Consider the following 57,671-nt stretch of genomic DNA (forward strand, 5'->3'; position numbering starts at 1 on the left):
GAAGCTGCCGAAGCTGCCGAAGCTGCCGAAGCTGCCGAAGCTGCCGAAGCTGCCGAAGCTGCCGAAGCTGCCGAAGCGACCTCGGCCGTTGCGGACGGTTCCGCGAAATGCGTGATCGCCGCATGGAGATCCGTCACCGCGACGCGCGCGAGCGGCGGCAGCGTATCGGTCGGCGGCAGCGCGAGCGTCACATCGACCGGGTAGCCGCCCTGGTCGAGGATGTCGGCCATCTCGTCGAGCGTCGCGGCGATCGGTGTGGCGTACGCGTCGGGCAGCCGCGCGCCCGGTTCGCGATCGGCCAGCGCGACGCCGACCAGCAGCGCGGTGCTCGATGCCACGGCCTGCCGCAATGCCGCGAAGTCGGCTGCGGACGACGAGCCTTCGAGTTTCGACAGCTTGAGCCACGTGAGCAGCTGCTTGTCGCCTTCGTGCAGGCTGGCATTGAATGCGTCGCGCGCCGCATCGTCACCGCGCAGCCGCTGCGCGGCGAGCCGCAGGCGCTTCGCGAGCTGCGCGTGCGCGAGCTTGCGCGGCGACGGCGCGATCAGCAGGTTGACGACGATCGCGACGCCGACCGGGATCGCGATCGTCAGCCAGATGTACAGCAGCGCGCGTGTCGCGGCTTCGCCGAACGGCGCGAGGCCGAGCTGGTCGAGCCCGAAGCCGACGATCATCGCGAGAATCGCGCCGACCGGGCGCAGCTTGCTGGCCGATGTCAGGTACAGGAGGCCGACCGACAGCACGGCCATGCACGCGACCCGCAGGATCGAATAGTCGATGCTGAAGATCGCGACGCCGAGCACGAGCCCGATCACGATCGTGACGATCACCAGCAGCGCGGCCGCGAGCACGACACTCGTCACACGGTCGGCCCGGATCATGAAGAACACGACGTAGGCGGACAGCGTGGCTTCGGGCGTGCCGTAGGCGGCCGTCACTAGCGCGGTCAGCGCGCAGATCAGCGCAACCCGCACGGCAATCGACGTGCGTCCCGGAAACGGCGCGAGCAGTCGCAGGACTTCGCGCGGGCCCGGCGAGCGAACCTCAGCGGCAGGCAGTGCCATGCCGGACCTCGACGATCGCGCTGGCGCCGACGCGCACGAGCTTGCCGTCAGGTTCGTCGAGCTTCACGCGCACCGGGAAGCGCTGCGCGACGTGTACCCAGTTCACCGAGTTCTGCACGATCGGCAGCGTGCGCGGCAGGTTGATGCGAGCGCTGTCGGCGATGCCTGCGCCGACGCCGACGACCTTGCCCGTCAGCGGGCGGCTGCGGTCGATCATCGAATAGACGGTTGCGCAGTCGCCGACCTCGATGCGGCTCAGCGACGTCTCGCGGAAGTTGCCGACGGCGAACCATTCGCTTGCGTCGATCAGCGTGAAGATCGACTGGTTCGGCGCAAGGGTTTCGCCGGCGAGCACGCTCAGGCCCGTGACGAGTCCGTCGTGCGGCGCGCGCACGACGGTGTCTTCGAGCGCGTGCTGCGCGCGGGCCAGCGCGGCCTCGCGTGCATGCAGCGTCGCGATCGCGTCGGCCTCGTCGCCGATCGTCTGCGCGGATGCGCGCTGCTGTTCCTGTGCCTGCGTGAGCGACACGGCTGCGTCGCGCTGGCGGACCTTCGCCTGGTCGAACTGCTGCGCGCTGACGTAGCCCTGCGCGGCGAGCGGCGCGAGCCGGTTCACGTCGCGCGTGGCAAGGTCGCTGTTCTGCGTCGCGCGCTTGACCTGCTCGGCGGCCACGGCCGCGTTCGAGCGCTCGCCGATCAGCGAGCGGCGGCGCGTGTCGAGCGATGCGCGCGCGAGCTCGAGGTCGGCCTGCGCTTGCGCAACCGTCAGCCGGTACGGCACGGGATCGATGACATACAGCAGGTCGCCTTTTGCGACGCGCTGGTTTTCATGCACCGCGAGCTGCACGATGCGGCCGCCGACCGGTGACGCGACGTGCACGACGTCCGCGTCGATCGATGCGTCGTCGGTGGACGGGTAGGCCGTCGTGCGGTGGTACGCGTACGCGAGTGCCGCAATGCCGAGCGCGACGATCGCGAATGCGATCACGCGGCCTTTGATGGAGGGGCGGGCGATGCCGGCGGCCTTCATGCGAACGGCCCCGTGCCGGTGAGCCAGACGAGCACGGCGACCACGAGCCCGATCGCGGTGCAGACGGCAAGCTGGTAGGGCACCGTCGCGGCCCAGCCGGTCGCGACGAAGATGCGGTGCGCGACGATCGCGCCGATGACGCCGACGATCGCGCTGACGAGCCAAAGCGGGAAATACGCGCCGAACAGGACGTACGACGGTGCGCCGCGCGATGCGCAGCCCGCGAGCGGCAGGGCGGGCGCCAGGACGGCGGCGACGCGCAAGGGCGCGCGCGGCGTTGTTTTTCTCATGGTGTGACGAGCTCGACGTTGGGGGTGGATGCCGGGCACGGCGCAATGCGGATCGTCGCCGCGACGACGATTCCGGGATACGGAGCCGATAATAAATCAGCGCGATGCGGATCGCCAGCCACCCGCCCTGCGTACCGTGGGGGGGTGTTGCCGGTCGGGGGGCGCGTCCACATGTCCGGCGTCGCGTTTCGGCAACCGGGGCCGGACCGTCGCGATTCTGCCAGTGCAAGCCCGCGCAGGGTGGCTAACGGACTGTAAAGAATCGTCAGACGAACGAAGGGTGGCTGAATTTGCCGCGTCGATCGGGCGGAATCGGTGCGTACGCGGTCGATTGCCAGTCGAATGCACGGAAATCGGGTTGGCCCGGCAGGCCGGGGGGGCGATGTTGGCGAGCCGGTCGGCGGGATTGCGTGTGACGCGCGGCGGCGCATCGCGAACGGCGACGTCGATCTGCGGTGGGCGTTGGATCCGGCGCGTCTATTCGTTTGTTCGTCTGCTCGGCTGCAAGGGCGACCACGCGCAGCGACACCGGCTTTGCATGACGACGCGGGATGCCTTCGGGCAAGACGCGGAAGTGCGCATCGATCATCCGGCCGACTGTCTCGAAGTAGTTCACCCGGATGTGCAAGCGCAGCGTGCGTTGTGCGGCGTTAGCCGGGCGCTTCACGAAGTCGTCGATCGCGTTCGCTTCGGGCAGGCCAACGAAGCCGCGCTCGAGCATTGCGACGAGCAGCGTCGAAGCGCGGCCGGCGACCGGTCGTCACAGCCGCGATCTGTGTACCATCGTACGTATGGCGCGACGCGCGGCACGGAGTCTCACAGCCTCGTGCGACACGCGACGCGGAAGCGGTAAAGCGGTCTCGCAACGAAGGTGAACGTTCCATGCGAAGTTTCTTTGTCCGGTTCATTGCAATCGGCGTGCTGTTCCAACTGTATGTCGGGATACGGATCATTCCCGATGCGTTTACGTCGCCGGTCGCGCGCACGATCGCGGCGCTCGTACTGGCGAGCTTCGTCGTGCTGATCCCGGTCGGCATGTTCTCGCGCCGTTTCGACGAAGGCTGGGCCGCGACGCTCGCCGGTTGGGCCGGCTCGCTCGTGATGGGCTTCTTCTCGTCGCTGCTCCTGCTGACGTTCCTGCGCGAATTCGTGTTGCTCGGCGTGTTCGGATGGCGGCATCTCGGGCACGCCGCCGCATGGCCCGGCGTGGCGACCGACACGGCGCTCGGCGTGCTGGCCGGTGCGGTGTTCGTCACCGTGATCGGGTTCGTCGGTGCGCGCCGCACGGCGGCGGTCAAACGCGTGTCGATCCCGGTCGCGGGGCTGCCGGCCGGGCTCGACGGGCTGACGATCGTGCAGCTGTCCGATATCCACGTCGGGCCGACGATCAAGCGGCCCTACGTCGAACGGATCGTGCGTGCGGTCAATGCGCTTGACGCTGACCTCGTCGTCGTGACGGGCGACGTGGTGGACGGCTCGGTCAAGCGCTTGCGCGAGCACACCGCGCCGCTCGGCCGCATGCAGTCGCGGCACGGCAGTTTCCTCGTGACGGGCAACCACGAGTATTACGCGGGCGCGCATGCGTGGATCGACGAATTCCGGCGCATCGGGCTGACGGTGCTGCTCAACGAGCACGTGCTGATCGAACACGACGGCGCGCACGCGGTGCTCGCGGGCGTCACCGATTTCACGGCGGGCGGGTTCGATCCCGCCCATCGCAGCGACCCCGTGCAGGCGCTCGCGGGTGCGCCGCGCGACGTCGGCACGAAGATCCTGCTCGCGCACCAGCCGCGCAGCGCGGAAGCGGCGAACCGTGCCGGCTTTACCGTGCAGTTGTCGGGGCATACGCACGGCGGCCAGTTTCTGCCATGGCCGCCGTTCGTGCGGCTGCAGCAGCCGGTGATCGGCGGGCTGAGCCGCTTCGGCGATCTGTGGCTCTATACGAGTCGCGGCACCGGGTACTGGGGGCCGCCGAACCGCTTCGGCGTGCCGTCCGAGATCACGCTGATCCGGCTGACGCGCGGCGGGTAGTGCACGTCAGCCGTTTGGAACAAGGCCGGTGGAAGCCCGACATCAACGGGCACCGGCCTGGCCAACGGGCGTCACTCGATACGGGCGATGTCGTCGAAGTCGAAGCGCGGGCTGCGCGGGAACAGGCCGGCCGGATCGCCGTAGCCGAGATTCACGAGGAAGTTGCTTTTGATCGTGGTGCCCGCGAAGAACGCGGCGTCGACCTTTGTGCCGTCGAAGCCGGACATCGGGCCCGCGTCGAGGCCGAGTGCGCGCGCGGCCAGGATCAGGTACGCGCCCTGCAGCGACGAATTGCGGAATGCGGTGGCCTCGATCAGCGCATCGTTGCCGGCGAACCAGCTGCGTGCGTCGGCGTGCGGGAACAGGCGCGGCAGGTGCTCGTGGAACGCCATGTCCATGCCGACGATCACGGTGACGGGCGCGGCCATCGTCTTCGCGCGATTGCCTTCGGACAGCGCGGGCTTCAGGCGCGCCTTCGCTTCGGGCGACTTGACGAACACGAAGCGCGCGGGGCTCGCGTTCGCCGACGTCGGGCCGAATTTCGTCAGGTCGATCAGCCGGTGCAGCAGTGCGTCGTCGACGGGTTTGTCCTGCCACGCGTTGTGCGTGCGCGCGGTGAGAAACAGTTGATCGAGAGCGGAGTCGGACAGCGTCGTCATGATCGATGGGATCCGGAAGGAAAGCGGCCGGGTCGAGCCGGCCGGCAGGGGGAGAAGAAACCATGCGGCACCCTTCGGCAAGGCGGGCCGCGACACGCGGCGATGATAGCGTGATGCGCGAGCGCGCATCGCCGGGCGCGGCGGCTTCCTTTCATCCGCGAATGACAGCGCATGGCGGTGCGCGACGCCGTTGGCTAGTATGCAGGCATGCACCGTTCGCTTCGTTCATCGCCCGTTTCTCCCGACATGTCGACGCCCGATCTCTTCGCTGACACACCCGCCCCCGACGTGGACTGGTACCCGGACTGGCTGGCGCCGCCCGATGCCGATCGCGCGCTGGCCGCGCTGATCGGCGAGGTCGCGTGGCAGCAGGACACGATCCGTACGCCGCGCGGACGTATTCCGTTGCCGCGGCTGACCGCATGGCAGGGCGAGCCGGATGCCGTCTACGTGTATTCGGGGATCCGCAACGTGCCCGCGCCGTGGACGCCGGCCGTACTCGACCTGAAGCGCGCGGTCGAGGCGACGTGCGGCGCGCGTTTCAACAGCGTGCTGCTCAATCGCTACCGCAACGGGCAGGACAGCCTCGGCTGGCACGCGGACAACGAGCCCGAGCTTGGCGATGCGCCGGTGATCGCGTCGGTGAGCCTCGGTGCGATGCGCGTGTTCGACCTTCGCCATCGCAAGACCGGCGTCACGCATGCGTATCGCCTCGGGCATGGCAGCCTGCTCGTGATGCGCGGGCGCACGCAGGCCGAATGGCAGCATCGCGTGCCGAAGGCGCCGGGCGTGCAGGGCGAGCGCGTGAACCTGACGTTCCGGCGCGTAATGCAGGCCGGTACGGGCCGGTAACACCCCCCGTCATCGAGGTGCCCTGATGGCCGGGTGATTCGCGCCCCATTTTATGATTCACGGGTGATCGATGCCGGCAAGCGCTCGCGTGTGCGGCACGTTGCCGCACGAGTGCCGAACCGGGCGTGCTGAAACGGCGCTGAGGCCCGCGCCATATGGGTTTCAGGAAAATTTGATCGACCGCCCGGTACCGATAGATGAGTGAAACCTCTGATGGTGCGTCGCAACAATCATTGGCTAGACTGTCGAATGGCAAAAGCGCGTCGCATCCCGGCGCGATCCTTTCGACATGCCCCAAGCGTCGCCGATGCGGTGCGCAAGGGGGCAGGAGCAAAACGCGTGACCGTATTCGACCCTTCCTTCGAACCCTCGCTGCACGTCTTCGAACAAGACGGCGGATGGCAGTGGGCGCTGACGGTGAAGCGGGCGACCGGCGTCGGCGTGAAAGTCGTTGCGTTCAGCCGGGAAGGCTTTCGCGGCGAAGCCGAGGCTTATGCCGCCGGCCAGCTTGCCCGCGCCGAGTATGACGACGCCGTGACGGCCTGACACCGCCGCGTCGATCCCACCCGAGGATCGTCTTCATCGCATGACCGCCCGCCGCCGGGTGGTTCTTTCCCGATCGTTTTCAGTTTTCCGTCGCCTGTCGCGCTTCGCGCGGCAGCGCGTGCGGCGTGCTTGCACGCCCGTCCGCCTGAGCGCGCCGCGCCAAATGGTCCGTACCATTCGACACGTGTGTGCCATACGTCGCGCTTAACGTCCCTGCACGGCGTCCGTCGCGCCGGCGATGCGGCTTTGCGCCGCGATGTGCACGCCGGACGCCGGACGACGACCCATCGACAAGAATGCAGGTCATGTGCGACGACAGAACCGACTACAACCGCCATGCGCGCGGCGGATCGCGCACGGCGCGGGCGCCGGAACGGGGATTCACGCTGATCGAGGTGCTGATCGCGCTGGCGATCGTCGCGGTGGCGCTCGGCGCCGTGATGCGCGCGATCGGCGCGCTCGCGTCGGATACCGACATGGCGCGCATGCGCCTGCTCGCGTTATGGAGCGCCGACAATGCGCTCGGCGAGATCCGCATCGCGTCGACCTGGCCGTCGGTCGGCACGAACACGTTTGCATGCCCGCAGGGCCGCTACCGGTTCGTGTGCCGCCAGGCGGTGGCCGCATTGCCGAGCCCGCTCGTGCGTCGCGTGACGGTGAGCGTGTATCCGTCCGCGTCGAGCCGCAACGTGCTCGCCGAAGTCGTCACGGTGATCCAGAATGAAGCGCGCCGCTAGCCCGCGCGCGGCGGCGCGTGCCCGCGGCTTCACGCTGATCGAGATGCTGGTCGCGATTACCCTGCTCGCGGTGATCGCGCTGCTGTCGTGGCGCGGCCTCGATGCGACGATCCGCGGCCGCGACGATATCGCGTCGAATCTGGCGCAAACGCGTCTGCTCGGCCGCTACTTCTCTCAACTGCAGTTCGACCTGACGAACCTCGTGACGCCCGACGAAGTGTTCGGGCCGCCGCTGCGCATCCACCCGGGCGAACTCGTGATGGTGCGCCACCTCGGGGTCGGCGGCGGGCCGACGCAGATGCAGGTCGTGCGCTACCAGCTCAAGGGCCGCGAGCTCGTGCGCAGCGCGTCGCAGCCGCTCGCGTCGCTCGCCGAGGTCGACGACGCGCTGCATCACATGGATGCGTTCGCGCGCGTGGTGGTCAGCAATGATGCGCGCTCGATGCAGCTTTCCGTGTGGATTCCGCCCGGCGGATGGACGACGAGCCAGGCCGCCATCGAACAGTCCTACGCGCAGTTTCTCGCGCAGCACGGCATCAGCAACTCGACGTCGATCGGGGCGCCGGTGCCGCGCGGGGTTCGCTTCTCGGTCACGATGGGCGCGCCGGCGGTCGAATACGTGCGGACGATCCCGATCGGCCAGTGAGCGCGCGATGGCGTCCTGCACACGCGGCCACGCCCGGAAAGCCGTTCCGTCCCCCGGACAAAATGGTCCGTAACTTTCGTCATACGTCTGTTATTGGCCGTCCGTTAGTCTCGTCACGAGCATGACCGACGCGACCGGTTCCATCGACCGGCTCAGCGGCGGCATCGGCAAACGGGAAGGGGGCGAACGTGACGGTCGAGCACCGGCATGATGCACACGCGGGCGCGTCGGGACACGACGCGCGCGGACAATGGCAATCGGCGGCGATTCTGGGCCGCGCACAAAACTGGCACAGCGCCGGACGGTTCGGCGAAGCGGCGCGCGACTATCTCGCGGTGCTCGCGAAGGAACCCGATCATCCGCAGGCGCTGCACCTGTACGGCGTACTGCAATTCCAGTGCGGTGACGCCGATCAGGCCGAAGCGCTGCTGCGCCAGTCGATCGCGATCGCGCCGGGCGTGCGCGCGCTGTCGGATCTCGGCGCGATCGTCGGCGAACGCGGTCGCGTCGACGAAGCCCTCGGCCATTTCGCGTCCGCGCTGCAAGCTGCGCCCGACGACGTGCAGACGCTCGTGCGCCACGGCAACACGTTGATCGGCCTGCGCCGCTACGACGACGCGCTCGCGTCGTTCGATCGTGCACTGGCGGTGTCGCCGCTCGTGCTCGACGCGCTCTGCAATCGCGGCGGCGCGCTGCGCGCGCTCGGCCGCCTCGACGACGCACTCGACACCTACGACCGCGCACTGATGGTCGATCCGCAATCGTTCGAATCGTGGTTCAACCGCGGCCTCGTGCTGCGCGCGTTGCGGCGCGCAGCCGATGCGCTGCATTGCTTCGATCGCGCGAACGCGATCCGCCCGGGCATCGCCGCGATCATGGCCGAGCGCGGCCGTACGCTCGCCGAGCTCGACCGCCTGAACGAATCGCTGGCCGCCTTCAACGACGCGCTCGCGGCCGATCCCGAGCGGCTCGATGCGCTTTGCGACAGTGCGGCCGTGCTCGAACGGCTCGGTCGCGCAGACGAAGCGCTGGCGCGTTGCGAGCGGGTGCTGGCGCTCGATCCGGATCATGTCCGCGCACTCGCGGGCCGCGGCAATGCGCTGCTGCAGCTCGAACGTTACGACGACGCACTCGACAGCTACGAACGCTCGCTTGCCATCGATCCGCGCTCGGCCGACACGTTGTGCAATCGCGGCACCGTGCTGCGCGACCTGCAGCGCTTCGACGCGGCACTCGCCAGCTACGATGCCGCGCTGGCGCTCGACGAGCGTTTCGCAGAAGCGTGGACGAACCGCGGCAACGTGCTGCGGGACCTGCATCGCTACGACGAAGCGATCGCGTCGGTCGATCGTGCGCTCGCGCTGCGTCCGGATCTTGCGACGAACTGGCTGGCCCGCGGCAACCTGCTTGCCGAGACGGGGAAGGTGGATGACGCATTCACCGCCTACGATCGCGCGCTCGCGCTGCAACCCGACTTCGCCGCCGCACACTGCGCGCGTGGTGCGCTGCACCTGACGGAAGGCGATTTCGCGCATGGCTGGCGCGGGTACGAATGGCGGCTGCGCGATACGCAGCTCGCGCAGCATGCGCGGCCGTTCACGCAGCCGGTGTGGCGCGGCGACGAACCGCTCGACGGCAAGACGATCCTGATCCATGCGGAGCCGGGCATCGACGACACGCTGCAGTTCTGCCGTTATATCCCGCTCGTCGTCGCACGCGGCGCACGCGTGGTGCTCGAGGTACCGCCGTCGTTGCGCGCGCTGATGGCGTCGCTCAACGGCGCAGCCCGCGTGATCGCGCGCGGCGAACCGCTGCCGGCCTTCGACTGCCATGTGCCGCTGCCGAGCCTGCCGCATGCGTTTCGCACCGACATGGACACCATTCCGCGTACCGCCGCGTACCTGCATGCGGACCCGCTGCGCAGGCGCCAGTGGGACACGTTGCTCGGCGAACGCCGCAGGCTGCGCGTCGGGCTTGCCTGGGCGGGCGATTCGGCACGACGGAATGACGCCGGCCGGTCGATCGATTTCGCGCGGCTCGCGCCGCTGTTCGATCTCGATGTCGACTGGATCAGCCTGCAGAAACCGCTGGACGAACGCGACGCCGCGCGGCTGGCGGATGCGCCGGTAGGCCGCGTCGACGACGAACTCGGTGATTTCGCGGACCGGGCCGCATTGATCGGCGCGCTGGATCTCGTGATCGCGACCGATTCCGCGGTCGCGCATCTGGCCGGTGCGCTGGGCGCGCGCGTCTGGGTGCTGCTGCCCGACCCGCCGGCGTGGCGCTGGATGCGCACGCGTGACGACAGCCCGTGGTATCCGTCCGCGCGGCTGTTTCGCCAGCCGGCACCCGGCAACTGGGCCGATGCGATCGACGCGGTGCGTGCCGCGCTCGAACCGATGACACGTTAGACACGACACGCGATACGAACAGCGACAGTGGGGGCCACACGATGACACCGAACGGGGAAGGGACGACATTGGCGAGCGCGACGATCGCGCCGGAGCGCCGTCCGCCCGACACCATGCAGCTCGAACGGCTGCTCGTGCGCGCACGCAAGGCGCATCACGAGGGCGCGCTGCAGCATGCGGAGAATGCCTATGCCGAGCTGCTGGCGCTCGATCCCGAGCATCCGGAGGCGCTGCACCTGCTCGGCGCGGTGCGTTTCCAGCAGGGGCGGCTCGACGATGCCGAGCCGCTGATGCGGCGCTCGGTCGAGCGCCAGCCGGTGCCGCTCGCGCTCGCGAACTACTCGGCGGTGCTGGCCGGGCTCGGGCGCGAGCACGATGCGCTCGCGCGGCTCGACGAGGCGCTCGCGATCAATCCCGTGCATCAGCGCGTGCTGTTCCAGCGGGCCGGGCTGCTCGCGCAACTCGCGCGGTACGACGAAGCACGCGCGGTCTACGATCGATTGCTCGAACTGACGCCCGGGTTCGCCGACGGCTACGTGAAACGCAGCGACATGCTGCGCGCGCTCGGGCGCTTCGACGATGCACTTGCCGATTGCGACCGTGCGATTGCGCTCGCCGGCCGGACGTTCGATGCAATGCGCGCACGCGGGCTCGCACTGCGTGAACTCGGCCGCTTTCGCGACGCGGCAGACAGCTATGGTCACGCGCTCGCGCTGCGGCCGGGTAGCGCCGACGCGCTGTTCCTGCGCGGCGTCGCGTATCTCGACCTGCACGATCCGGAATACGCGCTGGCGGATTTCAATGCGGCGATCGCGGCGAGCCCCACATTCGTCGATGCGATCTTCAACAGCTCGATCGCGCTCGAACAGCTCGGCCGGCACGACGAAGCGCTGATGCGTTGCGATCGTGCGCTCGCGATCGACCCGCGCCACGCGCGCTCGCTCGCCAATCGCGGCAATGCGGCGAGCCACCTTGGCCGCTTCGCGGATGCGGTCGACAGCTATGCGCGCGCACTCGATGTCGAGCCGGGCAGCACCGGCGTGCTGTGCAACTACGCGAGCGCGCTGATGCGGGTGGCTCGTCACGACGATGCGCACGACATGTGCGACCGCGCGCTGGCGATCGATCCGCACTATGCGCCCGCATCGTTCACGCGTGCGCGTGTCCGGCTCGAAACGCATCGCTACGACGACGCGCTCGACGACCTCGCGCGCGTGATCGCCGCGACGCCGCGCGACAAGCTCGCACACTTCCATCGCGGCAGCGCGTTGCGCGCACTGCGGCGGCACGAGGATGCGCTGCACGCGTATGCGGAAGCGATCGACATCGACCCCGACTATGCGCACGCGCACTGCATGCGCGCGTTCCTGTGTCTGTCGATCGGCGACTTCGAGGCCGGCTGGGCCGAATACGAATGGCGCTGGCGCGACAGCCAGCTCGACGGCAGCCGGCGTGATTTCGCGCAGCCGCGCTGGACGCACGGGATGCCGCTCGACGGGCAGACGATCCTGCTGTATCCGGAGCAGGGGCTCGGCGACACGCTGCAGTTCTGTCGCTACGTGCCGGTCGTGAAGGCGCTCGGCGCGCGCGTCGTGGTCGAGGCGCCGGTCGAGCTGAAGGCGCTGTTCGCGACGCTGGATGGCGTCGACGTGCTCGTCGCGCGCGGCGATCCGCTGCCGCCGTTCGACCTGCATTGCCCGCTGTTGAGCCTGCCGCTCGAATTCCGCACCAACCTGTCGTCGATTCCGGCGGGCGGGCCGTACCTGCGCGCCGATCCTGCGCGGGTCGAGCATTGGCGCGCGCGGCTGGGTGCGACCGACCGGCCGCGCATCGGCCTCGTATGGTCCGGCAACCCGGCGCACCTGAACGACCGCAATCGCTCGATCACGCTCGCCGACCTGGTGCCGCTGCTCGACGACCGCTTCGAATGGATCAGCCTGCAGAAAGTGATTCGCGACGAGGATCGTCCGGTGCTCGATGCGAGCCCGATCCGCTTCGTCGGAGATGAACTGACGGATTTCGCTGAAACGGCCGCGCTGACCGAGGCGATGGACGCGGTGATCAGCGTCGATACGTCGGTCGCGCATCTGGCCGGTGCGCTCGGCCGGCCGCTCGCGGTGATGTTGCCGCACACGCCGGACTTTCGCTGGCTGCTCGATCGTGACGACAGCCCGTGGTACCCGGGCGCGCGACTGTTCCGCCAGCCGGAAGGCGGGCAGTGGGCGCCGGTCGTCGAGCGGCTTCGCGACGCGCTGCCGGCGCTGGTGGCGGGAGCGTCGCGATGAGCACGGCGCAGGCACCGGCGTTCGGCGCGGGTGCCGCGCCGCTGCGGGCCGCTGTCGACGATGCGCTGCGTAATGCGCGCGCGCGACTCGAGCAACGCGACTACGCGGGCGCGAAGCGGCTCTATGAAGGTGTGCTGGCGATGATGCCCGATCACGTCGAGGCGCTGCATCTGCTCGGGTTCGTGCATCTTCAGCTCGGCGATCCGGCACGCGCGGAGCCGCTGATCGAGCGCTCGATGCGCGCCGGGCTGAATCACCCGTGGAATTTCGTGAATCATGCGGAGGCGTTGAGCGGCACGGGCCGTCATCGTGAAGCGCTCAACGCGGCCGCGCAGGCGCTCGCGCGCGATCCCGGCCACGCGCAGGCCTACGCGGCGCGCGGCGACGCGCTGCATGCGCTCGGCCGGCATGGCGAAGCGGTCGGCGCGTACGACCTTGCGCTGACGCGCGAGCCAGGACGCACGGTGTCGTGGGTCCGGCGCGGCGAGGCATTGCGCGCGCTCGGCCGGCCCGCCGACGCGCTGATCAGCATCGAGCGCGCGCTGCGGATCGATCCGGATGATCCCGCGGCGCTTGCCGAACGCGGCCACGCGTTGCGCGCGCTCGGTCGCGGCGACGAGGCGCTGCATTGCTTCCAGCTCGCGATGGTGGTGCGCGGCAAGACACCCGATCTCGTCTACGCGTGCGGCTATACGCTGATCGAACTGGGGCGTCCGGCCGAAGCGCTGGCGTGTCTCGACGAAGCGCTCGCGCGGATGCCGGACGACATGCAACTGCTGTTCGTGAGTTGTGTCGCGCTCGACCTGCTGCATCTGCGTGACGAATTGCTGAAGCGCAGCGACCGGCTGCTGGCGCGCGACCGCGACAACGTCGGCGCGTGGGTCGGCCGCGGCAACGCGCTGCTCGGGTTGCGGCGGCACGAGGAAGCCGCACATGCGTATGGGGAAGCTCTCGCGCGCGCGCCGGCGGATTTCGATGCGTTGCGCAACCGGGCCGGTGCGCTGCGGGCGTGCGGTGCGTTCGACGAAGCGCTCGCGCATTACGACCGTGCGCTCGAAGCACGCGGTCCGCACGCGGAAGTGCTGTGCAATCGCGCGATCGCGCTGCAACTGCTCGGCCGCTACGACGACGCGCTCGCGAGTTACGCGGCAGCCGTCGGTGCGCCGGGCCGCACGGCGCAGGAGATCTATACGCGCGCGGTCGCCCGGCAACAGCTCGGCGATCATGAAGCCGCGCTCGTCGATTTCGCGCTGGCGTGCGGGCGCGACCCGAATCACGGCGTCGCGCGCCGGTCCGAGGCGTTCTGCCGCCTGGTGCTGGGCGACTTCGACGCCGGCTGGCGGCAGCATGAAGCGCGCTGGGATGCTGCCGACGTGACGCTGCATCGGCGCCATGCGGACCGTCCGCAATGGACGGGCGACGAACCGCTCGCGGGCCGCACGCTGCTGCTGCATGCGGAGCAAGGCTTCGGCGACACGCTGCAGTTCTGCCGCTACGCGAGCCTCGCGCACGCGCGCGGCGCGACCGTGCTGATCGATGCGCCGGCGCCATTGGCCGAGCTGCTGGGCACGCTGCGCGGCGTGAGCCGCGTCGTCGCCGACGGGCATCCGGCACCGACGTTCGACCTGCATTGCCCGATGATGAGCCTGCCGTTCGCGTTCCAGACGACGCTCGATACGGTGCCGTCCGACGTGCCGTACCTGCATGCCGACCCGCAACGGCGCGCCGCATGGATCGACCGGCTCGATGCGGTCGCCCGGCCGCAACGATTGCGCGTGGGGCTCGCGTGGTCGGGCAATCCGAATCATGCGAACGACGAAAACCGGTCGATGACGTTCGCCGCGCTCGCGCCGCTGGTCGCGCTCGATGCGACGTTCGTCAATCTGCAGGTAGGCATACGCCCGCGCGACGCCGACGCATTTGCGGCAAGCGGCGTGCTGTCGTTCGAGGCCGGGCTGAAGGATTTCGCGGAAACGGCCGCGCTCGTCGACACGCTGGATCTGGTGATCGCCGTCGATACGTCGGTCGTGCACCTGGCCGGCGCGCTCGGACGCCCCGTGTGGGTGATGCTGCCGCGCGTGCCGGACTGGCGCTGGCTGCTCGAACGCGACGACAGCCCGTGGTACCCGAGCGCGACGCTGTTCCGGCAGGGGCTGCCGGGCGACTGGCCGGCGCTGGTCGAGCGTGTGGCGCAGGCCCTCGCGGCCCGCATCCGCACGCACCGCACAACCGCGTGACCGGCCGACTGTGACAAAAGCTACGGACCTTTCGCATGCGGCCCGAATGGTCCGTAACACCCGCCACGCCGCTGCCATCGGGCCTTCGTATGTTCTTGGGATTCCAGTGGCCGGGTTCGATCCCGGTTGCAACGACCGAGCGCGAAAACGGATCGGCGCCGCTTTCGGCGCGACCGTCGTCAAGCGCAATTTCATAGGATTCGGGGTGAAGAATGGCAGCACGCGCACGCACGGCACGACAACCTGACGCGACGGGCTCGCGCCCGGTCCTGAAATCGGAACTGCGGCCGCTGGTCCGGGCCGTGGCCTTGATGCTGCTGGCGGGCGCGTCCGCGCACGTGCACGCGGCCGGCATCATGAACCTCGGGGCGGCGGCCGCGCGGGCATCGGGCGGCGGTGCGGGCAGCGCCGGTGGCGCGCCGGGCATGCCGAATCTGGGCGTGTCGGCGCAGCAGGCGCTGCAGGCGAGCCAGCCCTCGATCCGCAACCTCGGGTATGCCGCGCATGCGATCGCCGCGCAGATTGCCGCGCAGCAGAATGCGGCCGCGGCGGCGGCGAAGCTGCCTTCGAGCGTGCCGAACGGGCTGACGCCGGGCGGGCTGCAGGTGGCGGCCGGCGCGTCGGGCGATACGAACAATCCGGTGCTGTGGTTCAACGCGAATGCACCGACGCAGAACGTCGACAGCAGCGGGCACGTGAACGTCGACGTCAAGCAGACCGGGCAGAACGCGGTGCTGACGTGGGAGACGATGAACGTCGGCCGGCAGACGACGCTGAATTTCGACCAATCGGGCGGTACGCAGACCAACGGCGCGAACAACTGGGCCGTGCTGAACCGGATCAACGATCCGAGCGGCAGGCCGAGCCAGATTCTCGGGAACATCACCGCGCAGGGGGCGGTGTATGTGATCAACCGGAATGGGGTGTTGTTTGGGGCCGGGTCGCAGGTCAACGTGCATTCGCTCGTTGCTTCGTCGCTGAATCTGCTGGATATGAAGAACCAGCTCGTGCCGACGCCTGCGGGGATCGTCGCGAGCAATCAGCAGTTCTTGAGCTTGCCGGCGGGGACGACCGGCGGGTTGGCTTATCCGCAGTCGGGGAGTTCGAGCGGGGTGGCCGGTTCGACGGGCCGGCCGAACGAGGTGCTCGGGCTCGGCAATCAGGCGCTGCTGACCGGCACTTACCAGGCCCCGGGCGATGTGACGATCGAGCAGGGCGCGTCGATCACGACGCACACCAACGGCACGGCGAGCGACGGCGGCTTCGTGCTGGTTGCCGCGCCGAACGTGACGAACGCAGGCAGCATCGCGGCGACGTCGGGGCAAGTCGTGCTCGCGGCTGGCGTGGGGGTGAGCCTGCTGCCGAACACGGGCAAGACGAGCAATCCGCAGGTGTTGCTGCCGGAGCTGAGCGGGCAGATCGTGGCCACCGATCCGACCACCGGTGCGTCGATCGACGTCACGCCCGCGGGCACGCTGACGAACACGGGCATCGTGCAGGCCGCGCGCGGCAACGTGAACCTGCTCGGCAGCCGCGTTGCGCAGAACGGTGTGGTGGGCGTGACGACGAGCGTGAACACGCCGGGCACGATCACGATTTCGACGGCGGACGAGTATGCGTCGAACAATCCGCTGGGCATTCCGTATCCGGGGCAGACGCTGAACGGCGTCTACGACGTGCATCGTGCCGGCCTGCTGAGCTTCGGCCCGGGATCCGTGACGACCGTGCTGCCCGACAACAACGGCCAGACCGCGACGTCCACGCCGGGTACGACCTTCACACCGGGCGGCATTGCGATGACGGCCGGTTCCGTGTGGTTCCAGGGCGGCTCGCTGATCGAGGCGCCGGGCTCGAACGTGTCGGTGACGGCCTACGCGCCGTCGGTCGTGACGAACAAGGTGCCGGGCCAGACCGCGGTGCCGGGCCGGATCTACGTGGACGACGGCGCGACGATTGACGTGTCGGGGCTGGCGAACGTCCTGGCGCCGATTTCGCAAACGCTCGTGACGGTCGACCGGATCGGCCAGAACGAGCTGGCCGATTCGCCGCTGTTACGCAACAGCTTCCTGTTCGGGCTGAAAGGAGTCGTCGTCGACAGCACGCTGACGGGCACGCGCAGCGACGGCGTGCAGTGGGTCGGCAGCCCGATCCTGAACCTGTCGGGTTATGTGAACCTGATTCCGCGTACCGTCGACCAGTTGCTGACCAACGGCGGCACGATCACGCTGTCCGGCAACGAGGTGATGACCGCAGCGGGTTCGTCGATGAACCTGAACGGCGGGTATGTGCATTACAACGGCGGGATCGTCAACACGACCCGGCTCGTCGACGCCAACGGCGCGATCGTGCCGATCGGGCAGGCGAGCCCTTACGACAACTATGTCGGCATCGCCGGGCAGTTCGTCGAAAATCATCCGCGCTGGGGGGTGACGAAGACCTGGTACAACCCGCTGCTGACGAGCGGCACCTACCAGTCCGATTACATCGTCGGCGGCAATGCCGGCACGCTCGACCTGTTCGCATCGCAGGCGCTGGTGCTCGACGGTGACATCAGCGCGCAGTCGTTCGGCGGCGCGAAGCAGATGCAGGGCAACAGCCTGCCGTCCGGCGGCACGTTCAACCTCGGCACCGATCCGAAGCTGACCGGCAACGCGTTGGCCGGGATGACATGGAACGGTGCCGCCAACACGACGTCTCTGCCGCTCAATGCCCTCTCGGGCCTGACGATCCTGCAGGACGCGGCGCCGCAACTGGGCGCGCTGATGCCGGGTTTCTCGATCGATACGGCGCTCGACAAGAACGCTTCGCAATCGCTGGCCGCCAACGATCCGAACAACCTGTTGACGACGCGCGTGGTACCGGTCGCGACGCTGAACAACGGCGGGTTCGCGAACCTGAACGTGACCGAGGACAAGAACACAGGCAAGGGCATCGTGGTGGCGCAGGGCACACAACTGAACCTGCAGCCGGGCGGTTCGATCTCGCTCAACAGCCCGGCGGTCGGCGCCGACGTGAAGGTCGCGGGGCGGCTGTCCGCACCGTCCGGTTCGATTTCCATCTCGAGCGGCGGCAACGTCGTCGTCGGGCCGCAAGGCGCGATCAGTGCGGCCGGCCAGTGGGTGAACAACGATGTGCAGGCCGCGCCGGGCACGACGCCCGGCAACAGCCAGTTCATCAACGGCGGCAGCATTGCGCTGTCGACGACGCAGAATTCGACCTTCGTGAACGGCAACGCCGTCGATGTGACGGGGTCGATCCTGCTGCAGCCGGGCAGCGTGCTCGACGTATCGAGCGGCGGCGAAATGCTCGCGAACGGCCAGTTGCTGATGCAGAACGGCGTGCCGGCCGGGCGCGGGGGCAACGTTGCATTGCAGACCTATGCGGTACCCGCCGGCGGCGCGCAATTCGGCCATACGAACGACGGCGGTGCGAACCTGCCGGGCACCCAGCCGACCGCCGGCACGATTGCAATGGGCGGCACGATCCTGAGCGAAGGCTTCTCGGGCGGCGGCACGATGACGCTGGGCGCGCTCGGCTTCCGGATCGGCGGAGACAAGGCGGCAGCGGCACCGTGGGACGTGTATCTGCCCCAGGGCTTCTTCTCGCAACAGGGCTTCGGCAAGTACGTGCTGAATGCGTACTACGACGCGACCATCGCGCCGGGCGCAACGGTCGCGCTGACACAACGGAACCTGCTGCCCGACGCGCCGGCGCTCCAGCAGAGCGCATCGGGCGCGAATCTGCTCGCGGGCGGTCTGACGACGAGCGGCCAGCTCGACGCGTATCACCGGCAACCGACAGGCCTCGTGCTGACCGGCGGTAACGCCGCGTCGTGGCTGACCGCGGCAACCGGAGGCACGGTGCCGTCGTATCCGGGCGTGACCGGTGCGGTCACGTTGTCGGCGGGCGCGTCGATCCAGGCGGATGCCGGTGCGGGTGTTGCACTTGCATCGCCGAAGCAGGTGACCGTGCTTGGCTCGGTGGTCGCGCCGGGCGGGTCGATCGTGCTGAGCGCCGATACCGGAACCACGGCCCCTCAACCGGGCCAGTTCAATGTCTTCACGCCGAGCAACAGCCGGTCGGTCTGGCTCGGTTCGGACGCGACGCTCGACGTATCGGGTACTGCGCTCGCCAATCCGCTTGCGGCGTCGGTCAAGATCGGTGGAACGGTTGTCGTGCCGAATACCGGCAAGGTTCTGCCGGGCGGCTCGGTGACGCTGTCGAGTGATTCGGGCTACGTGGTGACGCAAGCCGGGTCGAAGATGGACGTGTCGGGCACAGCGTCGAACTTCGACCGTTTGCAGGCGAACGGCACGTATGCGTCGCAACCGGTGTGGAGCGATGCCGGTTCGATCACGCTGTCGGCCGCCTACGGGTTGTTTGCGGACGGGACGCTGGCCGGTTTCGGCGGCGCGTCGCAGGCGCGCGGGGGAACGCTGACGATTCTGCCGCGGACGAACAACAGTGCGCCCGGCGCGACGGCGCTCGTCGTGCAGCAGAGCGGGGCGCTGGTACCCGCCGGGCTTGCCCCGGGCGCGGCTTTTTCGACACCGATCGATCCGGCCACCGGGCTGCCGACCGGTCAGCCGACCGGTGTGATTCAGTTCGTTGCCGATCGCCTGAACGGTTCGGGGATCGCCAATCTCGTGCTGGGCGACGGCACGCCCTCTCCGTTCGCGGTGCCGCCGATTGCGTTTGCCGGCAACGTGAACCTGACGCTACCCGAATCCGTCACGCTGAATACAGGCCGGATCGCGGCGATCGGGATGGATCAGCTTTCGACGCTGCTGTCGAAGCCTGCGAAGCCGGCAACCGGCAGCTCGGTGCTCGCGGACCTGCTCGCGCAGCCACCGGCCCATTCGCTGGGCACGGCGATCAGCATCGACGCGCCTTATGTCGCGCTGGCCGGTCCGATGCTGACTTCGTCGTCTCCCGCGTTTGCGCCGGTCGCGACGCTTTCCGATGCGACGCTGAACGTGAACGCCTCGTTCATCGACGTGCGCAACCAGTTCCAGTTGAACAACGTTGGCCGCGCAAACCTCACCAGCAGCGGCGACATCCGGCTCAGTTCGAACAGCGCGCCGTCGGGAACGGTGTTGTTGCCGGGCACGCTGTATACGCCGGGCAACGTGACGTTCAACGCCGCGAGCATTTATCCGACCACCGGCAGCACGTTCATCATCGATGCCGTCGGTCCCGTCAATCCGGTGACGGGCAAACCCGCGCCGACCACCGTCACGTTCGGCACGACCGGACCGTCCGGCACGCCGCTGTCGGCCGGCGGCACGCTGCTCGTCGATGCAACGAACATCGTGCAGGGCGGCACCGTGCGCGCGCCGTCGGGCACGCTCGTGTTCGGCGTCGGTGACCCGACGAACAGCGCCACGCAGAAGCAGTTCGGCAACCTGCCGCTCGTCGCGACCGATTCGGTGACGTTTGCGAACGGCAGCGTGACGTCGGTTTCGAACGGCAGGTCGATCATTCCTTACGGCACGACGGTCGACGGCGTCGAATGGCAGTTCAATCCGCTCGCAGGCACGACGGCGTCGGACTTGAACGCCCCGCCAGCCAAGTACATCGGGGTGAATGGCACCAGCGTCGCACTCAACAAGGGCGCGACGATCGACCTGTCCGGCGGCGGTGACCTGCAGGCTGCCGAATGGGTGCCGGGCACGGGCGGCACGCGCGACGTGCTGTCGCAATACAACGTGAGCTATGCGAGCGGCAAGGGGGCGACGGCGGTGCCGGTCAACGCCGGCGCCGGGAACGTCTATGCGATCGTGCCGGGCACGCAATCGCCGGTCGCCGCATACGATCCGCTGTTCGCGCAGACCTTGCAGCCGGATGTCGCCAGCAACGGCACGCCGACGACCAAGACCGTGACGCTGGGTGTCGGCCAGGCCGGGTTGAACGACGGGATCGGCAAGGCCGTGTACCTGTCCGGCGTGCCGGGCCTCGCGCCCGGCTATTACACGCTGCTGCCGGGCAAGTACGCGACGCTGCCGGGCGCGTATCGCGTGACGGTGTCGGCCGCGACGGGCAACGTCGCGCCTGGCGCGTCGCAGGTGCTGCCGGACGGCACCGTCATGACGGCCGGGTACTTCGCCGATGCGGTGACGGGCGGCCGCAGCGCGACGCCGACGCTCTTCAACGTGCAGTCGGGCACGACGTGGCAGCAGTACTCGCAGTACACGCTGAAGGGCGCGAACGCCTTCTTCACCACGCAGGCCGCGAAGCAGGGCAACGTGACCCCGCCGCTGCCGGTGGATGGCGGCCAGCTCGTGCTGGCCGCGACGAAGGCGCTCGCGCTCGGCGCGACGCTGAACGCGGCGGCCGGTGCGGGCGGCGCGCCGGCCGAGGTCGACGTCGCGTCGCAGGACATCCAGATCACCGGCAATGGCAGCGCGGCGTTGCCCGGCTATCTGCAGATCGGTGGCGATGCGCTCGACTCGCTGAACGCGGGCAGCCTGCTGATCGGCGGCACGCGCGCGGCGACGACGAAGGGCGTGACGATCACGCCGATCGCGAACAGCGTGGTGGTGTCGAACGATGCCAACTCGTCGTTGAAGGGCCCGGAGATCCTGCTCGTGACGAAGACCGACACGAGCGGTACGGATTCGAATGCGGCGAACGGCCTGCGGGTCGACGCGGGCGCATCGATCGTGGCTGCCGGCGACTACCCGGCGGCAAAGGATCAACCGCTCACGATCGCCGGAGACGGCGCGTTGCTGCGTGTGTCGAACGGTGCGATGGCGCCGCTCACGCGCACAGGTGGTACCGGTGCCGGGTTGCTGACCGTCGGTGCGGGGGCCACGCTGTCCGGTGGCCAGGCGCTGATGCTCGATTCGTCGGGCAACCTGAAGGTCGACCCGAGCGCGGTGCTGTCGGCGAAGGCAATCACGGTGGACGGTTCGGCGATCACGTTCACCAACGCGAGCGGCGCGGCCGCAGCGAACCTGCCGGGCTTCGTGATCGATCCGGCCGGACTCGCGCAACTGGGCAACGCGGATCTCGTCACGCTGCGCAGCTACGGTGCAATGGGTTTCGTCGGCGACGTGAATGCAACGTTCGGCAAGAGCGTCGATCTGAGCGCGGGCACGTTCACGAGCGACGGCGGTCGCGTCACGCTGAACGGGCAGCAGATCGCGTTCACGAACGAAACGGGCGCACCGAACGCCACGGTTACGCCGGGCAACGGCACGCTGATCGTCAACGCGAAGGAGATCGACTTCGGCACGGGGACGAAGACGCTGAGCGGATTCTCGTCGGCGAACCTGACCGCGACGGGCGGCATCGTCGGGCAGGGAACGGGGACGTTCGATTTCGGTGCGCTGCCGGTGACGCTGAATGCGCCCGTGTATCTGGCCGATACGAGCTCCGCGTCGACCGTGAAGACGACCGGCGCATTGGCGCTGAACGGCGCGGCGGGCACCGCATTGACGAAAACGCCGGTAGGTGGCGCGTGGAAATTCATCGGCGGCACGTTGGCGGACAACGGGGCGACGATCGCCGCACCGGCCGGCAATGTCAGTCTCGAGGCGACGACCGGCAACCTGACGATCGGCGGCGGTTCGACGGTGAGCGCTGCCGGCGTGTCGAAGCAGTTCTTCGACGTGACGCAGTACGCGCCGGCCGGTTCGATCATCCTGACCGCCGATGCCGGGACGGTCGACGTTCAGTCGGGCACGACGCTCGATTTCTCGGGCGCGAAAGGCGGCGGCGCGGCAGGCAGCCTGACGCTGTCGGCGCCGAAGCAGGTCGTGAATCTCAACGGCACGATCAAGGGCGGTGCGACGAACGGCTACGCGGGCGGCTCGCTGTCGCTCGATACGGCGGGTGCCACCGATCTCGACTCGCTGGCGAAGACGCTGGCGTCGAGCGGTGTGAACCAGTCGATCGCCGTGCATACGAAGTCGGGCAACCTGACGCTGTCGGCGGGTAACGCGCTGACAGCGCGCTCGGTGTCGCTGACGGCCGACGGCGGCGCGGGCAATGCATCGGATACCGCGAACGGCAACGTGAACGTGCTCGGGACGATCGACGCGTCGGGCAAGGCCGGCGGGCAGATCGACCTGTACGGGCGCAGCGGCGTCGACGTGGAGGGTACGCTGCTCGCGCGCGGCACCGATCCGACGCAGCGCGGCGGCAAGGTGAATATCGGCACGAGTGCGGTGTTCGATCCGACGGTGAAGAACCCGTACAACACGACCTATGGCTACGAGAATATCGATCCGTCGCGTTCCGGGCTGATCCGTGTCGGCGCGAATGCGCTGATCGACGTATCGGGCGGGACGGCCGGCGGGTTGTCGGGCGGCACCGTGAATTTCCGTGCGCCGCTGCTCGCGGACGGCAGCGTCGATGTCCAGTTGCCGACCGCTTTCAACAGCGGCAAGGGAATCGCCGGATCGCGCGCGACGACGCTGGAAGCCTATGCGGTGTGGAGCACGACCGATGCGACGAAGGGGGCGCAGCACTTCGACGGCATCGTCGATCCGGCAGGCTGGTTCGACGCCAACGGGCATTTGCTGGCCGGTACGTTTACCGCACAAGGCACCAATCCGCCGACTTTCACGTTCACGCCGAACGCGAAGGGCGACGGCGGCGGCACGCTGAAGAACAACGCGACCGGTGTGCAGGTGACCTTGACCGGCAGCGACGCCGATCTCGCGTCGCTGCATGCCGGGGTGACGGCGATCGGCTTCCCGGGGATGGACAGCGCGTACTTCGTACCGACGACCGCGAACGCCGCCCATCAGAATTTCTACGGCGGGCAGATCGTCAAGGCGAGCGACGGCACGTTGTCGATGACACCCGGCACGTTGATGGGATTCGTTCAGAACGGGCTCGGCGGCAACGGCCCGAAGCTGCAGGGATCGACGGCGGGCATCGCGAACTTCCGCGTGGCGCCGGGGATCGAATTCGACAACCCGGGTACGGCGATCAACGGCGGCAACATCTCGCTCCTGTCGAACTGGAATCTCGGCGCGGGGCTGCCGAACAACAGCGGGACGATCGTGCCGGTGTATCGCTACAACGGCACGGTCGCGCCGATGCTGACGTTCCGTGCGTCGAACGATTTCGATGCGCAGGCAAGCATTACCGACGGATTTTTCCAGAGCCAGGTGGCGACGATCCTGGGGGCATCGGGGAATGCGTCGGCCGGCGGGACCTATGCGGGCGCGCTGTCGCTGTACAACAGCCTGATGTCGCTCGACGATCCGGCGTCGATCACGGTGCAGTTCTATACCGGGGCGGCGCAGTCGCTGGCATCGTTTTCCCGCAACCCGCAGAACCCGCTGTACGACCCCAACGTGCCTCTCGGTGCGCCGTTGACGAGTCAGGCCGCCCAGTACTATTCCAACTATCTCCAGTACGCGAATTCGTGGGGGACGTATTACGGCGATTGGGCCAGCGGTCTGTACACGTCGCACATCCTGCCCTACAGCCCGCTGCATACTGCGGCGCCGGTTCTCTCGAACTATGCGTCCTATGCGGATTACGCGGCTGCCTATTTCGGCCCGGGAAGCTGGTTGAACGGCTACACCAATATCTCCATTGTCGGGCTGGTACGAAACGGTACGACCGTGACACCCAAGTTCGGGACGCCGACGGCGCCGGCTTTGCCGACGAGTCCGGGGGACTACGGTCAATACATCGCGTTGTACAACAACTACCTCAACAAGGTGTCCGGCACGAAGCCGTTGGTCAGCCCCCTGCTGCAGCCGCAAGGCGTGTACAGCTTCTTCTTCGCACCGTCCGCACCCACGTCGATTCCGTTCACGGGCGTGAATATCGGCGCGTTACCCGGCAACCTGCCTGCCAACGTCGCGACTGCCGACAATCCGCTGCCGATCGGTTTCTCCGCGCTGCTGGGCGGACAAAGCTCGTCCTATCGCATCATCGGCGGGGCGGACCTGACAAGCGCCAATCCGCTTGCGGTGCAACCCGTTGCCGCCTTCAACACAGGCGGAGCGCCTGCCGGCAACGTGACGCTGAGCCAGCACACCGCTTACGTCGATTCGAACGGACTGACGCTGCTGCAGCCGACGACGATCCGCACCGGCACGGGATCGATCGACATCGCGGCTGGTAGCGACTTCACGTTGGCGGACACGACGGCGCCGGGCGTCGTCTATACGGCGGGCGCGCCCGCCGCAGGCTCGCCCGTACTGGGCCTTGCTTCCGCGATCATGGGCGGCAACAAAGGATCGGGGGTACCGGACATCCTCGTTACGCCGACCGTGAACCCGGATTCGGCGGGCGATATTTCGATCCACGCACAGGGCGACATCAACGGCGTCCAGAACGTCGTCGACGACAAGGGGCTGGTGACGGGCAACGCAGGCAGCAGCATCAGCCAGTACTGGTGGCAGTGGATGCAGATCACGCCGGTCAAGACCTTTGCCGCCGGCGGGGCAATCGTTGCTCCGCTGACCCGTTCCTCGATCGATTTCGGGGCATTCGACCAGGGGGTGATGAGTGTCGGCGGCAACGTATCGATCAGCGCAGGCGGCAACATCTCGGACCTGGGCGTGTCGTTGCCGACCACGTGGTACCTGAACGGAAACGGCAAGCCCACCACGGTCGGCGGTGGAAATCTGACGGTGCGGGCAGGCGGCGACATCTTGAGCGGCGACTACTTCGTCGCGAAGGGAACGGGAACGATCTCGGCCGGCGGAAGCATCGGACCGGATTTCTCCCTACCGGCGCGACTGGCGGGGCAAGGCCCGGTGGCCGTGTCGACGATCCTTGCGGCCCAGGACGGGGTGTTCGACGTGACTGCGCGGCAGGGCGTCGAGCTCGGCGCGGTACTCGATCCGTCGTATGCGAGCGCGTTCCCGCAGGCAGGCGGCGCACCAACCGGACAGTTTTCGCTGGGGAACTATTCTCAATATGCCGACAGCCAGGGCTACTCGCCGACGTCCGCGGTGAACGTGCTGTCCACGACCGGCGATATCCGGCTCGGCGCGATCGGCAAGATGTTGACCGGCACGAACGGCGTGCTGCCTGCCAGCGTGAATCTGACGGCGTTCAGCGGCGGCATCGACGTCGTATCGGGTGGCACGCTCTATCCGTCCGCAGTCGGGCAGTTGAACCTGATTGCGGATCAGTCGGTGCGCCTGTCCAATGCCGCGGCGCAGTACGTCAACGATGCGGCGTTGCCGAATCAATTCGGCATGTCCGATGCCGGCCCGTCGACGATGCCCTCGCCGACGAACCCGATCCCGAATGTGAAGATCCCTGCGCTGACGGACACGACGCTCGCGGCTCACGCGCCTGGTGCATTGCACGGTGACGACACGACGCCGGCACGGATCTACAGCCTGAACGGGAGCATCGTCGACGGCGCTGTTGATACGTCCGGTGCCGGCGACGGCTTTTACCGTAACCTCGTCACGCTGTCGGTCGACAAGCCGGCGCTCGTCCAGGCCGGACAGGACATCGTGAATCTGGCGTTCTGGGGGCAGAATCTGCGTAGCTCGGATGTGACGCGGATCGTTGCCGGCCGGGACATATACGACACGCCGATTCCCCCGAGCGGAAGCGGTGTCGTCCCGGTCCTGTCGCTTGGCGGGCCGGGTTGGTTCGATATCCAGGCGGCACGCAATATCGGTCCTTTGACGAGTCCGGGCGAGCTGTACAACCGGAATGCGAACACCGGCGGAATCGCGCACCCGTTCACGGGCATCGATGCCGTCGGCAACGCAAACAACCCGAATCTGCCGCACGAGAGCGCGAACGTCAACGTGCTGTTTGGCGTGGGCCCCGGCGTCGATCTTCAGGGATTCGTGTCGACCTATATCGCGCCGGGCAGCTCGGTCGAGGGCGTGCCGAGCGCAACGCCAGCATTGATTGCGTTCATGGAGCAGTACGACGCGGGGCGCGGCGTCGATACGGGATTGCAGTCGGACAAGGACGCCGCGCTGGCAAAGGTCGGACGGCTGACGGCCGACGACGCGTGGAAGCAATTCCAGGCGTTGCCGTCGTACGTCCAGCAACTCTTCGCGGAACAGGTGCTGTTCGGCGTGCTCGCGCAGGTCGGCGCCGACTTCAACGATCCCGCGAGCCGCTACAACGGCCAGTACGCGCGAGGCTACCAGGCGATCAACACGCTGTTCCCGGCTTCGTTCGGCTATACGGCCAACAATCTGGGCGGCGGGTCCAACGGCGCAAACAAGCAGGTCAGTACGGGGAATCTCGATATCCGCAGCACGACGATCCAGACGCAGCAAGGCGGGGACGTCACCATCCTGGGGCCGGGCGGGCAAGCGCTCGTCGGCAGCACGACGGCTCCGCCGCAGATCGTGGACGCCGACGGAATCGTCGTGGCGGGCCCCGGCACGATGGGGATCCTGACGCTGGAAAAAGGAAACGTCGATATCTTCACGGACCAGAGCGTGCTGCTTGCGCAGAGCCGGATCTTTACCGAGCAGGGCGGCGACATGACGATCTGGAGTTCGAACGGCGACATCAACGCGGGCAAGGGCGCGAAGACGTCGGCCGATTCGCCGGCACCGCAGTATGTATGCGATGCGAACCATTACTGCACGGTCGATGCGCGCGGGCAGGTGACGGGCGCGGGGATCGCGACGCTGCAGAGCATACCGGGGGCGCCGAAAGGCACGGTCAACCTGATCGCGCCGCGCGGTACCGTCGATGCCGGCGATGCGGGCATTCGTGCGGGGAACCTGAACGTCGCAGCGTTGCGTGTCGTGAACGCGGACAACATCCAGGTGACAGGCAAGGCAACCGGCATTCCGCTCGTGCAAGCTGTGAATACCGGCGCGCTGACGGCGGCGAGTTCCGCGGCTTCGGCTGCGAGCCAGGTCGCGCAGGACATCGCGAAGAACAATGCGTCGGGTGTGGCGCCGCGCCGCTGGACGATCAGCGTGCAGGTCGAGGGCTTCGGGGACAACGGCCCGGATGGCGGAGGGAAGCGGCGCAAGACGGAACAGGTCGGCTACGATTCGTCGAATTCGGTGTCGCTGCTGGGATTCGGGGCGGCCGGGCCGACCCAGCGCACGCTGCTCAGCAAGGAGGAACTCGGGAAGCTGAACCGGTTCTGATCCGGCCGCGTCGTATCGATCGAGACGAACGACAGGATAATGCCCCGCCTCGCAAGGTCGAGGTCGGGGCATTTTGTTTTCGGATGTCGTCGAATCGTACTCGCCAGGTTCAGATGTCCGGTGAATCGCATGCCGCTACGGCTCATCCCGCTTGCTGCCGTCCTGCCTTGCGTTGAGGCGGGCGTTCATGCGTCGCTGGAGGCGACGCGAAACGGGTGACCTGCCACAGGTTGCTAGACCGGTGCCGGCGTTCGATTTCGGAAGGGGAACCGCAGGGCGCGGTGCGATGTCGTGATGCTTGTGCCGCATCCGGTGGACGACGCGGTATCGCATAGGGGCTGCGGAATTAAAAAACCCGCCTCGACTAGTCGAGGCGGGTTCAACAGGACGTTGAGACTCAGTCGCGATCCGGATTAACGGCCGACGTACAGGCCGCAGACACCCGCGTCGCCGATGTCCAGGTTGTTCCCGCTCGTGTTGCTCAGGAAGTTCGAGGAGATCGCGGTCTGGATGCCCGACGGCACCGTGTCGAAGCCGTTGCCATGGACGATCGATGCGTAGCCGGCGTTCGTGTAGTGGTTGTTCAGGAAGCTCTGGACATTCGACGTCACCGTCGGGTCGGCGTAGCACTGGCTCACGATGATCTGGCTCGTGCCCGAAACCGGATAACCGGACGTGGGGTTGGCCAGAGCCTTGTAAGCAGCCGACGGCGTGGTGCTCCAAACCGGAACCCATTGGGTCGGATCGGAAGCAGCGGTGCCCGACGGTGCGGCGACCGTGCCCAGTGCCGTCGTCGCGTTCGCATACGTCGGTGCGTAGAACGTGCTGTTCGACGAGTTGTACAGGCTGGCGATCGGGAGCTGCAGTGCGCCCGACGACGTCACGACCGAGCTTTGCGACGCGAGGAACGTGTTCGTGTAGTCCGGGCTCAGGTACGCGACAGCAGCCACACCGGCCGACGACAGCGATGCGAGCGAACCACGGACGCCACCGCTGCCCGAAGCTGCGATGAAGTTCGACGGCACGCCGGACGGGAATGCCGTCGAGTTCGCGAACGTCAGCGAGTCGTTGAACGACACACCCGATGCCGTGTTGCTGGTCGTGCAGACCGCGGCCAGGTGGCGGGTCAGCAGTTCGGTCGTGCCGCTGCCGTCTGCGCGATAAACGACCTTGATCGCAGCGTTCGTCGAGTAGAGGCCGCCTTCCGGATTGGTGACCTGATTCCAGTTCGTCAGCTTGCCCGAGAAGATGCCGCACAGGTCGTCATCGTTCAGCGCAATGCTGTGCGCCTGACCCGGCGTCGTTTGCGGCGTGACCGAGCTCGTCACGGGCGGTGCGTTGACGACCGGCACCGTGATGGCCGTCACGATGTACGGGATCTGGATCAGCGGGCCGCTGTTTGCACCGACGGTGCCGGACGTGTACGCCGAAACTTGTGCCGTGGTCAGTGCCGCATCGCTGTTCGCGAAGTGAGCGGTGCCCGTCACGCTCGAGCCGAAGTACGACGGCTGGTTGTTCAGGAACGCATTCTGGCCTGCGCCCGAACCCACCGAGTAATACGTGAACGTGGCGTTGTTGGACGTGTACAGGCCGATTTCGCTGGCGGTGTTGCTGACCGAGCCGATCGTCGGCGCGACGAGCGACGAACCGCCACCTTGAATCACCGGGCCTGCGGCCATCGCGAGGGATGCACCCATGCCCGAAACGACGAGAGCGAGGACTTGACAGATCTTGCGCTTGCTGGATTTCATGAGAAATTTCCTTGGACGAAGATAAACGGGAAGCCTGCTGCTGCGGTTTGAATACCGTGTAGACCGCCGGGTAAATGTAGGGGGAAATCCGTAAGGTGCGTGTGAATTTTTAATAACGAATGGTACGGAACATTTTTGGCGTTATTGCCAATGCTTTATCCGGATTGGCAGGCGGTGAATCGGGATCGATTCGCGGGATGAATGATTCCCGGATGTTGGGAAGATGCTGGCGTACCGTGGCGACAGGCTTGCGTCGCAGGCGTGTTGGCGCACACGGCAGCACTATCGCAACATCAAGTCAGTTTCGTGGCGGATGCTACGGAACATTTCTTCCAGAGGCGAATTCGACATCCGGTTGAGATATTTGTGAAATTGATTGAATGGAGTAATTGAAAACGTCGGATCGTGATCGTTTGATCGTTAACGATTGAATAATTGGTGCCACCGATCCAAATGAAATCGTTTCTCCAATGTAAGAACAACGACCAAAAGTAATAAAGCCCGCCAAAGCCCAAAAAGGTAGCCCAACATCCGTCACAAATCTGCGCCGGTTCGCTCCGTAGTCTTCCCCGACGACTCTGTCCGACTCGTTGCACGACGTCGCCGAGCAAGTCGCACACGTGACACGAGGGCACTGACATGTCGGCATTTCGTTACGAAGCGATCGATCCCACCGGCCGCACGCTGAAAGGCGTGCTCGAAGCCGACAGCGCGCGTGCGGGCCGCAGCCATCTGCGCACGCAGGGCCTCACGCCACTCGTCGTCGAACTCGCCGCGCAGCGCCTGCACGGCGAGCGTCATCAACGCCTGTCGCTCGGCCGCAAGCTGTCGCAGCGCGAGCAGGCGATCATCACGCGCCAGCTCGCGAGCCTGCTGGTCGCGGGGCTGCCGCTCGACGAATCGCTGTCGGTGCTGAGCGAGCAGGCCGAGCGCGAATACGTGCGCGAGCTGATGGCGTCGATCCGTGCGGAAGTCGTCGGCGGCCATTCGTTCGCGAATGCGTTGAGCCAGCACCCGCGCGATTTTCCGGAGATCTACCGCGCGCTCGTCGCGGCCGGCGAGCACACGGGCAAGCTCGGCATCGTGCTGTCACGTCTCGCGGACTACATCGAGCAGAGCAATGCACTGAAGCAGAAGATCCTGCTCGCGTTCACGTATCCGGGCATCGTCACGCTGATCGCGTTCGGCATCGTCACGTTCCTGCTGAGCTACGTGGTGCCGCAGGTGGCCAACGTGTTCACCAGCACGAAGCAGCAGTTGCCGACGCTGACGGTCGTGATGATGGCGTTGTCCGATTTCGTGCGGCACTGGTGGTGGGCGTCGCTGCTCGCGACGGTCGCGATCGTCTTCGCGATCCGCAAGGTGCTGTCGCAGGAAGGGCCGCGGATGAAGTTCGACCACTGGCTGCTGAGCGCGCCGCTCGCCGGCAAGCTCGTGCGCGGCTACAACACGGTGCGTTTTGCAAGCACGCTCGGCATCCTGACCGCGGCCGGCGTGCCGATCCTGCGCGCGTTGCAGGCGGCCGGCGAGACGCTGTCGAACCGCGCGATGAGCGCGAACGTCGACGATGCGATCGTGCGTGTGCGCGAAGGCTCGGCGCTGTCGCGCGCGCTGGCCCATACGAAGACGTTCCCGCCGGTGCTCGTGCACCTGATCCGCTCGGGCGAGGCGACCGGCGACGTGACGACGATGCTCGACCGCGCGTCCGAAGGCGAATCGCGCGAACTGGAGCGCCGCACGATGTTCCTGACGAGCCTGCTCGAACCGTTGCTGATCCTGGCGATGGGCGGCGTGGTGCTCGTGATCGTGCTCGCGGTGATGATGCCGATCATCGAGCTGAACAACATGGTGCAGTGATGCGCGGCTGCTCAGCGCACGAACGCGTTGGCCTTCTGCACCGCGGGCAGCGCGATCTCGCGTTGCAGGCCGTTGCGGTCGACGACGATCGAGCGAGCGCGCACTTCAGCAAGTTTCGCGGCTTCGCCGATCGCCGACCCGATCCGCACGACACGCGCCGCTTCGCCACCGACGCTGACGATCGCGGCCGCGCGGCGTGCGTCGAACGCGAGCACGCCGAGTAGCTGGATCGTGTTGCGGCTGTCGTCGGGTTTGGCGCCGAACAGCTGCGCGCCGGCCGTGACGTCGAACGGTGCGGGCGGCGCGGGCTGGGCAGGTGCCGGCGCATCGGGTGCGTTCAGTGCGCGCGCGGCCCACATCGAAACGGCGACGAGCGCCGCGCCCGCGATGACGGTTGCGACGAGCGACATCGGATCGATGCGGGACGGAACGGTGCGAAGCAGGGCGAGCGGTTTCATGGCGACGAATAGGTTAGATGGGTTCGATGGGTTCGACGAACAGGGAACGGTTTCCATTCTTTGACGCAAGGGTGAATGCATGATGACGCGCCACGAAGAAGTCCGAACGTTGCATGCCGGCCGGCCGCATGACAGCGCGCGTCGTCGCATGCAACGCGGCTTCACGCTGATCGAGATCATGGTGGTGGTTGCGATCCTCGGGATTCTCGCGGCGCTGATCGTGCCGAAGATCATGAGTCGTCCCGACGAGGCGCGCCGCATTGCCGCGAAGCAGGACATCGGCACGATGATGCAGTCGCTGAACCTGTATCGGCTCGACAACGGCCGCTATCCGTCGCAGGAGCAGGGGCTCACCGCGCTGGTCCAGAAGCCGACGACCGATCCGGTGCCGAACAACTGGAAGGACGGCGGTTATCTGGAGCGGTTGCCGAAGGATCCATGGGGCAACCCGTATCAATACCTGAACCCGGGCGCGCATGGCGCGATCGACGTGTTCAGCTATGGCGCGGACGGCAAGCCGGGCGGCGAGGGGAACGATGCGGACATCGGCTCGTGGCAGTAACGGTATGAGGATCGCGCTCGTCAGGAAGCGGCGGCCACTCGCGTCACGCGGTGCAGCAGGCTTCACGCTGCTGGAGATGCTCGTCGTGCTCTTGATCGTCGGGCTGCTGGTCGCGGTCGTGTCGCTCGCGCCGTCGCGCAATCGCCGCACGGATCTGGCCGAGGAAGCGCAGCGGCTCGCGAACCTGCTCGAATCGGCCGGCGATGAAGCGCAGGTGCGCTCGATGCCGATCGCGTGGCAAGCGGTGGGCGGCGGCTACCGCTTCGTGCAGCGCACGGAAAGCGGCGCGTGGGCGCCGATGACGGACGACATGTATCGCGCCCGCCGCTGGGGCTCGGAGGTGACGGGCGTGTCGGTGCGATACACGGGCGGCGGCGAAACGCCGTCGCGTATCGTGCTCGGCAGCGAAAGCATCGACGTGCCGGTGACGATCACGTTGTGGTCCGGCGATGTGCGGATGGCCGTCGTCGGCACGGGCATCGGCAACTTCGTCGTGCGTCGGCCATGAGCGGCGCGCGAAGGGTCCGGGAGGCGCGATGTCGAGCCTGATCGTGTTGCTGCCGTCGATCGGCGCGTTCGATGCTGCGGGGTGGGAAGCCACGGAGATGCCATACGCGCTGTTCGACCGCCGTGGGCAATTCGTGCGGGCGGGGCGCGCGCATCGTGAAGCGTGGCCGAAGGCCGCGTCGACCGTGCTCGTGCTCGCGGCACGCGATACGTTGCTCGTCGACGTGAACCTGCCTCCCGTGAAGGGAGAGAAACTGCGGCGCGTGCTGCCGCATGCGGTGGAGGAGTATCTGATCGGCGATGCGCAGCAGAGTCATGTCGCCGTCGGCCCGACGGCAAACGGCAATGCAGCGCGGCCCGTGGCGGTGGTCGATCGCGAGCGGTTCGGCGAAGTGATTCGCTGGTTCAACGAGGCCGGCTATCGGCGCGTGCGTGCGGTGCCGTTGATTCATTGCATGACGACGACGGTATACGGTGAGCCAGCGGATAGCGGCGAGCAGCGCAATGCGCCGCCCGAGTCCGCAAGGTCGCCCACATCGCGAACCCTTCCAATACCGAACGGCGACGAGGACGGCGAAGCGACAGTGCTCATGCGCAGCGAGACGGATGTGCTGATTGCCGGTCCGCCCGTAGTGAGCGAAGCGGATATCGGACGCTGCGAAACCGATGTGCTGATCATGTGCCCACCTGCATCGAGCGAAGCCGAATCCGAATCCGATGCGCGTGGCAACCCGCTCCGACTCGAACTGGCCGTCAAGCGCGGATCATCGGGGTTTGGCTTTGAAACGCGTGCGTCGGCGCTGGATGCGACGATTGCCGAGTTGTCGAAACACGATTCCGTGCGGGTACACGCGCTGGTTGTCGAGGATCACGACGATGTCGAAGGCGGCTCCGCAGCCGCATCGGATCTCCGCGCACGCATGGCTGGACCTTCCGCATTCCCACTGGCCGCACGAACACTGCGGTGGGACGCACTCGCAAGCAACGCGCTCGACTGCAGGTTCGACCTCTGCCAGTTCGAATTCGCGCGCAGCGCCTCGCGCACCGACACGGGCGGATGGCGTCGCTGGCGCATACCGGCCGGCCTGGCGATCGCATCGGCCATCATCGCGATCACGACGATCAACGTGCAGTGGTTCCAGCTACGCCACCGCCAGGATGCGCTGAACGCGGAACTGACGGCCCGCGTGAAAGCCGCTTTCCCTGAAACGAAGGTGCTGCTCGACCCGCCGCTGCAAATGCGGACCGGGCTCGAACGCCTGGGTGCGGCGGCCGGCGAGCTGCATGCAAACGATTACCTGGTGCTGTCGGCGTCGTTGTCGCGTGCGCTGGGCCCGATCCCGTCCGATGCGATCGCGACGCTCGACTATCGCGACGGCACGCTCGCGGTCGCCTTCCGTCCCGGTACCGCCGTCGACGGCGACGGATTCCGCCAGCGCCTGCAGGCACAAGGCGTGACGGCCAACGAGGAGGATGCGAAGTGGATGCTCGGCTCCACGCGGCCCGCGCCGCGCTGACGCAGTGGCTCGACGGCCGTTCGCCGCGCGAGCGCGCGCTGCTGGCGGCGGGCAGCACTGTGTTGTTCGCGGTGCTGGTCTACAACGTGATGTGGGAACCCGCGTACAAGGGCCGCGCACGGATCGCGACCAATCTGCCCGCATTGCAGCAACAGGTGGCCGAAACCGGTGGCCAACTCGCGCAAGCACGACGCCTGCGCGCAGCCGCCGCGATGCGGCCGCCGACCGGTGCCGCGCTGCGGGATGCGCTGGCCGCGTCGCTCGCACAGGCGGGCATCGCGAAGGCGCAAGTCGCGGTGCTGGGCGAAGGCATCCAGGTGGACGCGAAGGGCATCTCGTTCGCCGCCTGGATGGACTGGCTCGACCGCATGCGCCACACGCATCACGTGCGGGTCGTGAGCGCGCACGCGAGCGCGGACGGCAAGCCCGGCGTGACGACGGTTTCCGCGTTGCTGCAGCCGCAAACGGCCCGTTGAATGCGAACCGCATGAACGCAGCAAAAGTATTGAATCGCATCGCTGCACGGTTCACCTGACTGTCATAGTGCCCGCTCACAATCTGACGTTCGTTTGCTGCGGAACCGCTCACGGGGGTGCGCGTTTCGCCGGCAACGTGCAACTCCACTTCCGTCCAGGGATTCATGACTCGTTCACGGGCGCCGACCGGTGTCCTGGCGCTCGTCGCGTGGCTGGCGTTCGTCGTGCCGTGCATGCACGGCATACACGCGCAGGAGACCGGTTCCATCGTCCGCCAGCCGGGCAGCGTCGTGCGCTTCGATCTGCCCGCGCAGCCGCTCGCGAAGACCTTGCAGGACTTCGCGCGGCTTACCGAGCTGATCGTGCTGGCGCCGGCGCCGCTGCTCGACGGGCGCACGAGTGCGCCGGTCCAGGGTGAATTCGCGCCGCGCGACGCGCTCGAGCGGATGCTGGCCGGAACGGGGTTGCGTGCGGAATTCTCGCGCCCGGACGAAGCGATCATCGTCGCACAGCCGGCCGCCGAGCAGGCGCCCGCGACGGCCGACACGCCGGCGGATGCGGCCTTGCCGATCGACGGGATCGGCGATTCCGGCGATCGGCACGCGTTCGCGGGCCTGCTGCAGGCGCATCTGATCGATGCGCTCTGCGCGCAGCCGGGGGCCGTGCCGGGCAGCTATCGACTCGTCGCGCAGGTGCGCATCGACAACAGGGGGGCGGTGGTGGCGGTCAACATGGTGGCATCGAGCGGTTCGGCCGCCCGCGACGCGGCGGTGATGCGCGCGCTGCGTGCATTGAAGCTGGACGACGCGCCGCCTGCGGACCTGCCGCAGCCGGTCACGATCCTGCTGCGGCCGGCCGGCAACGGCGTGCATTTCCGCTGTCCGGCGCCGCAGCCGGCCGTCCGGGGCTAGGCCGCGATGACCGACAGCAACCGCACCGGGCTCAGGAAGCTGCTGGCGACGCGCTACGCGTACCTCGTCAGGCGCCTCGAGCGCGTGACCGGGTCGAAGGACGGCGCCGCCGATGCGCTGCACGAAACCTGGCTGCGTCTCGAGAACGCAAACGTCTCCACGCAGGTGACGAACGCGGACGCCTATATACTCGGGATGGCGAACAATGTCGCGATCGACCAGCATCGCCGCGAACGGCGGCATCTGCACGACGACGATGTCGAGACGCTGCTCGAGATGCCCGACGAACTGGCCGATCCCGAGCGCATCGTCGCGGCGCGCCGCAAGGTCGAGACACTGAAGGACGTGCTGCGCGGCCTGCCGCCGCGGCGCCGCGCGATCCTGCTGGCCGCCCGCGTGGACGGCCTGTTGAACCGCGAGATCGCCGAGCATTTCGGCATTTCGCTGCGGCTCGTGGAAAGCGAGCTGAGTGCGGCAATGAAGTACTGCCTGCAGCGCATGCAGGAAGACGGCGATCCGTACTCGGGCACGCGAGGCGGCCCGCGTAAATTTTGAGCATCAGGACGATGACGAAAGCCCAGGCCCAACCTGCCCACGACGAACTCGACGAAGCGAGTGCGTGGCTGCTGCGTCTGCGCTCGGGAGACGCGAGCCAGGCCGAAGCCGATGCGTTCGAGCGCTGGTGCGCCGATCGTCCGCAAGCCGCCGATCTGCTGCGCGATACCTGGAGCTCGCTGCGCACGGCGGCGACCGAACTCGCGCACGAGGAGCGCGCGGCCGCTGCCTGGGCAAACGTTGCAAAGCGCGAGCGTACGATGCGCACCGGGCGGCGCGCGTTCATCGGCTTCGCGGTGGCGGCGGGCGCGTCGTGGCTCGCGCTGCGCCCGCCGATGCAGCTGTGGCCGTCGCTCGGCGATCTCGCGGCCGATTACCACACGGGCACCGGCGAGCAGCGCAGCGTCGCGCTGTCGTCGCGCGTGACGGTGGAGCTGAATACGCAGACGCGCCTCGACGTGCTGGCCGCCAGCGACGCCGCACACGGCGTCGAAGTCGTCGCCGGTGAGGCGGAGATCGATGCGGTCGCGCCGCCAGCCGACCGCGCGACACCGATCCAGCCCGTTACCGTGGTTGCCGGTGGCGGCCGCATGCAGGCGACCGTTGCGCGCTTCAACGTGCGGCGCACGGGCACGCAGGTCTGCGTGACCTGCCTCTCCGGCACGGTCGCGCTCGAGCATCCGCGCGGCGCGCGCACGCTGACGGCCGACGATCAGGTCGTCTACGACGATCGCGGCGTGCAGCCCGTGTCGCGAATCGATCCGGGCGCGGTCAGCGCATGGCGGCGCGGGATGCTGGTGTTCAACGGCGTGCCGCTCGCCGACGTGGTCGACGAGATCAACCGCTACCGGCGCGGCAAGGTCATCCTGCGCAGCGCGTCGCTCGGCGAGAACCGGATGCAGGCGCAGTTCCCGATCACGCGGCTCGACGACGTGATCGACATGGTCGGCCGCCTGTATGGTGCGCACATCACGCGCCTGCCCGGCAACATCGTGCTGCTGAGCTGACCGGCTTCCCGCGTTTTACTTTTCCTTCTTCCTTCCACTGGCGATGCGTTCGCGTCGCTTCTGGCTGTCCGCGCCCTGCGGGTTACGGCCGTCCGATACGACTTGATCAATGAGGGCCGGCAAACGCCGGGCCGTCTGTCATGGCGGCCCGGTGTGACGTCGTCGGATCCGAGGCGTGGGTGGCAAGCGCCCCGGCCGTGCAGCGATGCGCGGTGTGGGGGATGTGTGTCGATGGAGCTTCGGGCGGTGGCGTGATCATGAACGAATCGCAACGGGAGTCGGATCCCGGCGACGCGAATACGCGCGCCGATGCGATCCGCGAGGGCGCCGTGCGCTGGCTGCTGTGGTTGCGCGCCGGCGACACGACGGAACAGGAGCTCGACGCTTTCGCGTGCTGGCGTGCGCAGAGCGACGAGCACGCACGCACGGTCCGCGAGCTGATCTGGATGTGGGCCGTGCTGGAGACGGTCGGCCGCCAGGAGCCCGGCGGGCCGACGCGCACGCATTGATGCGGCGGCCTGTCGTGCGCACCGGTGTGGTGCGCAAGCGCATTTGCGCGGTGGCACGCGCGCGCTGAAAGAAAGTATGCGGGTTAGGCGGGCCCGCTTCGACCTTGTATATGAGAGAGCGAGGGGGCTGTGCAGAGGGGCTGCAAGGCGGAGACCGGGGAACGGGGGCCTGAATGGGCTCCCGGATCACCGCTCACGCAGGGCGGCGGATGTGGCCGGGTACGTGTCGGCCGCGTCACGCAGGCCCCGATGCACGACTCGGGATTCAGGATGGCGGCTCGGGCTGCAGGCCGGCGCGTGCGCCGTTCCAGGCGGCGTCGAGCGGATCGCCGGCATCGCGCAGCGGCTCGCGCAGAAAGGGAAAGCGTTCGACGAACGGTGCGGATTCTTGCAGGGCCACGATATGGTTGACCATCCATTGCAGCAGTTCGCCGCCGTGCCGGACCTGTTCCGGCCGCCAGCCCGGCATCGTCGAGAAGAGGGCCGCGAAGCCGCTCCAGCGCGACGGACGGTCGTTGTCGCCGGGTCGGAAATAGGTGTTCATCGCGACGTCGTGCGCGTCGGTCAGCGCGCCGACGAACAGCCCGTGCGGCGTCGGCACGCCGATCTGCTGCCAGCCTTCCGCGAGCGCCAGCGAGCGCATCACGCGCGCCGCGACGAACGCGATGCGCGTTTCGGGTTCGATTTCCGCCAGCGACATCACGCCGTTGCGCTGCATGCAGCGCGCGACTGCGTGCGGCCGGATCACGTTCGACGCGAAGCTGCGCAGCACGAGGTCGGGCACCGTCAGCTGAAGCTGGAATTCGCGCAAGCCGTGCTCGGCGCTCATCGTCGAGAAGTTGACGAACAACCCTTCGGCGTGACCGAGCGCGCCGACGTACGGCTCGAGCCCGAGGCGGGCGAGCTTCGGTGCGATCTGGCGTTCGAGCAGCCGCAGCAGGTTGCGGCGATTGCGCACGCCCGTGAAATCGTCGAGGCCGCGGGTGACCACGTCGCTGATTTCCCAGCGGCGCTCGTCGGCGACGAGCCGCGGGGAGCCGCTCAGGTCGAACCGGGCGCGGCCGTGGGCCACGCGGGGATCTACGTACATGCCGGTGCCTCGTGCATCGATTGCGGGCGGACCGCCGCGGCGGTGCGCCGTCGCGCGGGTCCGGACGCCCACGATGCTGCGGCGTCGCGGGCGGCCCGTCAAGTGCGCGTGCGCCGCGATGCAGGCGAACGAGCGCGCCCGGCCGAACAGTGTGGAGTGACTGGATGATGCGCACGATTGTGGAACGCTTCGTCGAACAGAGCCCGATGACGATCATGACGCGGCTCGTGCTGCAGTGCGCGCTGCACGACGACTGGATCGATATGGCTGCCGACGCGGACGAAGAGCCCGACGACGAGTCGATCCGCGAGACGCTGTTCGCGCTGGCGGTCGATGCGATCGCGGCGATTGCCGCGCAGACGCAGATGCCGCACGCGGTGCCCGGAACCGCATCGTCCGCGTCCGGCGCCGCGGTGGCGGCGCTACACGACGGCATGAGCCGATGGCGGGCCGGCTGGGGGCGGGCGCTCGTCAGGGACAGCGTCGATCTGCTGTTGCCCGTCGCGGCAGCGCGGGCCGACGAACGCGGGCGCGCGCTCGGCGGGATGCGGCTGCGCGTGCTTGACGGTGCGGGCGACAGTTGCGCGCCCGGCGGGGGCGGTTGCGACTGCGGCCGCGCGTGCGACGACCCGGTGCGCGATGCGGCGCTGGGCCTGACGAGCGCACGCGTGCTGCCGGTCTACGATCCCGAGCTTGCGATGATCGTCGACTTGCTGCCGGTCGAGCGCGGCCGCGCGCATGAACGTGCGTTCGTCGGCGCGATGCTGGAAACCGTCAGGCCCGGCGAGCTGTGGATCGTCGACGGCCGTTTCGACATCGACGCGATCGTGTCGGGCTGGCCGCGCCGCGGCGGCGCATTCGTGCTGCGCGACGACGGCGGCGCCGCATGCCGGCCGCTCGGCGGCTGGCGCGATGCCGGCGTGCTCGACGGCGGCGACGTTCGCGAGCAGGCGGTCGGCATCGCGGGCGATGGCGAGGCGGCCGGAACGCTCCGGCGGATCGAGTGGCGCGGTCACGGCCTCGACGGCCACCCGGGCGCGATGGTCGCGGTGCTGACGAACCTGCCGGCGGAGCAGTTCGATGCGTGCCAGGTGATGCAGCTGGCGCGCCGGCGCTGGCGCGACGCGCTGCCGTTTTCGCTCGAGGCGGTACTCGGCGGCGCGTTGTTCGGCAGCGTACCCGCTCGCGCGTCGCTGCTCGCGAGCGGCATCGCGGCACTCGCGTACAACGCGTTCAGCGTGATGACGCGCGTCGTCAGCGGTGCGCTCGGCCTGGATGAGCGCGACGCGGAACGCGTGCCGTCGCATATCGCCGACGGCGTCACCGCAACCTACGCGGGGATGATGATTGCGCTGCCGCCCGACGGGTGGCGACGTTACGACCAGTTGCCGGCGGCGACGCTCGGCCAGATCGTGCGGATGCTTGCCGTGCACGTCGATCCGCGCAGCGAGCGGCGCCGGCGTCGCGACAACCGGCTGTCCGCGAAGTCGCAGGCGCTGCTGCGCGCGGCGACGCTCGAACACCTGCTGCATGACGACGGCGGCGATCCGGCCGCGAACGTGTTCAGCCTGCGCACGATCGCGATGGCGACGCGCGACTTCAGCAGCAATCCGTCGAAGGCGCTGCGGCATGCAGGCGAGGCGCTCGTGATGGTCACCAAGTACAACCGGCCGATCGCGCTGCTCGTGTCGATCGACGACTGGAACCGGCTGCTCGGCGAAGTGCGCGAGACGAGTCTCTCGCGGCTGTCGTTCGATGCGGCGTTGACGCCGCAGCGGGCGCGTGCGGTCGGGTTTGGCGAGTTGTCACCGGTCTAGCGTTCCGTTCCGGTCCGGTGCCTCGCGGATACCGTCAGTATGGTGCTTCGAGCCGGGCGCCCGCTGAATCCCGTTGCGACGGCATCGGGATGCCTGCCAATGCCGGCGCATGAAAGACGGAACCGGACGCTCGCCCGTCGCGGTTCGTTGGCGCCCGACTACTCGGGGTCGTTTGTCGGATAGACTCATCCGTTACTGCATTTTCCTATGCCCATACCCCGGTGCTCTGCCGGGACGGATGCATTTCCATCTCATGCTGACGAAATGATACGAGTGACGGTCTTCTTCCTGGCCATGTGCGCCAGTCTGGGTTTCGGCTCCCGGGTATATGCCTATACCACGTCGACATGCGAGGAGACCTGGTATGTGCCTGCGGCAGGCCAGGAGTTCACCGGGAGAACGACGTCGTGGAAGGAGGTCGGGACCAAGGCCTGCACCAGGCACGACGTCAAGGTGATCGGCACCCAGCCGTCGACCTGGGACGATTACAACGACGCAGGTTCCGGCGCGCGGCAAGGGGGCGCATTCGCGATCCTGGGCGGGAAGGGGTATTTCATACTCACCACGGACGTCCATCAAGGCCCGTATTGCGGCGGTGGAGATGTCGCGGGGTTCAGCGCAGCGTGTGTGCTTCCCCCGGTAGCCCGACGGAACGAGGTGCATCACCACCGCTACTACTACCAGGTCACGTCCACACCGAAACTGGATCTCGTCGCCGGGTGCAAGCCGACCTATGCAACCGACGGGCAAGCGATTTTCTACCTGACGAGCGATCACAGTTACGAAGCCGGCCATGTCGAGGATCTGCCTTTCAAGGTTGTCGACGCGGACGTCGGTTCATTCAGGTGCTTCGTACCCGAAGGCGCGCAAGGCGACCAATGGGCACGCGATGCGAACCGCGTATTTTTTGACGGAAGGCAGGCGAAGGGGATGTCTCCGGACGCTCCCGTCAAGGTGTTTGACGGCGCCATCCAGAATGTCAGCGATCTTGCCGTGAACGGCGGGAATGTCTTCAGTGTCGACTACACCGACGGCGTGAAATGGCTGAACAAGACCGACGGAGCGCTCAGGATCCTGTCGCCGGCTTTCTACGTGGATCGACGGAATGTCTTCGATCAGGGCTTCAGGAAGATAGCGGGCTTGAGTCCCGATGCATTTTCCGTCGTGACACCGGCTTGCCCGGTTCCCGGGCAGCCGGACCTGCGATGCGTCGTACCGGACAGCCGGAGTGACAAAGCGGGATACGGGATTCAGGGCGACATGCTCGTCATTCCGCGCGGGATCTCGGAGCCGGGCAAAAGAATCGTGATCAAGGGATTGAACCGGAACAACGCTGACTTTTTTATTCTTCACGGCATGTTCGGCTCGGTTTCCGGAGATTCCGCGTTCATGTTGGTCAACGATCGCTTGTACAGCATGGATGCGCTCGCCAAAGGCCGTTTCACGGACGGCATGCCGATTCGCGGGCGCCTGAGAAGTTTGCCGACGCTCAGCAACTGCGTCCTGAACGGCGACCACGGAGCCGGTCTGGACAGATATATCCTGGATGATGCGGGTGGTATCGACTTGACCGACATGAAGCACGTCGGCCCGTGCACGCATTGAGGCCAGCCTGCCGCCGTCAACTCGTCAGCCGATGAACCCAGATCACCGACGTCCACGTGAAATTGCCGCTGCCGTAGCGCGCGATCAGCGTGTCGACGCGTGCGTTGATGCGCGCCGAATGCACGCGGCAATGCACGATGAAGTAGAGGCTGTTGACGCCGACGGTCGAGCCGTCCGGCAGCGTCGGGCTGCCGCCGCGCGCGGGCAACAGGTACTCGGCGATGTCGCCGGTGCTGACGAAGTACGCGGTGCCGCGCCGGTCGACGAGCCGCTTGGCCTGGCTGGCCGACAGCGTCGGAATCGCGGCAACGAGCACGGGCTCGGCCGCGGTATTGGCGTTGACGGTGGTCAGGTCCGGCAGGATCGTCGTGAACGGCGCCAGCGTCTCGATCGCATGCGTGTCGTAGCCGGGAATGCGGGCGAGATCGTCGATCGACACGAGCTGCAGCGGCCAGCCGTCGGGGCCGTTCGTGTCGCGCAGCGAACGCAGCATGTAGTCGGCCGTCTGCTGCGCGAGCGCGGGATCGAGCGCTAGCTGGCTCAGCAGCCGCCGGTACGCGAGCACGCCTTCGCCGTTGGCCTGCCACGGCTTGCCGGGTGCGATGCGCGTGACGAGGTTCGTCAGGTTGAAGCGCGCCTGCGCATCCTCGACATGGCCGGAGATCCACGCTCGCGACAGCTCCGCATTGACCGCCGCGGCGTCGGGCGGCAGCAGGTCGGCCAGCTGCACGTCGGCGGCCGGCGACGACCACGGCTGGCCGACGAACGTGACGTTCGACGTCGCGTTCTGCGCGCGCAGCGTCGCACGCGCCCATTCGACCGCTGCGCGTTCGACCCACATCGTCTGCGTCGCAAGCCGCTGGTTCTCCACGTCGCGCGTCGCGACCTGCTGGCGCCACAGCACGCTCGCCGCGAGCGTCGCCGCCAGCGCGACGACGAGCAGCACCGTGACGATCGCGATGCCGCGTTCGTGCCGCGGCCGCGCGCTCCCGGACTTTCCGTATCGATGCATTCGCATGCTCCTGCAAGGGCGGCGTGACGGCGCTCAGTCCACGAACGCCAGCCACGCATGGGCGATGCTCGCATGCGCAGATGACGTGACGCCGAACATCGCGGTGAGTCCGGCCACCCAGAACGCGAGCGTCGCCGGATGCGTACCGTCGGTCGTCAGCGCGAGCGGGCCGACCAGCGACGCGATCGCATGCGAGCGCCACAGCAGCAGCACGAACAGCGCGCAGCCGACTGCCATCGCGACGAAGAACAGGTAGAGCGCGACCGTCGAGCGCCGCGTGAACGGCGTGCGGTGATGGCGCTGGTTCGCGGCGACGATCGCCGCCCCGTTCGCGACCGGGACGATCGCCATCGCGAGCATCCAGAACAGCGGCTGGTCGCTCGACGCGTCGATCAGCAGCAGCGTGCCGATCGTCCAGATCGGCGGCGCAAGCAACGTGAGCACGATCCACGACAGCAGGTGCCAGACCAGCCAGGGCGCGCGCCAGCGCAACGCGCGGCGCGGCGCGGCAAAGGCGGCAGGCGGCAGCCGGCCCGCGGTCGCGGCATGGCCGGACAGGCGTTCGGCGAGCCACCGTACGAACATCGTCGCGAATGACATGGAGGGATCCGGTCGTTGACGTTTTTACCCAATAGCTAGGACGAAGCGGACGGCCGCAAACCGCAGGATTTCTCGTGGCCGGGACGTTTGTCGCGACGCGGCATCGCGCATGCGGTGCGCGGAAACGGTCTCGTGCGCGTCTCGTGCATATCTTCAGCGGAATGTCACAAAAACTTCCCGGTTGAAACCTGAGGATTGTCGGGCCGCACACAGGGGGAGGGTGACGCGCGTCGCGCGCAGCCTTCGGGGCGGCAACACGTCTGCCGACGATCGCGCGAGCACGCGCTGTCCGGAAGCCTTGGCGGCCACGGCAGACGATACGTACACGAAACGGGGCCACGCACATTCCTGCGCAACGCGCAACGCGCAACGCGCAACGCGCAACGCGCAACGCGCAACGCGCCGCGCGATGCGCGCCGGCGCTCGTTGCGCGCGCATTGCAGGCCGCACGCTGGCGGCCGTGTCCTGCTTCCGGCGTCGAGTCGGACGGCCAGTTGGACGGCCCGCGAAAAAAAGTTTGCGGCAATGCGCGACCAGTTCCGCGTCTAGGTAGGTGAGAGCGGCGACTCGTGTGCCGCACACGATGGCCGTTGCCGATCGACGCAGCAGTGCCGATGCGTCGGCAGGCAGCCGATCGCGACGATGCGTGACGAAGGTTGCGGGTTTTCCGGAGTCGCTTCGTCCTTTCCGGTAGATGCGGTTGAACGCACCGGGCACGGAAATCGGGAAATGCATTGCGCAGATCATGCTAAGGATGACGAATAAATCGTCATCAAAGTGAAACAGGCATTTGATAGCGGAGCGAACGGCTGGCGCGGTACGCAACGCTTCGATCCGGAACAACAAAGGGGAATGGCGCATGCCGCCGAGAGTAGACCGCAAGTCACGCGAACGATGGCGGCTGAACTGCCGATGCCTGGCGGGTGTCGTGCTGGCCGGAGGGCTGGGCCTCGCGCCGGGCATTCATGCGCAGGAAGCCGCGCCGGCCGCGAAGGCGGCACCGGCCGCACCGCAGTCGTTCGACGTGAATGCCTTCGTGGTGCGCGGCAACACGACGTTGCCGACGCTCGAGATCGAGAAGGCCGTGTATCCGTTCGAAGGGCCGGGCCGCACGCTCGCCGATGTGAACGCGGCGCGTGACGCATTGCAGAAGGTGTACCAGGATCGCGGCTACCAGTCGGTCGTCGTCGAGCTGCCGCAGCAGCAGGTGAAGAACGGCGTGATCCTGCTGCAGGTGACGGAAGCGAAGGTCGGGCGCTTGCGCGTCGACGGCGCGAAATACAACTCGCCGCAGAACATCCGCGATGCGGTGCCCGCGCTGGCCGAGGGCCAGGTGCCCGATTTCAACCAGGCGCAGCAACAGCTCACCGACCTGAACCGCTCGGCGGACCGGCAGGTGATTCCGATCCTCAAGCCGGGTGCGTTGCCGCAGACGGTCGACGTCGACCTGAAGGTCGACGATCACAGCCCGCTGCACGGCTCGCTCGAACTGAACAACGACAACAGCCCCGGCACGTCGACGCTGCGCACGACCGCGAACGTCAGCTACTCGAATCTCTGGCAGCTCGGCCACGTGATTTCCGGCACCTACGTGCTCGCGCCGCAGCATCCGAACGATGCGCGCGTCTACGCGTTCTCGTATCTCGCGCCGATCAAGGATTCGCACTGGAGCTTCCTCGCGACGGTCGTGCATTCGGACAGCAACGTCGCGTCGGTCGCGAACACCAACGTGCTCGGCAAGGGCACCACGTACGGCTTCACCGCGATCTATTCGTTGCCGGCGTCGGAAACCTACGCGCACTCGGTCAGCCTCGAGATCGACCGCAAGCACTTCGACGAGAACGTATCGATACCGGGCCAGGCGGGCTCGACCGCACCGCTCACGTACGTGCCGGTGACGCTGTCGTACAACGGCCAGCTGAGCCTGAAGAACTCGCAGACGTCGTTCGCCGCGTCGGTGACGACCAACATCCGCGGCCTCGGCAGCGACTGGGGCGCCTGGGACAACAAGCGCTACAACGCGACGCCCGACTTCGTGTACGGCAAGTTCGACGTCAACCACACGCAGCGCTTCGCGAACGACATGCAGGCCAATGCGCACGTGAACGCGCAGATCTCGAACTCGCCGCTCGTGTCGAGCGAGCAGTTTGCCGCGGGCGGGATGAACAGCGTGCGCGGCTACATGCAGGCCGAGGACACGGCCGACAGCGGCGTGATCGCATCGGTCGAGCTGCGCAGCCCGTCGCTCGCGAAGTGGCTCGGCGGTGCGGTGGGCAGCCGCGTGAACGAATGGCGCTTCCACGCGTTCTTCGATGCCGCGCACCTGTGGCTGCTGAGCCCGCTGCCGGAGCAGACGTCGCGCTTCAACCTGATGAGCGTCGGCGTGGGTACTCGGGTGCAGATCATGAAGTACGCAAGCGCGGATTTCGAGGCCGGCTGGCCGTTGAAGGCGGGCGTCTACACGCGGCAGTACAGCCCGCGGTTCGATTTCTACGTAAGGCTGGGGTTCTGACGGATTTTTTTTGATCGTGCCGGGGCGATGCGACGAGCGCGGCGCCCGCACATTCGGGGAGTGGATCGTGAAGCGAGTCTTGTTTTTCCTGTTGGCGGTGATGCTCGGCGTGCTGCCCGGCATCGCGAACGCATGGTGGCAGAACGACTGGTCGTACCGGAAGGCGATCACGATCGACGCGAGCGCGAAAGGCGCGAACCTCGCGGAGTCGGCCGGCCGCGTGCCGCTGCTGATCCGCCTGCACTCGGGCAACTTCCAGTTCGACGGGCTGGCCGACAACGGCGCGGACATCCGCTTCGTCGCCGCCGACGACAAGACGCCGCTGAACTTCCACATCGAGCAATACGATCCGGTACTCGGCGTCGCGCTGATCTGGGTCGACATTCCGAAGATGCCGGCCGGCGCCGCGGAATCGATCTGGATGTACTACGGCAACAAGAAGGCGCCGGACGGCAGCAAGCCGGCCGAGACGTTCGATGCCGACTACACGCTCGTCTACCACTTCAACGGCGCCGCGGGTGCGCCGCCGAAGGACCTGACCGCGTACGGCAACCACGCGCAGAACGCGTCGTTCCAGACGGTCGAGGACGGCATCGTCGGCAAGGGTGCGCGGTTCGACGGCAACGGGTCGCTGACGCTGCCGGCGAGCCCGTCGCTGAACGTACCGGCCGGCGGCAGCTTCACGTTCAGCGCGTGGGTGAAGCCGTCGGCGCTCATGCCGAACACGCTGCTGTACAGCCGTCGCGACGGCGCGAACGCGCTGCTGATCGGCCTCGACAACGGCGTGCCGTTCGCGGAAGTCCAGGGCGCTGTCGGCAATCCGGCACCGCTACGTACGCCGGCCGCACCGCCGGTCGCCGCGAACCAGTGGACGTATCTCGCGGTCACGGCCGACGGCAAGAACCTGACCGTCTACGTGAACGGCAAGCAGGCCGCGCAGATCGCGGCGGTGCTGCCCGCATTGAACAGCGCGGCAACGGTCGGTGCGGATACCACCGGCGCACCGGTGGGCTTCGCCGGTTACGCAGGCGCGCTCGACGAACTGCGCCTGTCGAAGATCGCGCGCTCGCCGGCCACGATCGCGGTCGATGCGCTCGCGCAAGGTTCGGAATCGAAGCTCGTCGCCTATGGCGCCGACGAGAAGCAGTCGGGCTTCGGCTTCGGCTACTTCGGCGTGATCGTGCAGTCGGTGACCGTCGACGCGTGGGTCGTGATCACGATCCTGCTCGGCATGGCGCTCGTGTCGTGGGTCGTGATGTGGACGAAGGCGCGCTACGTCGGCACCGTCGACAAGGCGAACCAGTATTTCGTGCAGCGCTTCCGCGAAGTGGCCGGGCGTCACCTGGTCGGTCTCGCGCATGTCGACGAAGCGAGCGCCGATGGCCGCCGCCTGTACCAGTCGTCGCTGTACCGGCTGTACAAGGCCGGCGTGCATGAAATCCATAGCCGCGTGGACGACAACGGCCGCACGGTGATCACGTCCGAATCGATCGAGGCGATCCGCGCGTCGATGGACGCGACGCTCGTGCGCGAAAACCAGAAGCTGTCGAAGTCGATGGTGCTGCTGACGATCGCGATCTCGGGCGGCCCGTTCCTCGGGCTGCTGGGCACGGTGGTCGGCGTGATGATCACGTTCGCGGCGATCGCCGCGGCCGGCGACGTGAACGTGAACGCGATCGCACCGGGTATCGCGGCCGCGCTGCTCGCGACCGTCACGGGCCTGTTCGTCGCGATCCCCGCGCTGTTTGGCTACAACTACCTGCTGATCCGCAACAAGAACGTGACCGCGAACATGCAGGTGTTCGTCGACGAATTCGTCACGCGCCTCGCCGAAGCGCACCGCGCGCCCGATCACGCGGTGCTGGCCGACTGACGCACGCAGGAGACCACCATGCAGGTTCAGGACGACGACAAGCCTTACGACGACATCAACATCACGCCGATGCTCGACCTCGCGTACGTGCTGCTGATCATCTTCATCATCATGACGACCGCGTCGGTGCAGGGCATCAAGGTCGATCTGCCGAAGGCGAGCTCGTCCGCGAGTCTCGCGAAGCCGAAGACGAAGGCGATCACGGTGGCCGATTCGGGGCAGGTATTCCTCGACGCGTACCCGGTGACGATGGACGAGCTCGAAAGCCGGCTGCGCACCGAGAAGGCGACCAATCCGGAGTTTCCGATCGTGCTGAAGGGCGACGCGGGCGTGCAGTACCAGAAGGTGATGGACGTGCTCGACCTGCTGCGCCGGCTCGACCTGTCACAGGTCGGCCTGGTGACCGGCAAGGCGAAGCAGGGCGGCTGACGCGATGGAAATGACCTACAACGGCGGCCCGCCGGACAAGGGCCCCGGCCGCTACGTGAAGCCCGTCGCGATCGCGCTGGTGCTCGCGGGCGTGGCCGCGCTGATCTGGCGTTTCGCGGGCGACACCGCGGGCGTGAAGCGCGTGAGCGCGCCGCAGGTGACGACGGTGATTCCGTTGCCGCCGCCCCCGCCGCCGCCGAAACAGAAGCCGCCGCCCGAGAAGGTGAAGGAAGAGGTCAAGACGCCGGTCGACCGGCCGACGATCGCGCCGAAGCCGTCCGAGGCGCCGAAGCCGTCGGACAACCAGCCGAAGCAGATGACGATGAATGCCGATGCGCAGGCGGGCACCGACAACTTCGGCATCGGCGCGGGCGACGGTTCGGGGATGCTGGGCAGCGGCGGGGGCGGCAAGTTCGGCAACGCGAGCTATGCGCAGTACATGGTGTACGTGCTGCAGCGCGCGATCGAGCAGGACAAGGGCGTGCAGGAGGCCGGCGGCGCGCGGTTCGCGGGCAGCCTGAACCTGTGGATGGATACGTCGGGACGGATCACGAAGGTGACGGTCGCGCAGTCCACCGGCGACGCGAAGATCGACGCGGCCGTCGTCGCGGCGGTCGAGGCGCTCGGCCGGGTCGACGAAGTGCCGCCGCCCGCGACCTCGTATCCGGTGCTCGTCAAGCTACAGGGGCGCAAGCCGGCATGACGATGCGTGCGCGTTACGACGAAAGAATCATGGGGTGGCGCCGTCGCACGGATGCTGCCGGAAAAGAAACGAAAATTGTTCGGAGTACTTCGATGATTGGCAAGATGAACGGACGGGGTGGGGTGCCCCGCAACGGCGCGCTGCCCGCGCGCCTGTCGCGCGTCGGCGCGGCGGTGCTGACGCTCGGGCTGACCTGCGCGTCCGCCGCGCATGGGCAGTCGCTCGAGGCGCAGGCGGCGTCGGGGAAAGCGGCGCCGACCGAGAGCGTGGTGATCAACCTGATCAACCTGCTCGTGAAGCGCGGCGTGCTCACGCAGCAGAACGCGAACGAGCTGATCAGCGAGGCGCGCACCGAGGCCGTGCAGGCGAGGTCGGCCCGCGCATCGGGCGCGCCGGTCGTGGCGGGCGGCGTGGTCAACCCGCCGACGCAGCCGGGCGACGTCGCGGTGCCGTACGTGCCGCAGCTCGTGCGCGACCAGATCCGCGACCAGGTGAAGCAGGAAGTGATCGCGCAGGCGAAGGCCGAGAACTGGGCGCAGCCGAACACGTTCCCCGACTGGGTGTCGCGCATCAAGCTCGACGGCGACCTGCGCGTGCGTGACGAGTATCACTTCTACGGCGGCAACAACACGAACGGCGTGACGAATTTCGCGGCGATCAACCAGGGCGGCGGATTCGACGTCAACCAGAATACGAACAACACGCAGATTCCCACGCAGAACACGCGGGAGAACCGCAACAACCTGCTGCGCTACCGCGCGCGGCTCGGCGTGACGGCGACGTTGTCCGACGAGATGATCGCCGGCATCCAGCTCGCGAGCGGCAACGACAACGGGCCGGTGTCGACCACGGCCACCGCGGGCGGCGGCTTCGCGAAGAAGAACATCTGGCTGAACAAGGCGTTCTTCGCGTACAAGCCGACGTCGTGGCTGAACCTGACGGCCGGCCGTTTCGACAACCCGTTCTTCAAGTCGGACCTGGTGTTCTCCGACGACCTGATGATGGACGGGCTCGCCGCGAACCTGCGCCATGCGCTGCCGTGGAACCCGGACGTCACGCTGTTCGGCACGCTCGGCGTGTTCCCGATCCAGTACACGAGCGAGAACTTCCCGTCGAACAGCACCGAGAAGGCCGGCAGCGACACGAAGTGGATGTTGGGCGCGCAGTTCGGCGCCGACTGGAAGATCGACGCGAAGAACCGGCTGCGCGGCGCGGTCGCGTACTACGACTTCCAGAACATGCGCGGCACGCTGTCGTCGCCGTGCGCGCTCTATGCCGGCGCGACGAGCTGCAGCACCGACAACGAGGCGCCGGCGTTCATGCAGGGCGGCAACACGCTGATCGCGTTGCGCAACATCGTGCAGAACCCGAACCTCGCGCCGGGCATGACGCCGCAGCCGCAGCTGTTCGGCCTGGCCTACAACTACCGGCTGCTTGACCTGAAGGCGCAGTGGGACACGGTGGTGGCCGATCGCTTCAAGCTGCGTCTCGACGGCGAATACGTGCGCAACCTCGCGTACAACGACAACAAGGCGTTCGCGGCGGCGTCGCTGCCGGTCAACAACTACGATTCGACGTCGGTGAATGCGACGCGCGCCGACTATCGCAGCGGCCCGAACGGCTTCCTCGCGAAGGCGACGTTCGGCGAGCCGGAGCCGCGCGAGAAGGGCCAGTGGAACTTCTCGGTCGCGTACAAGTACCTGCAGCCGGACGCCGTGCTCGACGCGTTCAACGATCCCGACTTCCACCTCGGCGGCACCAACGCGCGCGGCTACGTGCTCGGCGCCGCGTATGCGGTCGCCCGCGATACATGGGTGTCGGCCCGTTACCTGAGCTCGAAGGAAGTGTACGGGCCGCCGGTTTCGATCGACGTGCTGCAGATCGAGCTCAATGCTCGCTTCTGACCGGAGCCGCGGATGAACACGATCACTCGCACGATGTTCGCGGCCGGCGTGGCCGGTACGCTGCTGCTCGCCGCCGGCGGCGCGCACGCGCAGAGCATCGAGGACAAGCTGCGCAGCCAGTTGCGCTCGACCGTGCAGGAGCTGCGCCAGCTGCAGGACAACCAGGCGCAGTTGCAGAACGACAAGGCGGCGGCGGAGAAGCAGCGCGACGACGCGCTCGCGCAACTGAAGGCGATGCAGGGGCAACTGGCGGCCGCGCGCGGCGACTCGGGCGCCGAGGCGGCCGCGAAGCGTGCGCTCGCGCAGGAGCGGGCAGGCCGCGAGCAGGACGCGAAGTCGCTGGCGAAATACAAGTCGTCCTACGAGGACTTGCTCACCGTGTCACGTGCCCGCGATGCACAGCACACGCAACTGCAGAAGGACGCTGCCGCGCGTGACACGCAACTGAAAACCTGCCAGGCACACAATGCCGAGCTGTATCGCGTGGGGCACGAGATTCTCGACGCGTACGAGCATGTCGGGATCGGCACGCTGTTCTCGTCGCGTCAGCCGTTCGCGCAGTCGGCGCGCGTGAAGTACGACGATATCGCGCAACGCTACGGCGATGCGCTGTACGCGGGCAAGTACGACCCGGCCGCGCGTCCGGTTGCCGCAACACCGGCGCCGGCGTCGGCTGCTGCGGCGAATGCGCAGTGAGCGCGCGACCAGCAGCCGGGATGAAACCGATCGATTCGATGAATACGGGGAAGACAGACATGCAAGACCAGCAACCGAACGCCGGCGACGAACGCGCGGCACACGATGCGCCGATCGAAGCGATCAGCGCCGACCACCTCGCCGACGTGCTGCGCCGCGCGGGCTACCGCGTGACGGCGGCCGAGCAGAACGGCGCGGTGCAACTGATGAGCGCGAGCCAGGGCATCGGCTTCGCGGTGCGCTTCGGCAACCCGGCCGCCGCGCTCGCGCCGCAGGGCGCCGACGCACCGCCCGCCGCGCTGCTGTTCATCGACTACACGCTGTCGTGCGTGCTGCAGGTGCAGGGTGAACTGCCGGCCGAGCTCGTCGCGGACTGGAACCGCACCAAGCGCTTCGCGCGTCTCGCGAGCCACGGGCCGTTTCTCGCGCTGGAGATGGACGTGGTCGTCGCGGGCGGCGTGTCCGAGCGCTACCTGCGCTCGACGATCGAGCTGTGGGATCGCCTGATCCAGGAATTCCTGCTGCACCTGCGCAACCGTCCCGCGATGGCCGAGCAGGAAGCGGCGGCACGCGCGACGGCCGGCGATCAGGCAGGCGCACCGGCCGTCGAAGCGGCCACGGTAGCCGTCGAGGCTGCCGCGCAGTGAGGATCGGCGCCGCACTGCGTGCGTTGCTGCCGGGCCGCGCGCGGCACGAGGCGGATGCGATAGCCGCCGGCGATGCACCCGCCGCGTGGGGCGTCTACGCGCAACGCATCGCGCAGTGGCTGCAGGCGACGCTCGACGGCGACGACGCGGCGGTGTGTCGCCTGCGTGCCGGCATCGAGCATTGGGCCGGCAAGCGGGCCGATGCCGGCGACGACGGCCCCGTGCTGCCGGTGCGCGCGTGGCTCGACCGGTATGGGCACGTGACGCGCGTCGACAGCGATTCAGCCGGACAACCGGCGCTCGACGCCGCGCTGCATGCGGCACTCGTCGGCCGGGCGGTCGGCGCGGCGCCGCCACGCGGGATGGCGCAGCCGCTCGTCCTGCGCATGACGCTGACGGACGCGCGCTGATGCAGCGTCCGCATTTCAAGAGCAATCGAGAGGGCAGTCGAACGATGATGACGAAGATGAAGAGGCTGGCGGTCGTGGCAGGCAGTCTCGTGCTGGGCGTGCCGTTCGTCGCGCACGCACAGGACGACGTGATCGCGAACGCCGCGCAGGCGTCGGTCACGCAGGACGACATCGCGGGCCTGCTGAAGGCGGTGAGCCCGGAAGGGCGCGAACGTCTCGCGGCCGATCCCGCGGCGCTGGACCAGGTCGTGCGTTCGACGCTCGCGCAGAAGGCCGTGCTGGCCGAGGCCAAGGCGAAGGGCTGGGACAAGCAGGCGCAGGTGCAGGCGGCCGTCGAACAGGCGCGGCGCGATATCGTCGTGCGCAGCTATCTGGCGTCGGTGAATGCGCCGCCGGCCGACTATCCGTCGGACGCGGAGCTGCAGTCGGCGTATGACAAGAACCGCGCCGCGTTCGCCGCGCCGCGCGCATTGCATGTCGCGCAGATCTATATCGCGGTGCCGCCGAACGCGGATGCCGCGACGCTCGACAAGGCGCGCAAGCAGGCGGCCGATCTCGCGAACCGCGCGCGCAGCGGCGATTTCGCGGCGCTCGCGAAGGCAAACTCGCAGGACAAGGCGAGTGCCGCGAGCGGCGGCGATCTCGGTTTCGTGCCCGATCAATTGATGGTGCCGGCGGTCCGTCAGGCGGCTGACGCGCTGAAGCCGGGCCAGGTGTCCGCGCCGATCCAGACGCCGGCGGGCTTTCACGTCGTGAAGCTGATCGACGTCCGCGCGGCCGCGCCGCGTCCGCTGGCCGACGTGAAGGAGCAATTGCGCGCGGTGTTGCGTGCGCAGCGCACGCAGCAGAATGCGCAGGCGTATCTCGCGAAGCTCGCCGCGAACGCACCGATCAACGAAGACGCGCTGAAGAAAGCGCTCGCGTCTGCCCGGTAGGCGCGCTCATGGCAACTGTCCGTTCGACGCCGCGCGTCGACGCGCCCGACGCACGCACGCCGGGGCGACGCCGTCCCGCTGCGGCCGCCGACCGCCCGCGCATGCCGAAAGCGAACCCGTGGCCGGGCCGGCCCGGCGAGTGGCCCACGCATTGCCCGCTGTGCTTCGGCGCGCTGGAGCCGTTGCCCGGCGCGGGCGGCTATGCGCGGCACCGGAGCGCACGCTGCTCCGCGCAGTGCGTGCTCACGACGCGCCAGTATCAGCCGGAGGAACTGACGATTCGCGGCTCGCGCGACGTGCAGGTCGCGGCCCGGCATCGCGAGCGCTTCGTGGCGCACTGGGCGCGCCATTACGCGCTGATGCGGCGCGCATGGCCCGCGCTCACGATCGGGCGCTTCATCGCGGTGATCTCCTGTGTGGACGTCGCGGATCTCTGGTCGTACCGGATGTTGCGCGACGACGATCTGGCGGCCGTGCTGCTCGTGCTGGCCGGCTTCCTGCGCGTGCCGGACGCGTCGGGCACCGATGCGCCGAGTGGCGACACGCGCGCGCCGACGGTGCGCTGGGTGCGGTTCTGGTTCGACGCGAGCGTGCGCGACGTCGGCGATCTGTGGACGGCCGGCAACAGCGCGCCGCCGCTGTTTCGCGTCGACTATCGCGAACCGCTCGTCACGCCCTATCCGACCGGCGCACAGGTGCATGCGTGGCAGCCGGTCGACGGCATGCGCGACGCGTGGGCGCAGCGGGTCGATGCGCAGGAGCCTGCCGTCGACGAAGCCGACCGCGCAGCGTTCGCGCGTTTCCTGGCGCGCGCGTCGGCACCGGGCACGAACCTGTGACGGCAGCCGTGAGGGCGCAATGGAGCCATTTCTGAAGGAGGCGCACATGAAGATGCGACGCAACGGAATCGCGACGATCGTCTGCCTGCTGCTGGCAACCGGCGCGCACGCGCAGGCCGGCCGCGCGGCGGCGAGTGCGGCCGCGCCTGCGCCGGCCAGTCCGGGTTCGGCCGCGAAGCCGGTGTGCGTCGATGCGGAAGTCGACGGCAAGCGCGCGCTGTCGTACGACTGCCTGAGCCAGCAGCTGAAGCCGAAGGCCGACCCGCAGGCGGGCGCGTCGCAAACGGATTCGGAGCGGCTGTCGAAGCAACCATCGAACCGTCTCGGCACGTTCAACCTGTCGACCGAGCGGAACCGTTTCGGCTCGAACTGGGGCCGGTCGACGACGCCGCAGCGGCCCGACGCACCGGTCGCGGTGCCGCCGAAGTAATCCAGGCGGCCGGGCGTGCGGAGCGGGAACCGATGAGCCGGCGGCGTTCCGGCGCGAACCGACGAGGAACAGCGACATGAAAGCGGGCAGGCACACGAACCTGGCAGTGGCGCTGCGGGCGATGGCCGGCGGGCTGGCGTTGGCCTGCGCGTGCGTTTGTTCAACGGCAACGGCCGCCGAGCGGTTCGCGCAGCCGGGTGCCGCATCGTCGACACCGGCGCCGGCGCCGACCGTCGCGCTGCCGAATTTCGCCGCGCTGGTCCGGCGCGTCGGCCCGGCCGTCGTCAACATCAGCGTCACGCGCGAAGTCACGCAGATGGGCATCCAGTTGCCGCCGGGCATCGGGCCCGATCATCCGCTCGCGCCGTTTCTTGCGCGACGCGTGATCGGCAACCGCGAGGAGGTGAGCCTCGGCTCCGGCTTCATCGTCAGCGAGGACGGCGTGATCCTGACCAACCGGCACGTGGTCGGCGATGCGGTCGCGATCGACGTGAAGCTGACCGACAAGCGGCAGTTCAAGGGGCGCGTGATCGGCAGCGATCCGGTATCCGACGTCGCGGTGATCCGCATCGACGCGCACAACCTGCCGGTCGTCGCGACCGGCGACCCGGCGCGCACCGAAGTGGGCGACTGGGTGATGGCGATCGGTTCGCCCTATGGGTTCGCGAACACGGTCACGCAGGGCATCGTCAGCGCGAAATCGCGCTCGTTGCCCGGCGAGCGTGCGATTCCGTTCATCCAGACCGACGTGCCGATCAACCCCGGCAATTCGGGCGGCCCGCTGTTCGACCTCGGCGGCCGTGTGATCGCGATCAACTCGATGATCTTCTCGAAGACGGGCGGCTATCAGGGGCTCGCGTTCGCGATCCCGATCGACATCGCGCTCGACGTGAAGGACCAGTTGCTGCGGACCGGCAAGGTCACGCGCGGCCGGCTCGGCGTGGCCGTCCAGGAAGTGAGCCAGGCGCTGGCGCGTTCGTTCGGTCTCGCGAGCCCGGACGGCGCGCTGATCACCGTGGTCGAGCCGGACGGCCCGGCTGCGCACGCGGGCCTGCAGCCGGGCGACGTCGTGCTCGCGGTCGACGGCAAGCCGGTCGCCGAATCGGCGGACCTGCTCGGCACCGTGGCGGGCATGCGGGCCGGGCGGCAGACCGACCTGCTGGTGTGGCGGGCGGGCCGCGCGATGCACGTGAGCGCGACGGTGGGCGCATTCGACAGCGGCACGGCGTCGGCGGCTGGCGAGCAAGGGCCCGCGCGGTTCGGGCTCGCGCTGCGCGCGGCGACCGAGCAGGAGCGCCAGCGGCTCGGCGTCAGCCAGGCGCTCGTCGTCGAGCAGGCGAGCGGCCAGGCCGCCCGCGCGGGGTTGCAGCCCGGCGACATCGTGCTGTCGGTCAACGGCACGCCGGTCGCGAACATCGGTGCGCTGATGACCGAGATCGACGCTGCGCACGGTAACGTCGCGCTGCTCGTCCAGCGCGGCGGCACGCGTTTGTATGTGCCGATCGAGATCGGTTGATGGGTTGCAGGACGAGCGGACGGCGCGATGCGGCACGGCGGCGCATCGTCGAAACGGGAGGCGGGATGAAGCGAATACAGCAGTGGGGCGTATCCGGAGGGTGGCGGGCGATCGTCGTCGCGTGGGTGCTGGTCGTAGGCGCCGTGTCGGCGGCCGTTGCACAGACGGCCGACGTGCCGCAGGCGTGGATCCGCTATGGACAGCTCGCCGGGCAGCAGTTCCAGACGTGGCTCGAAGCGGACGGCGACGCGGCCGACCGTCTGCACCGCTATCTCGAGGCGCGCGTGCTGAATGCGAGCGTCGATGCGCCGCCGCCCGCGATCGTCGTGCGCGCATGGATCGGCACGAACGGCGCTGTCACGCGGGTCGAATTCGCGTCGCTCGGCGATGCCGACGCGGATGCGACGCTGCGGCAATTGCTCACGGCCGGCCCGCTGGCCGAGCCGCCGCCGCCCGACATGCTGCAGCCGTTGCGCGTGCGATTGCGGCTCGCGCCGAACCCCGATGCGGCTGCTGCCGCGCCGGCTTCGGCGGCGCGCATGCCGTGACGCCCGAGGCCGGACGCGGAAGTGGCTGGATATCGTAATAACATATGACGTTATTGCGTTGGCGGGACGGTGATGTCCTGCTTCTTCACAAGGAGCCATCCATGCAACTCTCCCAGTTAGGCGGGCATGTCGCCCAGTCC

44 protein-coding genes and 1 pseudogene (1 of these 45 running past the window's edge) are annotated in these 57,671 nt (G+C 67.9%); 34 read left to right on the top strand and 11 right to left on the bottom strand.

Features of this window, described 5'->3' with window-relative positions; all coding sequences use genetic code 11:
- The 4 genes and pseudogenes from BDI24065_RS07630 to BDI24065_RS07645 form a co-directional block, all read right to left on the bottom strand.
- Window positions 1–1,064, bottom strand: a pseudogene (locus BDI24065_RS07630) (FUSC family protein); the annotation flags it as partial.
- Window positions 1,045–2,094: a multidrug transporter subunit MdtN gene (mdtN, locus tag BDI24065_RS07635; RefSeq protein WP_175030693.1), complete on the bottom strand. Its 1,050-nt coding sequence runs from the start codon at window positions 2,092–2,094 to the stop codon at window positions 1,045–1,047. The gene mdtN and the pseudogene BDI24065_RS07630, both read right to left, overlap by 20 nt.
- The gene (locus tag BDI24065_RS07640; protein ID WP_175030694.1) at window positions 2,091–2,384 is read right to left on the bottom strand and encodes a hypothetical protein; all 294 of its coding nucleotides are present in this window, start codon (window positions 2,382–2,384) and stop codon (window positions 2,091–2,093) included. The genes mdtN and BDI24065_RS07640 overlap by 4 nt, the downstream gene beginning before the upstream one ends.
- A 265-nt stretch (window positions 2,385–2,649) precedes the next feature.
- A complete protein-coding gene (locus tag BDI24065_RS07645; RefSeq protein ID WP_175030695.1) occupies window positions 2,650–3,105 on the bottom strand; it encodes a hypothetical protein in 456 nt (151 codons plus the stop codon).
- 161 nt (window positions 3,106–3,266) lie between these two features.
- Between BDI24065_RS07645 and BDI24065_RS07650 the strand changes: the two genes are divergently transcribed.
- Window positions 3,267–4,415, top strand: coding sequence for a metallophosphoesterase (locus tag BDI24065_RS07650; RefSeq protein WP_175030696.1), 1,149 nt, complete (start codon window positions 3,267–3,269; stop codon window positions 4,413–4,415).
- 71 nt (window positions 4,416–4,486) lie between these two features.
- On the opposite strand, the gene BDI24065_RS07655 is transcribed toward BDI24065_RS07650, so the two are convergent.
- On the bottom strand, window positions 4,487–5,074 hold the full coding sequence (locus BDI24065_RS07655) for a malonic semialdehyde reductase (protein ID WP_175030697.1): 588 nt from the start codon (window positions 5,072–5,074) through the stop codon (window positions 4,487–4,489).
- Window positions 5,075–5,320: 246 nt separating this feature from the next.
- On the opposite strand from BDI24065_RS07655, the gene BDI24065_RS07660 reads away from it, so the two are divergent.
- From BDI24065_RS07660 to BDI24065_RS07695, 8 genes are all read left to right on the top strand, one after another.
- Window positions 5,321–5,926 (top strand): alpha-ketoglutarate-dependent dioxygenase AlkB family protein, encoded by a 606-nt coding sequence (locus BDI24065_RS07660; RefSeq protein WP_175030698.1) that lies wholly within the window; start codon window positions 5,321–5,323, stop codon window positions 5,924–5,926.
- 339 nt (window positions 5,927–6,265) lie between these two features.
- A complete protein-coding gene (locus tag BDI24065_RS07665; RefSeq protein WP_174911594.1) occupies window positions 6,266–6,472 on the top strand; it encodes a hypothetical protein in 207 nt (68 codons plus the stop codon).
- A 305-nt stretch (window positions 6,473–6,777) separates the two neighbouring features.
- A complete protein-coding gene (gene gspI, locus BDI24065_RS07670) occupies window positions 6,778–7,209 on the top strand; it encodes a type II secretion system minor pseudopilin GspI (protein WP_175030699.1) in 432 nt (143 codons plus the stop codon).
- Window positions 7,193–7,855 carry a PulJ/GspJ family protein gene (locus tag BDI24065_RS07675; protein WP_175030700.1) on the top strand — a complete coding sequence of 221 codons (663 nt, stop codon included), beginning with the start codon at window positions 7,193–7,195 and terminating at the stop codon, window positions 7,853–7,855. Before gspI ends, BDI24065_RS07675 begins: the two co-directional genes overlap by 17 nt.
- A gap of 188 nt (window positions 7,856–8,043) precedes the next feature.
- Window positions 8,044–10,266 (top strand): tetratricopeptide repeat protein, encoded by a 2,223-nt coding sequence (locus BDI24065_RS07680; protein ID WP_175030701.1) that lies wholly within the window; start codon window positions 8,044–8,046, stop codon window positions 10,264–10,266.
- 41 nt (window positions 10,267–10,307) lie between these two features.
- Window positions 10,308–12,551 carry a tetratricopeptide repeat protein gene (locus BDI24065_RS07685; RefSeq protein WP_175030702.1) on the top strand — a complete coding sequence of 748 codons (2,244 nt, stop codon included), beginning with the start codon at window positions 10,308–10,310 and terminating at the stop codon, window positions 12,549–12,551.
- Entirely contained in the window at window positions 12,548–14,788 is a 2,241-nt protein-coding gene (locus BDI24065_RS07690; protein ID WP_175030703.1) for a tetratricopeptide repeat protein, read from the top strand. The genes BDI24065_RS07685 and BDI24065_RS07690 overlap by 4 nt, the downstream gene beginning before the upstream one ends.
- Before the next feature lie 311 nt (window positions 14,789–15,099).
- Complete coding sequence (locus BDI24065_RS07695; protein WP_254609709.1) at window positions 15,100–27,855, top strand: filamentous haemagglutinin family protein; 12,756 nt, start codon at window positions 15,100–15,102, stop codon at window positions 27,853–27,855.
- A 413-nt stretch (window positions 27,856–28,268) separates the two neighbouring features.
- Here BDI24065_RS07695 and BDI24065_RS07700 read toward each other — a convergent pair whose 3' ends face one another.
- Entirely contained in the window at window positions 28,269–29,606 is a 1,338-nt protein-coding gene (locus BDI24065_RS07700) for a substrate-binding domain-containing protein (protein WP_175030705.1), read from the bottom strand.
- A gap of 639 nt (window positions 29,607–30,245) precedes the next feature.
- On the opposite strand from BDI24065_RS07700, the gene gspF reads away from it, so the two are divergent.
- The gene (gene gspF, locus BDI24065_RS07705; RefSeq protein WP_175030706.1) at window positions 30,246–31,463 is read left to right on the top strand and encodes a type II secretion system inner membrane protein GspF; all 1,218 of its coding nucleotides are present in this window, start codon (window positions 30,246–30,248) and stop codon (window positions 31,461–31,463) included.
- An 11-nt stretch (window positions 31,464–31,474) separates the two neighbouring features.
- On the opposite strand, the gene BDI24065_RS07710 is transcribed toward gspF, so the two are convergent.
- Window positions 31,475–31,921 carry a type II secretion system protein N gene (locus tag BDI24065_RS07710; RefSeq protein ID WP_175030707.1) on the bottom strand — a complete coding sequence of 149 codons (447 nt, stop codon included), beginning with the start codon at window positions 31,919–31,921 and terminating at the stop codon, window positions 31,475–31,477.
- A gap of 82 nt (window positions 31,922–32,003) precedes the next feature.
- On the opposite strand from BDI24065_RS07710, the gene gspG reads away from it, so the two are divergent.
- From gspG to BDI24065_RS07750, 8 genes are all read left to right on the top strand, one after another.
- Complete coding sequence (gene gspG / locus BDI24065_RS07715; protein WP_423767363.1) at window positions 32,004–32,483, top strand: type II secretion system major pseudopilin GspG; 480 nt, start codon at window positions 32,004–32,006, stop codon at window positions 32,481–32,483.
- Window positions 32,484–32,487: 4 nt separating this feature from the next.
- Window positions 32,488–32,991, top strand: coding sequence for a GspH/FimT family pseudopilin (locus BDI24065_RS07720; RefSeq protein WP_254609704.1), 504 nt, complete (start codon window positions 32,488–32,490; stop codon window positions 32,989–32,991).
- Window positions 32,992–33,019: 28 nt separating this feature from the next.
- Window positions 33,020–34,507, top strand: coding sequence for a type II secretion system protein GspL (gene gspL / locus BDI24065_RS07725; RefSeq protein WP_175030710.1), 1,488 nt, complete (start codon window positions 33,020–33,022; stop codon window positions 34,505–34,507).
- Window positions 34,471–34,983, top strand: a complete 513-nt coding sequence (gene gspM / locus BDI24065_RS07730; protein WP_175030711.1) for a type II secretion system protein GspM — start codon at window positions 34,471–34,473, stop codon at window positions 34,981–34,983. Before gspL ends, gspM begins: the two co-directional genes overlap by 37 nt.
- Window positions 34,984–35,147: 164 nt before the next feature.
- Window positions 35,148–35,894: a secretin and TonB N-terminal domain-containing protein gene (locus BDI24065_RS07735; RefSeq protein WP_175030712.1), complete on the top strand. Its 747-nt coding sequence runs from the start codon at window positions 35,148–35,150 to the stop codon at window positions 35,892–35,894.
- 6 nt (window positions 35,895–35,900) lie between these two features.
- Window positions 35,901–36,449 carry an RNA polymerase sigma factor gene (locus BDI24065_RS07740; RefSeq protein ID WP_175010391.1) on the top strand — a complete coding sequence of 183 codons (549 nt, stop codon included), beginning with the start codon at window positions 35,901–35,903 and terminating at the stop codon, window positions 36,447–36,449.
- 11 nt (window positions 36,450–36,460) lie between these two features.
- Window positions 36,461–37,456, top strand: coding sequence for a FecR family protein (locus BDI24065_RS07745; RefSeq protein ID WP_175030713.1), 996 nt, complete (start codon window positions 36,461–36,463; stop codon window positions 37,454–37,456).
- Window positions 37,457–37,713: 257 nt separating this feature from the next.
- Window positions 37,714–37,965 (top strand): FecR/PupR family sigma factor regulator, encoded by a 252-nt coding sequence (locus BDI24065_RS07750; RefSeq protein ID WP_254609705.1) that lies wholly within the window; start codon window positions 37,714–37,716, stop codon window positions 37,963–37,965.
- A 265-nt stretch (window positions 37,966–38,230) separates the two neighbouring features.
- Here the strand turns inward: BDI24065_RS07750 and BDI24065_RS07755 are convergent, their stop codons facing one another.
- Window positions 38,231–39,055, bottom strand: coding sequence for a hypothetical protein (locus tag BDI24065_RS07755; RefSeq protein WP_175030714.1), 825 nt, complete (start codon window positions 39,053–39,055; stop codon window positions 38,231–38,233).
- Window positions 39,056–39,219: 164 nt separating this feature from the next.
- Between BDI24065_RS07755 and BDI24065_RS07760 the strand changes: the two genes are divergently transcribed.
- Both BDI24065_RS07760 and BDI24065_RS07765 read left to right on the top strand, forming a co-directional pair.
- Window positions 39,220–40,872 carry a type II toxin-antitoxin system Phd/YefM family antitoxin gene (locus BDI24065_RS07760; protein ID WP_175030715.1) on the top strand — a complete coding sequence of 551 codons (1,653 nt, stop codon included), beginning with the start codon at window positions 39,220–39,222 and terminating at the stop codon, window positions 40,870–40,872.
- A 273-nt stretch (window positions 40,873–41,145) separates the two neighbouring features.
- Window positions 41,146–42,477, top strand: a complete 1,332-nt coding sequence (locus tag BDI24065_RS07765) for a hypothetical protein (RefSeq protein WP_175030716.1) — start codon at window positions 41,146–41,148, stop codon at window positions 42,475–42,477.
- Between the two features lie 16 nt (window positions 42,478–42,493).
- Here the strand turns inward: BDI24065_RS07765 and gspK are convergent, their stop codons facing one another.
- From gspK to BDI24065_RS07780, 3 genes are all read right to left on the bottom strand, one after another.
- Window positions 42,494–43,489: a type II secretion system minor pseudopilin GspK gene (gene gspK, locus BDI24065_RS07770; RefSeq protein WP_175030717.1), complete on the bottom strand. Its 996-nt coding sequence runs from the start codon at window positions 43,487–43,489 to the stop codon at window positions 42,494–42,496.
- A 33-nt stretch (window positions 43,490–43,522) separates the two neighbouring features.
- A complete protein-coding gene (locus tag BDI24065_RS07775) occupies window positions 43,523–44,089 on the bottom strand; it encodes a hypothetical protein (protein ID WP_175030718.1) in 567 nt (188 codons plus the stop codon).
- Between the two features lie 153 nt (window positions 44,090–44,242).
- On the bottom strand, window positions 44,243–44,950 hold the full coding sequence (locus BDI24065_RS07780) for a hypothetical protein (RefSeq protein ID WP_175030719.1): 708 nt from the start codon (window positions 44,948–44,950) through the stop codon (window positions 44,243–44,245).
- Between BDI24065_RS07780 and BDI24065_RS07785 the strand changes: the two genes are divergently transcribed.
- The 14 genes from BDI24065_RS07785 to tecA all read left to right on the top strand — a co-directional run.
- Window positions 44,949–46,601: a ShlB/FhaC/HecB family hemolysin secretion/activation protein gene (locus tag BDI24065_RS07785; RefSeq protein WP_254609706.1), complete on the top strand. Its 1,653-nt coding sequence runs from the start codon at window positions 44,949–44,951 to the stop codon at window positions 46,599–46,601. The genes BDI24065_RS07780 and BDI24065_RS07785 overlap by 2 nt on opposite strands.
- 67 nt (window positions 46,602–46,668) lie before the next feature.
- Window positions 46,669–48,474 (top strand): DUF2341 domain-containing protein, encoded by a 1,806-nt coding sequence (locus tag BDI24065_RS07790; RefSeq protein WP_175030720.1) that lies wholly within the window; start codon window positions 46,669–46,671, stop codon window positions 48,472–48,474.
- A gap of 18 nt (window positions 48,475–48,492) precedes the next feature.
- Window positions 48,493–48,903: an ExbD/TolR family protein gene (locus tag BDI24065_RS07795; RefSeq protein ID WP_043177386.1), complete on the top strand. Its 411-nt coding sequence runs from the start codon at window positions 48,493–48,495 to the stop codon at window positions 48,901–48,903.
- Window positions 48,904–48,907: 4 nt separating this feature from the next.
- Entirely contained in the window at window positions 48,908–49,606 is a 699-nt protein-coding gene (locus BDI24065_RS07800) for a TonB family protein (RefSeq protein ID WP_174956298.1), read from the top strand.
- A 92-nt stretch (window positions 49,607–49,698) separates the two neighbouring features.
- Window positions 49,699–51,510, top strand: a complete 1,812-nt coding sequence (locus BDI24065_RS07805; protein ID WP_175030721.1) for a putative porin — start codon at window positions 49,699–49,701, stop codon at window positions 51,508–51,510.
- A gap of 12 nt (window positions 51,511–51,522) precedes the next feature.
- The gene (locus BDI24065_RS07810) at window positions 51,523–52,206 is read left to right on the top strand and encodes a hypothetical protein (RefSeq protein WP_175030722.1); all 684 of its coding nucleotides are present in this window, start codon (window positions 51,523–51,525) and stop codon (window positions 52,204–52,206) included.
- Window positions 52,207–52,265: 59 nt separating this feature from the next.
- A complete protein-coding gene (locus BDI24065_RS07815; RefSeq protein WP_175030723.1) occupies window positions 52,266–52,853 on the top strand; it encodes a YbjN domain-containing protein in 588 nt (195 codons plus the stop codon).
- On the top strand, window positions 52,850–53,263 hold the full coding sequence (locus BDI24065_RS07820) for a hypothetical protein (protein ID WP_175030724.1): 414 nt from the start codon (window positions 52,850–52,852) through the stop codon (window positions 53,261–53,263). The genes BDI24065_RS07815 and BDI24065_RS07820 overlap by 4 nt, the downstream gene beginning before the upstream one ends.
- Before the next feature lie 44 nt (window positions 53,264–53,307).
- The gene (locus BDI24065_RS07825) at window positions 53,308–54,198 is read left to right on the top strand and encodes a peptidylprolyl isomerase (protein ID WP_175030725.1); all 891 of its coding nucleotides are present in this window, start codon (window positions 53,308–53,310) and stop codon (window positions 54,196–54,198) included.
- Between the two features lie 8 nt (window positions 54,199–54,206).
- Window positions 54,207–55,037 (top strand): hypothetical protein, encoded by an 831-nt coding sequence (locus tag BDI24065_RS07830; RefSeq protein ID WP_175030726.1) that lies wholly within the window; start codon window positions 54,207–54,209, stop codon window positions 55,035–55,037.
- Window positions 55,038–55,083: 46 nt separating this feature from the next.
- On the top strand, window positions 55,084–55,467 hold the full coding sequence (locus BDI24065_RS07835) for a hypothetical protein (protein WP_175030727.1): 384 nt from the start codon (window positions 55,084–55,086) through the stop codon (window positions 55,465–55,467).
- Window positions 55,468–55,543: 76 nt separating this feature from the next.
- Entirely contained in the window at window positions 55,544–56,983 is a 1,440-nt protein-coding gene (locus BDI24065_RS07840) for a Do family serine endopeptidase (protein ID WP_175030728.1), read from the top strand.
- A gap of 65 nt (window positions 56,984–57,048) precedes the next feature.
- The gene (locus BDI24065_RS07845) at window positions 57,049–57,531 is read left to right on the top strand and encodes a YbaB/EbfC family DNA-binding protein (RefSeq protein WP_175030729.1); all 483 of its coding nucleotides are present in this window, start codon (window positions 57,049–57,051) and stop codon (window positions 57,529–57,531) included.
- Between the two features lie 101 nt (window positions 57,532–57,632).
- Window positions 57,633–57,671, top strand: partial view of a type 6 secretion system effector deamidase TecA gene (tecA, locus tag BDI24065_RS07850; RefSeq protein WP_175030730.1) — the 5' portion only. It continues 441 nt past the right edge of the window; the window shows 39 of its 480 coding nt (coding positions 1–39); its start codon is at window positions 57,633–57,635; its stop codon lies beyond the right edge, outside the window.

The sequence above is a fragment of the Burkholderia lata genome (assembly GCF_902499025.1).
Classification (GTDB): domain Bacteria; phylum Pseudomonadota; class Gammaproteobacteria; order Burkholderiales; family Burkholderiaceae; genus Burkholderia; species Burkholderia lata_C.

Coding starts and splice junctions, on each gene's coding strand:
- mdtN (WP_175030693.1), bottom strand. CDS start 2,094: ATGAAGGCCGCCGGCATCGCCCGCCCCTCCATCAAAGGCCGCGTGATC.
- BDI24065_RS07640 (WP_175030694.1), bottom strand. CDS start 2,384: ATGAGAAAAACAACGCCGCGCGCGCCCTTGCGCGTCGCCGCCGTCCTG.
- BDI24065_RS07645 (WP_175030695.1), bottom strand. CDS start 3,105: ATGCTCGAGCGCGGCTTCGTTGGCCTGCCCGAAGCGAACGCGATCGAC.
- BDI24065_RS07650 (WP_175030696.1), top strand. CDS start 3,267: ATGCGAAGTTTCTTTGTCCGGTTCATTGCAATCGGCGTGCTGTTCCAA.
- BDI24065_RS07655 (WP_175030697.1), bottom strand. CDS start 5,074: ATGACGACGCTGTCCGACTCCGCTCTCGATCAACTGTTTCTCACCGCG.
- BDI24065_RS07660 (WP_175030698.1), top strand. CDS start 5,321: ATGTCGACGCCCGATCTCTTCGCTGACACACCCGCCCCCGACGTGGAC.
- gspI (WP_175030699.1), top strand. CDS start 6,778: ATGTGCGACGACAGAACCGACTACAACCGCCATGCGCGCGGCGGATCG.
- BDI24065_RS07675 (WP_175030700.1), top strand. CDS start 7,193: ATGAAGCGCGCCGCTAGCCCGCGCGCGGCGGCGCGTGCCCGCGGCTTC.
- BDI24065_RS07685 (WP_175030702.1), top strand. CDS start 10,308: ATGACACCGAACGGGGAAGGGACGACATTGGCGAGCGCGACGATCGCG.
- BDI24065_RS07690 (WP_175030703.1), top strand. CDS start 12,548: ATGAGCACGGCGCAGGCACCGGCGTTCGGCGCGGGTGCCGCGCCGCTG.
- BDI24065_RS07695 (WP_254609709.1), top strand. CDS start 15,100: ATGCTGCTGGCGGGCGCGTCCGCGCACGTGCACGCGGCCGGCATCATG.
- BDI24065_RS07700 (WP_175030705.1), bottom strand. CDS start 29,606: ATGAAATCCAGCAAGCGCAAGATCTGTCAAGTCCTCGCTCTCGTCGTT.
- gspF (WP_175030706.1), top strand. CDS start 30,246: ATGTCGGCATTTCGTTACGAAGCGATCGATCCCACCGGCCGCACGCTG.
- BDI24065_RS07710 (WP_175030707.1), bottom strand. CDS start 31,921: ATGAAACCGCTCGCCCTGCTTCGCACCGTTCCGTCCCGCATCGATCCG.
- gspG (WP_423767363.1), top strand. CDS start 32,004: ATGACGCGCCACGAAGAAGTCCGAACGTTGCATGCCGGCCGGCCGCAT.
- BDI24065_RS07720 (WP_254609704.1), top strand. CDS start 32,488: ATGAGGATCGCGCTCGTCAGGAAGCGGCGGCCACTCGCGTCACGCGGT.
- gspL (WP_175030710.1), top strand. CDS start 33,020: ATGTCGAGCCTGATCGTGTTGCTGCCGTCGATCGGCGCGTTCGATGCT.
- BDI24065_RS07735 (WP_175030712.1), top strand. CDS start 35,148: ATGACTCGTTCACGGGCGCCGACCGGTGTCCTGGCGCTCGTCGCGTGG.
- BDI24065_RS07740 (WP_175010391.1), top strand. CDS start 35,901: ATGACCGACAGCAACCGCACCGGGCTCAGGAAGCTGCTGGCGACGCGC.
- BDI24065_RS07745 (WP_175030713.1), top strand. CDS start 36,461: ATGACGAAAGCCCAGGCCCAACCTGCCCACGACGAACTCGACGAAGCG.
- BDI24065_RS07750 (WP_254609705.1), top strand. CDS start 37,714: ATGAACGAATCGCAACGGGAGTCGGATCCCGGCGACGCGAATACGCGC.
- BDI24065_RS07755 (WP_175030714.1), bottom strand. CDS start 39,055: ATGTACGTAGATCCCCGCGTGGCCCACGGCCGCGCCCGGTTCGACCTG.
- BDI24065_RS07760 (WP_175030715.1), top strand. CDS start 39,220: ATGATGCGCACGATTGTGGAACGCTTCGTCGAACAGAGCCCGATGACG.
- gspK (WP_175030717.1), bottom strand. CDS start 43,489: ATGCATCGATACGGAAAGTCCGGGAGCGCGCGGCCGCGGCACGAACGC.
- BDI24065_RS07775 (WP_175030718.1), bottom strand. CDS start 44,089: ATGTCATTCGCGACGATGTTCGTACGGTGGCTCGCCGAACGCCTGTCC.
- BDI24065_RS07785 (WP_254609706.1), top strand. CDS start 44,949: ATGCCGCCGAGAGTAGACCGCAAGTCACGCGAACGATGGCGGCTGAAC.
- BDI24065_RS07780 (WP_175030719.1), bottom strand. CDS start 44,950: ATGCGCCATTCCCCTTTGTTGTTCCGGATCGAAGCGTTGCGTACCGCG.
- BDI24065_RS07795 (WP_043177386.1), top strand. CDS start 48,493: ATGCAGGTTCAGGACGACGACAAGCCTTACGACGACATCAACATCACG.
- BDI24065_RS07800 (WP_174956298.1), top strand. CDS start 48,908: ATGGAAATGACCTACAACGGCGGCCCGCCGGACAAGGGCCCCGGCCGC.
- BDI24065_RS07805 (WP_175030721.1), top strand. CDS start 49,699: ATGATTGGCAAGATGAACGGACGGGGTGGGGTGCCCCGCAACGGCGCG.
- BDI24065_RS07810 (WP_175030722.1), top strand. CDS start 51,523: ATGAACACGATCACTCGCACGATGTTCGCGGCCGGCGTGGCCGGTACG.
- BDI24065_RS07815 (WP_175030723.1), top strand. CDS start 52,266: ATGCAAGACCAGCAACCGAACGCCGGCGACGAACGCGCGGCACACGAT.
- BDI24065_RS07825 (WP_175030725.1), top strand. CDS start 53,308: ATGATGACGAAGATGAAGAGGCTGGCGGTCGTGGCAGGCAGTCTCGTG.
- BDI24065_RS07830 (WP_175030726.1), top strand. CDS start 54,207: ATGGCAACTGTCCGTTCGACGCCGCGCGTCGACGCGCCCGACGCACGC.
- BDI24065_RS07835 (WP_175030727.1), top strand. CDS start 55,084: ATGAAGATGCGACGCAACGGAATCGCGACGATCGTCTGCCTGCTGCTG.
- BDI24065_RS07840 (WP_175030728.1), top strand. CDS start 55,544: ATGAAAGCGGGCAGGCACACGAACCTGGCAGTGGCGCTGCGGGCGATG.
- BDI24065_RS07845 (WP_175030729.1), top strand. CDS start 57,049: ATGAAGCGAATACAGCAGTGGGGCGTATCCGGAGGGTGGCGGGCGATC.